The following is a 57,182-nucleotide window of genomic DNA, read 5'->3' as shown; positions in this document are numbered from 1 at the left end:
CGGACTACCCGAATTCACCGCACCCGCCTACCTCGACCCCACCGGCCGACCGAGGCGCAACACCATGCACCTCAGGACATAGGCCGGCCTGAGCTCCTCTGTCACGCGGGACCCGGCTCACCGGCTCCGGATCTCGGTCCCCTGCTTCAGGTTCGTCACCAGCGCCGTCGACTTGCCCGTGACGGCGGCCGCGAGCGTGCGTTCGAGGCCGGGCAGCCTTGCCGCGCGCAGGAAGACCCGGCGCGCCTGGAGAAGGAACCGGTTCGCGGGCAGGAACCAGCGCGCTCCACGGCGGGCGACTTGCTGCTTCTCGGTCACCACCGGACGCACCAGCTCTTCGTACTTCGCGAAGGCGTCCTCGATCGAGTGTGCTTGCGTGAGTTGTTCGGCCAGGACGAACGCGCCCGCGATTCCCAGGGAAGCGCCCTGTCCGGCGAGGAGTGAGACGGCGTAGCAGGCGTCGCCGACGAGAACGACCCGGCCGCGGCTCCACGACGGCATCTCGATCTGCGCGACCTGGTCGTAGTACACCTCCTCGGCGGGCGGGCACAGGTCGAGCGCTTTCGGCACGGCCCAGCCGAGGGAACCGTAGGTCGCGCGGAGGGTCTCTCGTGCGTTGCTCGGCAGGGCCGGATCCGGGGTGCGGTGCACGGCGAACGCGGCGAGCTTGCCGTCGCGGAGACCGTAGAAGCCCATCTGCATGCCGATGGTGTCGGTGAGGCAGAACCGCTCCCCCACCCGCTCGCGGATCTCTTCGTCCTCGAAGACGAACGCGGCCGTGTGGAACCCGAGGTATCGCAAGAACCGGTCTTCGGCATCGAAAACCAGCCGCCGGACGGTCGAATGGATTCCGTCGGCCCCGACCAGAAGATCGGCTTCGAGCTCTTCGCCGTCCGTCAACGTCACGCGTACGCGGTCGCCGAGATCCTCGACTCCCGTGACCCCGGAACCGAACCGGACGTCCACTGTGGACGGCAGTGCCGTGCGCAGCACCCGCTCCAGATCGGGCCGCATGATGCTGCACAGCCTGCCCCGCAGCGACTTGCCGAAGCGGACGTAGTCGATCGCCGCCCGGCGGCGGCCGCGCTCGTCCAGCAAACTCGCTTCGTCCACTCGGTACGCCACGTCCTCGACCTCGGGCAGCAGGCCCATTTCCTCGACCGCGTCGAAACCCGGGCCGAAGAAGTCGATCATGTAGCCCTGTTCCCGCGGTCCCGCGGCACGTTCGAGCACCACGACTTCGACATCCCGCGCCGCGAGCCGGTGCGCCAGTGCCAGCCCGGTGATCCCGGCACCGCAGATCGCCACCTTCATGGAATCCCTCCCTTTCGATTCAGCGGACCAGCCGGTGCAGGACGGCCGAGGTGGCACCGCCGCCGGACTCCGGTTCGAGCGCGCGGTGCAGCAGAAGCCCGTCCACCGTGGCGAAGAGCACCGCGGCCGTGCCCTCGGCGTCGGCCACTCCATGCTCCGCCAGCCAACCGCCGAACCTGGCGCGCAAACCGGCGAGGATCTCCCGGATGCCTTGACGCAAGGTGTCGTCACGGGTCGCGGCCAGGTATGCCTCGGCGAACAGCAACGACATCGGATCGGTGCCGGTGTATTCGCCGACCGACGCGAGCAACGCGTCCACCGCGTCTTCGGGTGTCCCGGCGGTTTCCAGCGCCGGCTCGAAAGCACCGGCGACCTCGCCCATCGCCCCCAGCACCGCCTCGATCAGCAAGGCCTGCAGCGAAGGGAAGTGGTAGTGCACGACGCTCGGGGTGACCCCGGCGCGCTCGGCCAGGATCCGGGTGCTGACCGCGGACCAGCCGAGTTCGGGCACCAGCGTGACCGCGGCTTCGAGCAGTCGCCGTCGCGCGAGTCGGCCACGTTCCGCGGCCGGGGAGCCTGCCACCATCGCCTCCTAGGGCGTTCGTCCTGTACGACTGCCCTGATCGTACGCCCGGTTCCGATCGGCTCGCAAACTCGGTGGTCACGGCAAGTCGGCCTAGGCCCCGCATACCTCGACTAAGTTCCGGGAGAACCGAACGCGGCAAAATTGACCTCGTTGCGCATCGGAGCCATCGCGAGGCTTGCTCTTCCTAACTCACCTGGAGGACACATGGTCTCGAAGCCCCGCGTCGCGCTGGGAATGCTCGTACTGGTCGCGCTGGCGGGCGGATTGATCGCGCTGCTGGTCTCTCTCGACGCAAGCGCCTTCTGGGTCAAGACCCTGCCGATCGGCGTGCTGGCGGGCGGAGCGGCCTTGGCTCAGTCCCTCGGGTTCTTCAACAAGCCCTCGAAGGACAAGGGGACCGGTCCCCACGCCCGCCGTTAGCGTCCTGTCGGTGACCGAACTGGGTGCCTACGTCGAACGCTTCGAGACGAACTCCCGCAGCCGCGCGCTCCGGGGGCTGGCCGCGATGGCGATCGGCGCCCCGATCGCCCTCTTCGGAATCGTCCTGTTCCTGATGGGACAGGAGGCCGGGGTCTTCGGCGGGGAGATGTTCCTCGGTCTCGTCATCGGTTGCGGGCTGGGGCTGATGCTGATGGGCGGCTGGCTCTGCTGGCAGGCCGTCGGCAAACGGGGCGAGACCTTCACGCTGTACGAGCGGGGATTCGTGCACACCTGGCGCCGGTCGACCACCATCGTGCCGTGGGATTCGATCGAGGTGGTCGTCGACCACACCAAGAGCAACATCCTCGCCAAGACTCTCGGCGGCGATGTCGGTTGCGTCGTCAAGCTCGCGGACGGCCGGAAGATCCTCATCAACGGATTCACCGAAGGCGCCGCCATGCTGACCTACGACATCTCCGAAGCGGTCCGGCGACGTCCCGTCTGACCCACGGCAACCTTCCGGCCCCGCCGCGCGTTCTCCCTGAACGGGGAGGAGCGGGTCATGGAGATCATCGTCGCGAACGAACTGGGCGTCCGGGCCGTGGTGCTGACACTGCGGGCCAAGGGATCGGCTCTCGATTTCCGGCTGTTCCCCATGGTGCACATCGGGACGCAGGCCTATTTCGACACCGTGCGGCGGCAGGCGAACGAGTGCGACGTGGTGGTGGCCGAGGGGGTCGGCGACGCGAAGCCGGTGTCCCGGCTGACAGCGAGCTACCGGCTCGCCGCCCGGAACAAGCGCCTCGGGCTGGTGGTGCAGGACTTGAAGGCCGGCACCTTCACCGTGCCGACGGTCCGCCCGGACCTGGACGGCCCGGGGTTCACCGAAGGCTGGCGCCGCGTCCCCCTCGGCGACCGGTTGATGATGTCCGTCCTCGCACCCGCGCTGGGGGTGTTCCTGCGCGGCTTCGGCACCCGCGGGATGCTGGCGCGGTTCCTGACCGTCGACGACGAAGACGACTCCTGGGTCGAATCCGCCGAGGCCATGCCCGAGTTCGACGACCTGATCAGCGTCAGCCGCGACAAGCTCCTTGTGGACGCGCTGGCCGGGCTGCACGAGCAGCGGCATCACGAGCCGGGGACGATCGGCGTGGTCTACGGCGCCGAGCACATGCGCGCGGTCGTGCGCGAACTCCGCGCCCGGTTCGGCTACGTCGTGCGGGACGCGGAATACGTCACCGTGTTCACGCTCTGACGGTCGTCCTTTGTGGACTGGGCGCGAAGGTCCGGCGGTAGTCCTGCGGCGAGACGCCGACGACCTTGTGGAAATGGTGGCGCAGCAGGGCTCCCGAGCCGAAACCGCAACGGCGCGCGACCTCGTCGACGCTCATCGTCGTCTCCTCCAGCAGGGACCTCGCGTGCAGTACCCGTTGCGTCGAAAGCCATCGGTGCGGCGTGGTCCCTGTCTCGGCGACGAACTTGCGGGCGAAGGTGCGCTCGGACATCTGCGCGCGGCGGGCGAGATCGACGACGGGGTGTTCCCGCTCGATGGTGTCGAGCATCCAGGTGAGCACCGGCTGGAGGCTGTCGCTGGTGCACTCCGGAATCGGCACCTCGACGAACTGACGCTGCCCGCCCTCGCGCTGCGGCGCCACCACCATGCGCCGGGCGATCGCGGTGGCCGCGGCGGACCCGAGTTCGCGCCGGACCAGGTGCAGGCAGGCGTCGATGCCGGCGGCCGTCCCCGCGCTGGTGATGATGTCGCCGTCGTCGACGTAGAGGACGTCCGGGTCCAGCTGTGCCCGGGGGAAGCGCTTCCGGAACCCGGCGCTGTGCCGCCAGTGGTTCGTGCACCGCCGCTCGTCGAGCAGGCCCGCGGCGCCCAGCACGAACGCGCCGGTGCAGACGGAAAGCAGCGTGGCGCCTCGCGCCGAAGCCGCACGGAGCGCTTCGAGCACCGCCGGCGGGTACTCGTCGCGCACGTCGCAGGCGGGGACGACGACGAGGTCCGCGTCCTCCGTCGCTTCGAGGCCGAGCTCCGGGGTCATCTTCACGCCGTGCCCGAGGCTGAGCGGCACTCCCGCCCGCTCCCCGCACACGCGGAAGTCGAGCAAGGGCACCCCGTCGTCGGTGCGGTCGTAGCCGAACACCTCGCAGACGACACCGAACTCGAAGACGGCGAAATCGTCCAGCAGCACCACGGCGACGCTCTTCAACATGCCCGGGAGCATAGCTGGCAGGATTTTGACGCACAACGACAGGACTGCCACTTTTGGCAGGATCTCGGGTGGCGCAAACTTACTGCCATGACCGCAATCATCGCCTCCCTCGCCCTGATCGCCCTCGTCACCTACCTCCTGGAGCGCAACCACGAACGGCAAGGCCGTCCGACCGCGTCCGGCGGCGACCCGCTCGGCCGCCCGTTCTGGAGGGGTGGCGCCACCGTCTGAGCCCGCCGACGGCGGGGCCCGGTGTCATGAGCGACACGTCCCCCGCCGAAGGCGCGAACGAAGCCGATATCCGCCGAGGTCAGGCCCACAATCATGGGTTTAAACCTCTCCGCCCGTATTTTCTGCCGGTTACCAGTTTTCTGGTTAGGGTGCAGTGGTGCAAACGGGTTAACTCGGGCGGAAGGAGAACGCGCCGTCATCGGCGCGTGGCTGAACATGAGTTCGCAGGACGGTAAACAAGCGGAAGAAGGGGCCGTCGCGGAGACCGCGACAGACCTCGCCCACGCACCGGATACGACAGGTCCGGGGCATACCCCCGATGAACACGTCCCCCTCGCCTCGGAACGACCCGCCGAAACCGACCGGACTGTTTTCGGGGTGGCGGCGGCCCTCGCGCTCGCGATCATCGTCTGGGGCGTTCTCGCGCCGGAGAGCCTCGCGAACGTAGCGTCGACCCTCCTCAACGACGCCGTCATTCCTTACGGTGGCTGGGCTTTCGTCCTCACCGCGAGCGGTTTCGTTGTTTTCGCGGTCTGTCTGGCGATAAGCCGCTACGGCCGGATCCCGCTGGGCGCGGACAAGGAACTGCCCGAGTTCCGGACCTCTTCGTGGATCGCGATGATGTTCAGCGCCGGCATGGGTATCGGCCTGATGTTCTTCGGGGTGTACGAGCCGGTTTCCCACCTCGCGAGCCCGCCTCCGGGCACCGCGGCACCGAACTCCGACGAAGCCGTCCACACCGCGATGGCGACGACGTTGTTCCACTGGACCGTGCACCCGTGGGCGATTTACGCCGTCGTCGGTCTCGCGATCGCCTACAGCACCTTCCGCAAGGGCCGCACCCAGCTGATCAGTTCGGTGTTCGCGCCGCTGATCGGCAAGCGGCGCACCGAAGGCCCGCTGGGCAAGGCGATCGACATCATGGCGATCTTCGCCACCCTGTTCGGTTCGGCTGCCTCTCTCGGCCTCGGCGCGCTCCAGGTCGGTGGCGGCATGGGTGCCGTCGGCTGGATCGACGACCCCGGCAAGGGCCTCCTGGTCGCGATCATCGCGATCCTCACCATCGCGTTCATCGCGTCGGCGGTGTCCGGGGTGGCCAAGGGAATCCAGTGGCTGTCCAACATCAACATGGTGCTCGCCGCGGTGCTCGCGGTGTTCGTGCTGGTGGTCGGGCCGACCGTGCTGATCCTCAACATCGTGCCGGGCGCGATCGGCGACTACTTCCGCGAGCTGGCGGAGATGTCCGGCCGCACCGGGATGACCGGCGGCGAGGAGATGCAGACCTGGCTCGGCGGCTGGACGGTCTTCTACTGGGCGTGGTGGATCTCCTGGACGCCCTTCGTCGGCATGTTCATCGCGCGGATCTCCCGCGGCCGCACCATCCGGCAGTTCATCTTCGGCGTCATCGCGATCCCGAGCATCGTGAGCCTGATCTGGTTCGCGATCTTCGGCGGCGCGGCGATCAGCAGGCAGCGGGCGGGCACGGACATCGCGGGCGCGGGCAGTGCCCAGTCGGCGACGTTCGAACTGCTCGAGACCCTGCCGTGGTTCATCCCGATCGCGATCCTGGTGATGATCCTGGTGTCCATCTTCTTCGTCTCCGGTGCGGACGCGGCGTCGGTGGTGATGGGCACCTTGTCCCAGCGCGGAAGCGTGCATCCGAAGAAGGGTGTCGTCATCTTCTGGGGCGTGCTGATGGGCGCCGTCGCGGCGGTGATGCTGCTGGTCGGCGGGAACAAGGCGCTGACCGGTCTGCAGAATCTCACCATCCTGATCGCGGTGCCGTTCGTCTTCGTGATGGTCGGGCTGTGCGCGTCGGTCTGGAAGGACCTGCGCAACGACCCGCTGATGAAGCAGGAAGACGCGATGATGCTGTCGCTGAAGGAACTGCACGAGGAACGCACGAACGGCCACGGCCGCCGTCGCATCCTCGGACGGTCGAAGCAGAAGTCCTGACTTCGTAAGTACAGGAAGGCCCCCTTCGCTCCGAAGGGGGCCTTCCTGTATTCAGTGCGCGAGCTGGCCGACCTGGTAGTTCCCGGCCGGCTGCCGGGTGATGACGTTCAGCCGGTTGAAGGCGTTGATGAGCGCGATCTGGGTCACCAGCGCGAGAAGCTGCTCTTCGTCGTAGTGCTTGGCGGCGGCCTCCCACGCCTCGTCGGTGACGCCGCTGCCGTCGGCGAGGCGGCAGCCCTGCTCGGTGAGCTCCAGCGCGGCGCGCTCGGCCTCGGTGAAGACCGTCGCCTCCCGCCACGCCGCGACCAGGTTCAGCCGGGTCGACGTCTCCCCCGCGTGCGCGGCTTCCTTGGTGTGCATGTCGAGACAGCCCGAGCAGCCGTTGATCTGGCTGGCCCGGATGTTCACCAGTTCCCTTGTCGCCAAAGGAAGTTCCGTGGCTTCGATGACCTTCGCCGCCGAGACGAGGTGCTTCACCAGCTTCGGCGCGAGAGCGGTCTTGAAGAGTTCGAGTCGTGCCTGCATGGGTTTCTCCTTCTCGTCCGTGTTTCGTTTACTTGGACGAGAACGGCTCCCGAGAGGTAACACCCATGGCCTCGAGGCGATCCGGATCACTCACCGAGTCGATCGCCACGATCCGGCCGTCGGTGATGGTGCAGGCCAGCGCCCCGAGGAGCCTGCCGCTCTTGCTCCACGACACGAGCCCGGTCTTGCCGTTGACCAGCGCGGGACGCACGGTCACCGCGGCACGGGCGCCGCGCCGGGCCTGCGTGGCCACCTCGGCCGCGCCCAGGCGGACGACCACGCCGCGCGCGGTCTCCGAGCGCCACGTCACGTCGGGGTCGAGCACCCGGAGCAGGCCTTCGAAATCCCCTTCGCGCGCGGCCGCGAGGAACGCGTCGACCACGGCGCGCTGCTGCGGCTCGTCGGCCGGGCGCTGTCCCTGCACCTTCCGGCGGGCACGGCTGGCGAGCATCTTGGCCGCGGCCGTGGATTTGCCGAGGATCTCGCCGACCTCGGCGAACGGGACCGCGAACAGGTCGTGCAGCACGAAGGCCAGCCGCTCGGCCGGGCCTAGTGTGTCGAGCACCACGAGCAGCGCCAGCCCGACCGACTCGGCCAGCAGCGCGTCTTCCTCCGGCGAGTCTTCGAGCACCAGCGGTTCGGGCGGCTCGTCGTCGTACGAGTCCTCGGGCCTGGCCTTGCGCGAGCGCAGGACGTCGATGCAGACGCGGCCGACGACGGTGGTCAGCCAGCCGGAAAGGTTGTCGATCGTGTCGGCGTCCTGACGGGCCAGCCGCAGCCAGGCCTCCTGGACGGCGTCTTCGGCGTCCGCGCGCGAGCCGAGCATGCGGTGGGCCACCGCCACCAGGCGTCCGCGCTGCTCCTCGAACGCGCTGGCCAGGGCTTCGCCGGTCATGTCGTTACCTTTCTCGCGCCGAATCCGTCATGTCCATGACGAACGCGACGCGAGAAAGGTAACCGACGACCTCGTGAGTGGTGAGGAGGCTCAGACGTCCCTGATCGGCGTCTTCACGACCTTCTTCATCCCGGGGTTCTTCGTCTCCGGCCGCTTCTGCGGTTCGGCGGTCGAGCCGCCGATGCCGGAGTCGATCGCCGCCGTGACGATCAGGTTCCGCTCGTCGGACGAGATGGCCTCGCCGTCGAGGAGTTCCTGCGTCACCGCTCGCACGTAGGTAACGAACTGGTCGTTCGACGAGTAGTCCGACTCGTCGTCGATCACGTCGTTGATCGTGCAGCCGTTGCCGGTGTCGCGGTTCTCGACCTGGCTGTCCGCCGAGCCGAGGATCACGGTGTCCCGGACGTCGGAGTCCGGGCAGGCGTCCGGCCCCGGCGGCGCGGCGACGATGCTGAACGCGCCGCTCTGTTCCGCCGAGACGTTGCCCGCCTTGTCCGACGCCTTGTAGGTCAGCGTGTGCGTGCCGAGCGCGGTCACCTTGACCGGCGCGGTGTAGACCGTCCAGGCACCGCCGTCCAGCTGGTACTCGATCTTGTCCACGCCGGACCCGGTGTCCGTCGCGGTCAGGTTGATGGTCGCGTCCTCGATGTACGACCAGCTTCCGTCCAGATCACCGCTCACCACCGCCGAAACGACCGGCGCGGTGCTGTCGTCGCCTTCGACGATGGTGAACGTCGCCGTGCCTTCGGCCGAGACGTTGCCCGCCTTGTCGGTCGCCTTGTGGTTCACCGTGTGCGCGCCGACGACGGTCAGCGCGAGCGGCGCCGAGTACGTCAGCCACGGGCCACCGTCCAATTTGTACTCGACCTTGCCGACGCCCGAACCGGCGTCGGTGGCCGTGAGCGTCACGGTCGCCTTGCCGACGTAGTTCCCGGCGGTGTCCTTGGTCCCGGTCACTTCCGACGTCACGGTCGGCGCGGTCGTGTCTCCGCTGACGATCGTGAAGTGCGCCATGCCCTCGGGCGAGACGTTGCCCGCCTTGTCCGAAGCGCGATAGTGGACCATGTGCATCCCCGGCGCGGTGACCGCGACCGGAGCGGTGTACGCGGTCCACGCGCCATCGTCCACTTTGTACTCGACCTTGTCGACGCCGGAGTCGGCGTCGGTGGCGGTCACCTTCACGGTCGCGGTGTCGAGGTAGTTCCCTGCGCCGTCCTTGGTCCCGGTCACCTCGGACGTCACCGTCGGCGGCGTCTTGTCACCGGGCTGGCCTGCGACGACGCTGAACGACGACATCCCTTCCGGGGAAACGTTCCCGGCCTTGTCGGTCGCCTTGTAGTGGACCATGTGCGAACCCACGGCGTTGACCACCACGGGCGCGGAGTACGCGGTCCAGGCGCCGCCGTCGAGCTGGTACTCGACCTTGTCCACCCCGGACTGGCTGTCGGTGGCGGCCAGGTTCACCGTCGCGGAACCGACGTAGTTCCCGGCGGTGTCCTTGGTGCCGGTGACGTTGGCGGTCACCGTCGGCGGGGTCGTGTCGGGGTTGCCGCCGCCGTCGGTGACGACGAACTCACCGACCATCTTGCTGTGCCCCTGGATCGTGCAATAGAACCGGTACTTGCCCGGCGTCAGCGTCACGGTCGCTTCGTGCTCGCCGTTCTGCTCGTCGTAGGGGTTGGCGACGATGTTGAGGGTGACGTCGTGGTTGTAGCCCGGCGTCGACGTGTCGAACGTCAGCGTGTGCGACATCGTCGAGCCGAGGGCTTCGGTGTTCTTGAACAGGATCGTGGTCTCGCCCGCGACCGCGGTCGTGGGCGCGCTGAGGTAGTGGTCGGTGCTGTCGCCCGCGGTCCATTCCAGGGTCTGGACGGGGGCGGCGGAGGCGGGTGCGGAAGAGCCCGGTAACACCAGGCCCGCTATCGCGAGCGCCGCGGCCAGCAGGGCCGCGACGAGGATTCTTGGGGACATCGCAGGGAAACCTTCCGTACAGGGAGACCGGCCGGGCGCGAGGGAGGTCGCGCCCGGCCGGCTTTCGCGCTACAGCTGCCGCACCCGGATGTTGCGGAACTCCATCAGGTCGTTGTCACCGTGGTTCTGCAGGCCGATGAACCCGCTGACGAACTGCCGGAAGTCGGTGGACGGATCGCCCGCCCGCGACGACTGGATCCCCGGCGCGTTCTCGAACTCGTTGATCACGACACCGTTGCGGCTGATCGTGTACTTCTGGCCGACGACCTTGACCTCGTACTCGTTCCAGGTCCCCTTCGGCTTCACGCCCGCCTGGTCCAGCGGCCGCGGGTCGAAGTTGTAGATCGACCCGGTCTTCTGCGGTTCACCGGTGGCCCCGTCGTACAGCTGGACCTCGTGTCCACAGTAGATCGCGACCCAGGCCTGCGAGGTCTTCGCCGACCCCACCGTGCCGCAGCTGCCCGGCGGACGCTGCTCCAGCGGTGTGCGCGGATCCGGGAACCGGACGAACACCCCGCTGTTGGCGCTGCCGCTCGGCGCGATGTCCTTGAACTGCAGCTTCACCGAGAAGTTGCCGAACTGCCGCGCCGAGTACCACAGCATCCCCAGCCCGCCCGACGGTCGCAGCGACCCGTCCGGCTGGATGGCGAACTGCCCGGACGGTGCCTGCGACCAGTTGCGGAACGACTCCGCCGTGCCGTCGTAGATCGCGTCGTAGCCGGTGACGCCCTTGTTCCCGATGGGCGACGCGGCGGCCGCGGCGTTGATCTTGTCCGCCTCGGCCGAGTTCAGCACCCCGAGATCGTCCAGCCGGCCCACGGCCTGGTTGACGTGGTTGACGAAACCGGCGTGGGAGGTCCACGTGCTCTCGTCGTCGATCAGGTCGTCGACCGAGCACCCGCCGCCCGCGTTCCGGTTGCTCACCCCGGTGTCGGTGTCACCGATGGTCACCGTGGCACTGGGATCCGCCACGAAACAACCGATACTGACCGAGTTCCGCGTGGTCACCGTCTCGCCGTCCGCGTAGGTCACGGTCAGCTTCGCGGTGTAGAGCCCGGTGCGCGGGTAGGTGTGCCGCGGGTCGGCCTGCGTCGAAATGGTGCCGTCGCCGAACTCCCACTTGTAGGAGACGCCGCCGGACTTCGACCCGGTGAAGGCCGCGGTGAGCGGCTTGTTCTGCACCATGGTCGACATCGCCGCGGCGGACGGGGTGGCCTCGCCGCCGGTGTAGCTGATCTTCACCAGCTTCTGGTTGTCCTGCAGGGTGAAGAAGCCGCTGCCGTAGTCGAGCGCGTACAGCGCGCCGTCCGGACCGAACTCTGCGTCCATCCAGCTCTGCAGCTTCGTGTCGCCGCCACCGGTCGGGATGATCTGCCGCACGGTCTCGGCGAACACCGGCGGATCCTGCTTGGGCACACCGTTCGGGTCGACGGTGACCGCGATCCGGTTCTGCCCGTTGCTCTGGTCGCCGATGAACCACTTGTCGTTCCAGTACGACGGCCACGCGACACCGCTGGTGGTGTTGACCAGATCGCGGTGGTACGTCGGCCCGGTCATGACCGCCTGGCCGCCGCCCTTGAGGTAGGGCTGCGTGTAGGTGGCCTCGGCCGCGTTGTACGACGGGACGGAGCTGTTGGGACGGTTGGGGAACACCGGCCCGCCGCCGTCCGGCGAGTACCAGATCATGTTCTTCTTGACCGGCGGCAGGTTCACCAGGCCGGTGTTGCGCGGCGAGGTGTTGACCGGGTTGTCGCAGTCGTACCAGCCGGTGAGGACCGCGGCGTCGGTGCTGCTGCGGTCACGGTAGGGCTGCTTGTTGCCCATGCAGTACGGCCAGCCGTGGTTGCCCGCCTCGGTGATGATCGTGGCGGTCTCGTACTTGGCCGGGCCGAGTTCCGGACTCGGCGTGGACGCGTCCGGACCGACCCACGCGGCGGTCAGCCAGTTGGTCTTCTTGTCGACTTGCAGACGCGAGATGTTCCGCACGCCCATCACGTAGATCTCGGGCCTGGTCTTGTTCCCGGGGTCGTTGGCCTCGGGGAACAGGTTGCCCGCCGGGTTGGTGTACGTGCCGTCGGCCTCGGGGTGGATCCGCAGGATCTTCCCGTTGAGGTCGTTGGTGTTGCCGGCGGTGCGGCGCGCGTCCTGGAACGAGACGCCCTTGTAGTCCTGGGTCCAGTTGTTGCCGGAGTACCCGTTGGAGCCCTGCGACGAGTTGCTGTCACCGGAACCGACGTAGAGGTTCCCGTCCTTGTCGAAGGCCATGCCGCCACCGGCGTGGCAGCAGCTGTGGATCTGGACGTCCCAGGACAGCAGGTCCTTGCGGGTCGCCTGGTCCAGCGTCTGCTTGGTCAGGTCGTAGGTGAACCGCGAGACCGTGCGCTTGCCGATCCGCTTGTCGATGTCGATCGACGCGTGCGGCATCCAGTAGGCGTACATGAAGCCGTTCTCGCTGAACTTCGGGTCCAGCTCGAGCCCGAGGAGACCTTCCTCGTTCTTGACCATTTCGTCGCCGCTGCCGCGGTTGCCCATCACCTTGAGCGTGGTGAGCAGCTTCGGCTTCTTGGTGACCGGGTCCCACTGATGGATCGTGCCGCAGCCGGCACCGATCTCGGGGTTGGTCCACTCGTTCGGCGTGGGCACCGAGTTGCCGGCGCAGGCCGCGCGGCCGATGTAGAAGACCCGGCCGTTGGGGGCGATGGTGAGCCCGTGCGGTTCGCCGATCTGGTCCATCTGGCCCGGCTGGTTCTTCGCGGTCAGGCGTTCGACCTTGTAGTTGGCCGCGATGCCCGCCTTGCAGTCCCCGCGCACCATGCCGGTGGTCCACTTCAGCGCGCCGAGGATGTGGGTGCGGAACTGGGCTTCGCCGTAGCTCGCCTCGGTCCGGCCCATCCCGCTGTAGAAGGAGCGGCCGCCGTCGTAGTCACGGCACCACGAGATCGGGTGGAACGCGCCGTTGGCGCCGACTCCCGGCTTGTAGGTCGACTCCTCGACCTGCGCGACGGTGTGGACGGTGCCGACCGGGTTGACCTCCCAGTTGAGCCACCGGTCCGTGCGGACCCACTTCTGCGGCAGGCCCGCGGTGGCCGGGTTCGCCTTGTCGAGGACGTCGACCGTGGCCTCCGCCGGAGCGGTCTCCGGTGGCGGCGGGGTGGTCGACTGGTCCTTGAACAGTTTGAAGTCGGCCAGCTGGGTGGCCGATTCACCGGCGTTGGCGGTGATGTTCAGCCGGTAGTTCGCGTACGCCGTCGTGTTGGCGAAGGTGAAGGTGCGGCTCTGGAACCGGTCGGCGAACACCTCGTTGGTGCGGGTGTCCAGATCGGTCCACGTGCTCCCGTCGTTGGAACCCTGCAGGGTCCAGCTCTTCGGGTCACGGCCGGCGAAGTCGTTCGCCGAGACGAGCGCGTAGCTGCTCACCGCGACCGGCGCGGCCAGCTTGTAGGCGATCCACGCGGTGTTCGTGAAGGCCAGCCACTTGGTGTTCTCGTTGTTGTCGGCCAGCTTGTCCTTGCCCTCGTTGGGCGCGTTCTCCGCACTCGCGGTGACCGAGGCGACCGCCTCGGGCGTGGGACGCGCCCCCACCGGGCGAGCCCCGATCAGCCCGGAGAACCACTGCGAACCGTCCTGGGCGCGCGCGGCGTCCGACAGCCCGAGGAAACCACCGCCCGCCTTCATGTAGTTCTGCAGCGAGGTTTCCTGGTCGCGGTTGAGCGTGATGCCCTGCGCGGAAAGGAAGACCACACCGCGGTACTTCGCGAGGTTCGCCGGGGTGAACACCGCGGGGTCCGAAGAGGACGCGACGGAGATCCCGTTCGCCTGCCCCAGACTGGAGATCGCGTCCGTGGCGCGCAGGACGGGGTCCTTCTGGTCCGCAGCGGTGCCGTGGAAGACCAGGACGTTCACCGGGACGTTCGTCGCGGCTTCGGCGGTCACCGGTGCGATGGCCAGCGGAAGCCCGGAAGTGACGACGGCGCCGACCGCCAGTGCGGCCAAAGACCGTCTGCGGAGCCGACGTTGCGAAAAGACTCGTCTCAAGTTCTCGCTCCTTTCGAGGCTAGTGGTGGGAATGGGCCGAGGCGCCGGTGGCGTCCGGGGTGGAGGTGGTGCCGTGCTGGTGTCCCTTGAAGCGGTCGATCGCCGCCTGGGCGCCCGCGGGCATCCCGCCGTCGGCGTTGCGGACCAGGAACACCCCGGACATGCCGTCGTCCGAGTGCTGCTGGACGTGGCAGTGGTACATCCACGCGCCCGGCCCGACGCCGTCACCGGCGATCACCTGGAACCCGAAGGAGTTGCCGGGGTCCAGGGTCTTGTTGTCGAGGATCGGGGCGTTGTCGGTCGCGCTGGTGAGCATGCCGGTGCGGGTGTCCGCCCAGCGGTGCGCGTGCAGGTGGAAGGTGTGCATCAGGTTGCCGTGCCCGATGCAGATGAACTCGACGCGTTCACCGAGGTTCGCCTCGAAGATCGGGGTGTTCGGGGCGACCTGGTGGTTGATCCACATTTCGGTGAACACGACGGTGAACTGCTTGCTGGGCAGCAGATCCCCGCGTTTGCGCACGATCAGGCCGCCGTAGAGGCCCTTCATCAGGCCGATGGTGCCGTGGTCCCCGCCGAACGCGTGGTCGTGGTAGTGCCAGTACCCCGCGCTGCCGGGCATCCAGAAACCGTTGGCCGCCTGGTAAGCCGTCCGCGTCTTCCAGGTGTAGGTCTTGGTCTCGTACGGCTTGTTGAAGGAATCGTTGAACGGCGAGCCGTCCGACTTGGTGTCGTAGTTGACGCCGTGCGGGTGGATCGAAAGCCGCTGGTCGGTGTTGTTGACCAGCTCGATCACCAGCGTGTCGCCCTCGTAGCACTCCAGGAGCGGCCCGGGGATCGTCGGTTTGCCGGGCTCGAGCCCGTAACCGACCCGGGTCGAACCGGGAACGTAGTCGGCGTACACGGTGATGTTGCGGGTCATCCCGGCCGCCGCGGCAGGTGACGAACCGGCGCTGGCCGACACCACGACCGGGGCGATGACCCCGGCCGCGGTGCCCGCGAGCATCGATCTGCGGGACAGCCCGCGTTTTTGCTTGTCCATTGTGGAGTCCCCAGCTAGAAGCGGACGTTACGGAGATAGGTGAATCCGGTCTGGGCGGTGCTCAGGGGATCCGTGGGGTTGTCGTGCTCGACGATGTACTCGTGCAGGTTGGCGCGGGTGTTCCGGAAGATCCGCGGGAAGTCGATGACGCCCTTGCCGGGGTCGACCATCCGGCCGTCCGCGGTCCGGTCCTTGACGTGGTACTGGACCACGCGCGGGAAGTGCTGGCGATAAAGCGAAACCGGGTCGACGCCGCCTTCCACCGCCCAGAACAGGTCGATCTCCAGGTGCACGTAACGCCGGTTGGTGTTCCTGGTGAGCACGTCGTACGGGCGCACGCCGTCGATGGGCGCGAACTCGTGGGCGTGGTTGTGGTAGCCGAGCGGGATCCCGGCCTGGCGGAACTTCCGTGCCGCCGTGTCGAGCCGCCCGGCGAACTGCTTCCAGCCGTCGAGGGTGTCGAAGGCCGCGAACGGCACGTTGGCGCGGGTGTTCCCGAGGACCTTCGCGTCGGCGATGGTCTTGTCGAGATCCCCGTCGATGCCGACGTGCGTCGACGTCGCGCGGATGCGGTTCTTGTCGAGCAGGCCGCGGAACTCCTTGGCCGTGCGGCCGTAGGTGCCCGCCAGTTCGACCTTCCGGTAGCCGATGTCCGCCAGCGCGGACAGGGTTCCCGGCAGATCGGCCTGCAGCGCGGTGCGCAGGGAGTAGAGCTGGATGCTGATCTTGTCCACCGGGACCCGGCCGTGCCCGTGACCGTGCCCGTGGCCCTGGGTCTCCGCTTCCGCGGACGTGGCCGCGTTCGCGATTCCCGGCAGGGCTACCGCCGCACCGACCGCGGCCGCCGCCGTCGCGGCACCCCGCAGGAGCGACCGCCGGGAGTGGAACCGCTCAGCTTCTTCACCGCACATGAAACCGCCCTCACTTCTGGTTGCTGAAAGCCGCGTCGAAGGCCGCCGACGGCTTGTCGAACAGGAGCCCCCGCAGAAAGGTCACGGCCTCCGCCGCGCCCCGGAGCCGGTCCATGCCGGCGTCTTCCCACTCCACCGAGATCGGACCGGCGTAGCCGATCGAATTCAGTGCGCGGAAACAGTCCTCCCAAGGCACGTCGCCGTGCCCGGTCGAAACGAAGTCCCAGCCGCGTCGGGGGTCTCCCCAGGGGAGATGCGAGCCGAGCCGTCCGTTCCGTCCGTCGAACCGTTTCCTGGTGTCCTTGCAGTCCACGTGGTAGATCCGGTCGGCGAAATCGAGGATGAAGCCGACCGGGTCGAGGTCCTGCCAGATGAAATGCGAAGGATCCCAATTGAGCCCGAATGCCGGACGGTTGCCGACAGCTTCGAGCGCACGTTTCGTCGTCCAGTAGTCGTAAGCGATCTCCGACGGGTGGACCTCGTGCGCGAACCGCACCCCCACCTCGTCGAAGACGTCGAGGATCGGGTTCCACCGGTCCGCGAAGTCGGTGTAGCCCTCGTCGATGACCGCCTGCGAGACCGGCGGGAACATCGCGACGTACTTCCAGGTCTTGGAACCGGTGAAGCCGATCACCGTGTCCACCCCGAGTTTCGCGGCCGCGCGGGCGGTGTCGGCCATTTCCTTCGCCGCCCGCTGCCGGACGCCTTCCGGTTCACCGTCGCCCCACACCCGGGACGGAATGATGGCCTGGTGGCGTTCGTCGATCGGATCGTCACAGATGGCCTGGCCGACGAGGTGGTTGGAAATGGCCCACACCTTGAGGCCGTGCTCGGCGAGCAGCTTGAGACGCCCGGGCACGTAGTCCTCTTCGGACAGTGCGCGGTCGACCTCGAAATGGTCGCCGGAACACGCGATCTCGAGGCCGTCGTAGCCCCACTCGCCGGCAAGCCTGCACACCTCGGTGAACGGGAGATCCGCCCACTGGCCGGTGAACAGGGTGATCGGACGGCTCATCAGTTCTCCTCGAAATTAATCGCGTCCACGTCGAACAGACCGCCGGAACCGCCCTTGAACACGAGGAACAACGGGCCGGTCCCACCGGGGTCGGTGATCGCGGAGGCCGGGATGTCGGCATAGGTGTCCCAGCCGCCGGTGTTGGCGACGGTGACCGTCTGGACCAGCGGCCCGTCCACCGCGCCAGCGCGGACCTCGATCGTGCCGCCCGCCCCACCGGAAGAGACCCGGTAGCCGATGCCGCGGACACCCACGAGGTTCACCGGGTCGAATTTGATCCAGTCACCGGCTTCGATGTGGCCGACCCGCTTGCCGCCACTGGCGCCGTCGTGCCCGACGACCTCGATCCCGCTGGACTGGGTGTAGAACTCCGCCTGCTTCAGCTTGGGCTGCAGCAAGGATTCCGCCTCGCCGGTGAGCGCCGGGACGCCGTTGGCACCGTTGTCGGTGTAGCTGGCGTTGATGACGCCGAAGACGTTGGCGTCCGCGCCGTGACCCTCGTCCGCCGGAGTGGCGATGGTGCCCTCACAACCGGTCGCGCGGCTCAGCGGATGCCCGTGCCCCTCGTGGCCGAGGATGTATTCGACGGTCACCTTCGAGCAGTCGATCGGGTTGTCCTCGGCGTCGGTCACCTCGACCTTGAACGGGACCGTGTCACCGAAGCTGAACACGCTGCCGTTGACCGGGGTCTTCAGCGTGACCACCGGCGCGGTGTTGCCGACGGTGACCACCGTGCTCGCCGCCCCGGTCAGCCCGGTGGGGTCGGTGACCGAAAGCTTCGCCGTGTACTGGCCGTTCGCGGTGTAGGTGTGGGAAACCGGTCCGGCTTCGGTGGAATCGGTCGTGCCGTTCCCGTCGAAGTCCCAGGCGTAGGTGAGCGCGCCACCGTCGGGGTCGTTCGTCCCGGCCGGGTCGAACTTGACGGTCAGCGGCGCCTGCCCGGACGTCTTGTCCGCGGTCACCTGGGCCACCGGCGTCCGGCGTCCCTTGGTGTAGTCGACCCGGTAGACCGCGGATTCCTTGGAGCCGCCGAAGTAGCCGGTGCCGTAGTCGAGGACGTACATCGCGCCGTCCGGCCCGAATTCGATGTTCATCGGGCGGACCAGGTCCATCGAGTCGAAGAACGGCTTGATGGCACCGCGTTCGCCGTTCGGTCCGACGGTGATCTCCTTGATCCAGCTGCGTTCCCACTCGTAGGCGAAGGTCTTGCCGTTGAAGTACTCCGGGAACTTCGTCTGCGACGGGTTCTTCGCGTCGTACTGGTAGACCGGGCCGCCCATCGGGGATTCCGGACCCGTGCCGAACTCGGGCACCGAGCCGCCGTCGTAGGGGATCCAGGCCTTCTCGACCGGCGGCAAGTCGGTGAGCCCGGTGTTGCGCGGGCTGGTGTTCTTCGGCTTGGCGCAGTCGAAGGCCGCGCCGGACTGCTTGGTGGCGAAGTCGTAGTCGATGAACGGCTGGTTGTCCCCGACGCAGTACGGCCAGCCGAAGTTGCCCGGCTTCTTGATCAGGTTGAACTCGACCGTGCCACCGGGACCGCGCTTGGGGTCGGCCGCACCGGCGTCGGGGCCGTAATCGGCCAGGTGGAGCCAGCCGGTCTTACGATCGACGGCGAACCGGAACGGGTTGCGGAAGCCCATCGCGTAGATCTCGGGCTTGGTCTTGGCCTTGCCCTTCGGGAACAGGTTGCCCTTGGGCACGGTGTACTTGCCCTTGGCGTCGACCTTGATCCGCAGCACCTTGCCGCGCAGGTCGTTGGTGTTGCCGGAGGTGCGCTGCGCGTCGTAGACCGGGTTACGGTCGGCGCGCTCGTCGATCGGGGTGAACCCGTCGGAGGAGAACGGGTTGGAATCGTCCCCTGTGGACAGATACAGGTTGCCCTGCGCGTCGAAGTCGATCTCGCCGCCGGCGTGGCAGCAGATGCCGCGTTCGGCCGGGACCTGCAGGATCTTCTGCTCGCTGGCGAGGTCCAGGTTGTTGTCGGTGGTGAGCTTGAACCGCGAAAGCTGGTTGTAGCCCTTGAACGGGGCGAAGTCGGCCGGGGTGCCGTTCTGCGGCGCGTCACCGGCCGGGGTGGTCAGTTTGGGCGCGTAGTACAGGTAGACCCAGCGGTTCTTGGCGAAGTCCGGGTCGATCGCGACACCCTGCAGGCCGTCCTCGTCGTGGTTGTAGACGGGGATCGTCGCGGCCAGTTTGGTCGTCGCGGCGGAGCTGGTGTACCAGACGCGGCCGTCGCGCGAGGTGTGCAGGACGTCGCGGTTGGGCAGGACGGAGAGCGCGATCGGCTCGCCGGTCTTCTCCTCGCCCTTGGCCAGGGTGATCTGGTCGAAGTCCGCGTCGACCGGGTCTTCCTGGGTCTTGGCGCAGCCCGCTTCGCTCAGCTTGGTGGCGTACTTGATCCCGCCTGCCAGGTGCTTGCGGAACGCCGGTTCGCGGTAGGACTCCTTGGTGTGCCCGCCGCCGGTGTACCAGGAGCGGCCGCCGGAGTTCTCGTGGCACCAGGCGATCGGGTGGTCGCCCATCGCACCGTCACCGGGCTGGTAACTCTTCTCGTCGAGGCTCGCCAGCACGTGGACATTGCTGCGCGGATTCTGGCGGTAGTTGTACCACTCGTCGGTCCGCGGCCAGGTCTCCGGGAGGTCCACAGTGGACACGTGGGAGTGGTCCTCGACCTTGACGTTCGCCTTCTGGATCTGCGGGTGGGACTTGAAGTACGCCCCGACCAGCTGTCCGTACCAGGGCCAGTCGTATTCGGTGTCGGAGGCGGCGTGCACGCCCACGTACCCGCCGCCTCCCTTCACGTACCGTTCGAACGCGGCCTGCTGGTCCGCGTTCAGCACGTCACCGGTGGTGGAAAGCCAGACCACCGCGTTGAAGCGCTTGAGGTTCGCGTCGGTGAAGGCCGCCGCGTCCTCGGTGGCTTCCACTCCGAAGTGGTTCTGCGCACCCAGTTCCTTGATCGCCTTGACCCCGTCGGGGATCGAATCGTGCCGGAAGCCCGCGGTCTTGGAGAACACGAGCACCGTCGCCGCTTCGTGCGCCGATGCGGTGGGCATCGGCAGCGCGAAGCCTGTCAGAGCGGTGACCATCGACGTGACGAGCACGCCGAGCCGTCGTTTTAAGGACATGGCTGTAGCGATCCTTTCGATGAGCGGCGGCGATCAAGGAACGGAATGCGGTGAGAGCTAGGTGGAGAGCGCCTTTCGTGAGGTGGGTGGGTGGATGGGCGGGAAGGGTGGCGGCGGGTGGGGGGTCGGGGTGGTCGTGAGTGGTAAGTGACGTTCTAACGCCACTTACCACTCACGACCCGCTGTACCGAGAACCTCTCGTCACCGAGCTGGCGTGAGGCGTCCCGAAAGCCACTTTCGGGACATCACACGTCGCGAAAGTGGCTTTCGCGACACGACCTGGCGATGCCATCTCCGGCGCCCTCATTTCAGGCCTTGCAGGGACAACAGCAGCGGATGCACGTCGGTCGCCCCCACCCGGCCGGACGGCTGGAAGGCCGGATCGCTGCACAGCAGCACCGGACCGTCCTCTGTGGAATCCGGTAGCCGTCCGTGTGAGCCGCGCACCCAGCGCGGGTCGGTCGGGACGACGTCCATCGCGTACCGGAGCCCGGCGAACTTCTTCGCCAGGTTGAGCCCGGCCCGCGCCTTGGCGAACTTGTCCTCCGGATCGAAGAAAAGTTCGGCGGGGTCGTAACCCGGTTTGCGGTGGATCTCGACGCCGCGCGCGAAGTCGGGTTTCCGCTCGTCGTCGAGCCAGTAGTAGTAGGTGAACCACGAGTCCGGTTCCGCGACCGCGACGAGTTCGCCGGCGCGTTCGTGGTCGATCCCGTACTTCGCCTGCGCCTCGCGGTCGAGGACCTCGTCGACGCCGGTCAGCTCGCCGACGATCGAGCGGACCCGCTCCACGTCGGCGGAGTCGCGGACGTAGACGTGTGCCACCTGGTGGTCGGCGACGGCGAACGCGCGCGACGCCCACGGGTCGAGGTACTCCATCCCCGCCTGGGTGTAGACCTCCAGCAGGCCCTCGCGGCGCAGCGCCCGGTTGATGTCGACGGGGCGCTCCACGTTGGTGATGCCGTACTCGCTGAGCACGACCACGGTCGCCCCGGCGTTGCGGGCGTCGTCGAGCAGCGGCGCGAGCGCGGTGTCCAGTTCCCGCGCGGCCAGCGCCGCCTGGGGAGCGTCCGGGCCGAAGCGCTGCAGGTCGTAGTCCAGATGCGGGACGTAGGTCAGCAGCAGGTCGGGCCGCTTCTCGCGCAGGATCTGCCGGGACGCGCCGATCACCCACTTGCTCGACTTGATCGACGCCGTCGGGCCCCAGTACTGGAAGAGCGGGAACTCCCCCAGCGCGCCGGTCAGCTGATCGTGCAGTTCCGGCGGGCGCACGTAGGCGTCCGGCGACTTGCGGCCGTCGGCGTGGTAGATCGGCCTCGGCGTCACCGTGACGTCGGTGCTCATCCCCATCGCGTACCACCAGCACACGTTCGCCGACGTGTAGCCGGGGTGCGCCGCCCGCGCGGTCTCCCACAGCTTCTCGCCGCCGACGAGCCGATTGTGCTGGCGCCACAGGAAGATCTCGCCGAGTTCCCGGAAGTACCAGCCGTTGCCGACGATCCCGTGCTGCGCGGGCATGAGCCCGGTGAGGAAGGTCGACTGCGCGCTGCAGGTGACGGCGGGCAGCACCGTGCCCAGTTCGGCCTGCCAGCCGTCGCGGGCGACGGCGGACAGGTTCGGCATGTCCCGCAACGCCTTCGGGGTGAGCCCGACGACGTCGATGACGACCAGCGGCTTCACGCGGAAACCCCTTTCCGGACAAGGTTCGCCTTGGCCCATTCGAGTTCGGCGGCGATCCCGCCGACGAGGTCGCCCGCGTCCGGGAGCACGCTCCAGGTATAGGTTTCGACCTCGATATGCGGTTCGCCGGGCAGCCCGGCGGCGACCGTGCGCAGGACGTCGGTCGTGGTGGCGAGCGGCGCGGCCGGGGCCTGGTGCAGCGGCATGTGGAAGTGCACTCGCCACGGGCCCTCCCCCGGCAATTCCGTCCAGGCCTCGGGCAGATCGTCGGCCTTGTGCACGACACCGTCCGCGCCGAGTTCCCGCACCTGGTGCAGATAGCGCGGTTCGGCGAAAGTGGCCAGGGCTTCCGCCGCCTCCGCGGGCTTTTCGACGTGCAACGCCGCGGAGGCCTGGACCTTGACGATGTCCACATCGGACTCCGCGATCGCCTTGAGGGTCTCCGCCGGATCGGCGAACGACACCGCGAGGTGACAGGTGTCCAGGCACAGCCCGACGTACTCCGGGTCGACGCGGCCCGAGAGCCAGCCCAGCGCGTCTGCCACCGTGTCGAGCACGCAGCCGGGTTCGGGTTCGACGGCCAGCCGGATCGGCCGGTCACCGGTGGTCCGGATCGCCCGGACGACCTGTTCGAACGCCGTGGCCGCGGCGTGGTCGTCGTGGTCGGTCCACGGCTCGCGCCAAGCCAGCGGCAGGGTGGAGATACTGCCGTACGTGGCGTCCTCGGCGAGCAGATCCGCGAGCACGGTCACACAGTCGATCGTGTAGGCGACCCGTTCGCTTTCCGTCCACAAAGGACGATAAACCGCGTGCTTGACGACCTCGTCGTGGAAGCCGCCGTACGGGAACGCGTTCAGTGTGTAGACGCTGAGCCCGCGCGCGTCCAACTCGGCACGGAAGGCCTTGCGCGCTCCGGCGTCGTCGGCGAGTCCGCGCGCGACCGGCGCGGAGAGCCACAGTCCGACGCCGAGCTTGTCGGCGCCCAGCCGCTCACGCACCGGGAGCGCGTACCGCTCCAGCTGCGCGACGATGCCGTCGACGTCCTCGGCGGGGTGGACGTTCGTGCAGTAGGAGATCATTTGCGGGCACCTCGCAGGACCGAGTTGCCCTCGAACGTCTCCGCCTCACCGGTGAAACCGGGCAGCGGGTCGAGGGTGAGCCGCCCGCTCTGGTCGTAGAAGGCGACCGGGTTCTGCCACAGCACCTTGTCGACGTCGGCGTCGGTGAACCCGCCGTCGAGCATCGCCTGACCGGTTTTGGCGGTCTTCAAGGGATCCGAGCGGCCCCAGTCGGCGGCCGAGTTGACGATCATCTTGTCGAGGCCGTACTGGCGCAGGATCTCGACCATGCGGTGCTCGTCCATCTTGGTGTCCGGGTAGATGGAGAAACCCATCCAGGCGCCCGAATCCTTGACCAGCTTGACGGTGACCTCGTTGAGGTGGTCGACGATGACGCGTTCCGGCGCGATACCCGCTTCCCGGACGACGTCGAGGGTGCGCTTGGTCCCCTCGAGCTTGTCGCGGTGCGGGGTGTGCACCATCACCGGCAGATCGTGTTCGAGGGCCATCGCCAGCTGCCGCGCGAAGACCTCGTCCTCTTCCTTGGTCATCGAGTCGTAGCCGACCTCGCCGACCGCGACGACGCCGTCCTTGGCCAGGTACCTCGGGAGCACGTCGAGTACCTCACGGCACCGAGGGTCGTTGGCCTCCTTCGGGTTCAGCGCGATCGTGCAGTGGTGCCGGATGCCGAACTGGGCGGCGCGGAACCGTTCCCAGCCGATGAGCGCGTCGAAGTAGTCGGTGTACGAGCCGACGCTGGTGCGCGGCTGCCCCAGCCAGAACGCGGGTTCGACCAGCGCGCGGACGCCTGCCGCGTACATGGCTTCGTAGTCGTCGGTGGTCCGGGAGGACATGTGGATGTGGGGATCGAAGATGCGCACGGTCAGTGGCCTTCCTTGAGCAATGAGAGGGCGTCGGCGGGAACGTCACGTCCGGCCGCCCTGCGTTCGTCGGCGAAATCGGCGAGCATGCGCCTCAGCTCGTCGTCCGCGCGGGTTTCGAGCTCCGCGACGGCGGCGAGGGGAACGCCGACGAAAACGCATTTCAGGACACCGTGCCGCCACGTGTGCGGTTCCAGGTGACGCGCCGCGAAGGCGCCCATGGCCGCGGCGACGAGCCGGATGTCGTTGGCCCGCAGGGCATCGGCGACGAGCAGTTGCCCGGCTCCGCTGACCTTCTCGTCGAGGGATCCGTCCTGGACGAGCTTGTTCAGCCCGCGCAGGACCCCGCGCCGCTCGGCGTCGTCGCCGTACCGGTACAGCTCGCCCAGTTCGACCGCCAGGTCCACCGGGGGCAGCTGACGGGACAGCACCCCGATCAGCCGCGAGCGGGCCGCGTCGTCGACGGTGCCGTGGACCAAGCCCTGCGGATCGGTTTCGGGCTGGAGCGCCGTCCGCCCGACCTCACGGCCGACGGCCGGGAAGAGCGAACCGATGACCGACGGCTTCTCCCGGATCCGGCTTTCCGCCTTGGTCAGCCAGGTGTCCTCCGGCAGCGCCGCGGTCAACGCCTCGAAGGCGCGTCGCGCGGTGTCCGGCGCGGCGTGACTGTGCCGCGGCAGTTCGACCGCGGCCAACCCTGTGTAGCCGATCTCGCTCAGTGCCGCCAGAGTCGCGGGCAGATCCAGCTGCCCGTCACCGAACTCCAGATGCTCGTGGACCTTCGGCAGCATGTCGTCCAGCTGCACGTTCCACAGCAGCGGACCGGCGAGGCGGACGCATTCCGCCGCGTCCACCGGCTCGACGGCGACGCAGTGCCCGACGTCGAGCGTGACACCGAACAGTTCCGGTTCGCCGAGCTCCTTGCGCAGATCCAGGACCTGGCCGAGATGCTGCACGAGGTGACCGGGCTCGGGTTCCATCGCCAGCCGCACGTTCAGCCGCGCGGCGTGCTCCAGGACCGCCGCGACACCCTCACGCAACCGCGACCAGGCCACACCGTTGTCCATAGTGGACACACCCGACCAGAAGGAAACGCAGTCCGCCCCGAGGTCGCCCGCGATCTGCAAAGCCTTCGCCAGGAAGTCGATCCGGAGCGCGGGGTCGTCCGACAGCAGCGTCGGCGAGTGCTTGCGCCACGGGTCGAGCAGGTACCGCGCGCCCGTCTCGATGACGACCCGGTTCAGGCCGAGCGCCGAAAGCCGGGACGCCACGTGATCGACCTGTCGCGCCAGATCGTCGGCGAACGGGTCGAGATGGTCGTGGTCCAGCGTCAGCGCGACCCCGGTGTACCCGAGGTCCGCGATGACGGCGAGCGCGTCGTCGAGCCGGTGGTTGGAGAACCCGTTGGTGCCGTATCCCAGGGAGAAACTCATGTGGGGCTCACCTTCCGCGACAGCTTGCGGGCGATCGGCAGCGCGGCCGCGACCAGCGCGGCCCCCAGTACCGAGCCCTTGGCCGTCACCGCCGCCTGCAGCGGGACCATGCCGTGGATGCCGGACTTGGTCGCCGAACGCACGGACTTCGCCGACGGATCGCGGACGGCGTCCGCCTGCGCGTGGGCGACCAGGCCCGCGTAGCCCGAACCGGCCACCAGAGACGCCGCGCGGTGCCAGCCACCGCGGGCCGGACCGCTCAATGCCAACGTTGTCGCCGCACAGCTCGTGGCGAGCGCGGCACGGGCCGTCGCCGGGCTTCCACCGTGGACCTCCCCGGTGGACAACGCGGTGACGCCGAGCGTGTGGACCCCCACGGCCGCCGCGGCGGTGAGAGCACGGCGAGTTTCAAAGCCCGCGCCCAGCAGGACGTCGAGCGTGCGGCAGGCCGCCATCGCCACCGGTCCGGCCGGGGTCGGCTTGAGCACGGTGTCGTAGGCCCACACCGCGGCCGCGAGCGGGACGGCGACCTTCATCGCCTGGCGGCCGCCGCCGAGCGCGGCCAGGCCGAGCCCGGCCGCGGTCAGCGTGGCGCCGGTGGTGAGCGCCGCGCCTGCGCTCACCCGCCCGGACGGGATCGGCCGCTCGGGACGCTCCACGGCGTCGAGCTCCCGGTCCGCCCAGTCGTTGAGGGCCATCCCGGCCCAGTAGAAGGCGACCGAGGACAGCGGCAGCAGCAGCCGTCGCCCGGTCATCTTGAGCCCCGCCGCGGCGGACCCGGCGACCGTGTCACCGAGCACCGTGAGCGCGGCGGGCGCCCGCACGAGTTCTACGTAAGCCTTCACAGGGCGGCCGCCCAGGTGATCAGGCGGGCGGACTGCTCGGCGAAGCGGTGCTCGTCGCTGCCCAGCGGGTCCTTGAAGAAGAAGCCGAGTTCGGTCAGCGCGCCGCTCTGGCCCGCGGCGTGCGCGGTGGTGACCAGGCGGGCGAGGTCGAGGATCAGCGGCGCCGCGAGCGCGGAGTCGTAACCGGTCCAGGTGAACTGCAGGCTCATGCGCGCGCCGAGGAAACCCTCGAACGACACGTGATCCCACGCGGTCTTGACCTCGCCGAGGTCGGGCACGTTGTCGATGTGCAGCGGCGCGGTGACGTCCTCGCCGAGCAGCGCGGCGAGCCCGCGTGCCTTCGATTCCAGCTTGCTGTTCGCGGTCACCGGGTCGGCCAGGGTCTCGCCGTCACCGCCGCCGAGGAGGTTGGTGCCCGCCCAGGAACGGACCTTCAGCGCCCGCGCGCTGAACATCGGCGCGAGGACGGTGCGGAGCAGGGTCTCGCCGGTCTTGCCGTCGGAACCCGCGTACGGCAGGCCTTCCCGCTCGGCGAGCTCTCGCAGCGCGGGCAGGGTGATCCCGGCCGACGGCGTGAACTCGACGTACGGAGCCCCCGCTTTCAGTGCCGAGTAGGCCGAAAGCGAGCTGGACGGCAGTACCGCCCGCGCCGGATCGGCCATGGCCGTTTCGAGCGCGTCGAGGTCGTCGTGTTCGGGCAGGTGGGGACACGGAGCCTCGGTGGAGGACACGTTGACCACGACGACCCGCGCGAGGTCGTGCCGGTCGGCGAAAGCTCGGATGTCCGCGGTGAGCCGGGCGGCCGCGTCGGACTGGGCACCCGTATGCGTCGCCGGGTGGTAGCCGTCGCGGATCTCGGCGTCCACTTCGGCCAGCCCGGACCGGACCGCCGAGAACACCGAGTGCCCGAACACGCCGGCGTGCGCCAGCTGTTCGGCCCGCTTCTCCAGCGGGGTGTGCACGATGTCGTGCCCGCCGAGGACCAGATCGTCCCAGCCCGGCAACGGAACCCCGGCGAAATCGGGCAGTTCGGTGACGCAGCCGCCACCGCCCGTCACCCCCGCGCGGAGGGCGAGCAGCCCCACCGCCGCGGTCGTGGCGACAGACCCCCTCGCCCCGATCAACCAGATGCCCGTACGCTCGTGAGCAGGCATTTCTCCACCTTTCCAGAACCCGAAAACGCCAACTGTGTTCACCATCGGATGGTCGGACGTTTCGGATCGAACCAAGTCGCACTGATGTACGTCCATGCGACTTTCGGCTGGATCTACTTCTCAGTTACTCCCCCTCGCAGTGACGCCGGGCACAGCGGTCCAACGGGACTCTTCGGACGCGCTGCGTTCGACCGCGTCCAAGACCTGCTGGACCCTCAACCCGTCCTCGAAGGACGGTTCGGGATCCGTGCCGTCGCCGATCGCGGTCAGCAGGTCGGCGACCTCGTTGGTGAAGGTGTGCTCGTAGCCGAGGAGATGCCCCGGCGGCCACCAGACCCCGACGTACGGGTGCTCGGGTTCGGTGACCAGGATCCGGCGGAACCCGGCTTCGGTGGCGGGCTGGCCACCGTCGAACCAGGACAGTTCGTTCATCGATTCGAAGTCGAACGCGAGGCTCGCCTTCGACCCGTTGATCTCCAGCCGCATCGCGTTCTTGCGGCCCAGCGCGAACCGGGTCGCCTCGAAACTCGCCACCGCGCCGCCGGTGAACCGGCCGAGGAACAGGGCGGTGTCGTCGACCGTGACCTGGCCGGTGCCGCCGTCGCCGTCCGGCCGCTCCTTGACGAAGGTGTTGGTGAGCGCGGAAACCCCGGTGATCGTGTCACCGGTGACGAACTGGGCCGCGTCGACGATGTGCGCGCCGAGATCGCCCAGCGCGCCCGAGCCCGCCTTGTCCTTGTGCAGCCGCCAGGTCATCGGCGACGCCGGATCGGACAGCCAGTCCTGCAGGTAGACCGACCGCACGTGGCGGATCTCGCCGAGCGCCCCGCTCGCGACCAGCTTCCTGGCGTGCGCGAGCGCGGGCACCCGGCGGTAGTTGAACGCCACCATCGACCGGACGCCGTTCGCACGGGCCTTCGCCGCCGCCTCGGCCATCGCTTCGGCTTCGGCGAGGGTGTTGGCCAGCGGTTTCTCGCACAGCACGTGCTTCCCGGCCTCGAGCGCGGCGATCGCGATCTCGGCGTGGCTGTCGCCCGGGGTGCAGATGTCGACCAGGTCGACGTCGTCACGGGCGATCAGCGCGCGCCAGTCCGTCTCGACGTCTTCCCAGCCGAACCTTTCCGCCGCGGCCTTCGCCCGCACCTCGTCACGGCCGCCGAGCACGGCGAGTCTCGGGATCAGCGGCGGGGTGAAGAACCGGTGCACACTGCGCCACGCGTGCGAATGCACCGCACCCATGAACGCGTGGCCCACCATGCCGATCCCGATCGTTTCCTTTGCCGTGCTCATGCCCCTCCTAGGTGCTGTGTCTCTCAAGCGCGCTTTCGCCTTTCCGCAGCCGGGCCGCGACCTTGGCTGGCCAGTCACTCAGCCGTACCGGGCGGCCCGCCTCCGCAAAGCCGAGGCCTCCGGCCGTACAGAGGCGCGCGCTTGTGCTCGTGTCGGGATTGCGGGCCCTACGAGTCGAAGCCGACGTCCATGTACTTGTCGACGTTCTCCTTGGTGACCACCGCGGAGTACGTGGTGATCTCGGCGGGGATCTCGTGCTCGGCGAAGTCACCGGCGCCCTTGCCCTGGCCGAGCAGCCGCGCGAGCGAGATCGCCGAAGAGGCCATCGACGGGCTGTAGAGCACCGTCGCCTTCAGCGGCTCGGCGTCGGACTTGATCAGGTTCATCGCGTTCTTCGACCCGGCGCCGCCGACCATCAGGAAGTTCTTGCGGTTGGCGTTGTTGATCGCCGCGATGACCCCGACCCCCTGGTCGTCGTCGTGGTTCCACAGCGCGTCCAGTTTGGGCGCGGACTGCAGCAGGTTCGACGTCTGCTTCTCGCCCGACTCCGGCGTGAACTCCGCGGAGACCCGCGGGCCGACCGCGAAACCCTGACGCGCCAAGGCGTCCTTGAAGCCCTTGCTGCGTTCCTGGGTCAGCGGCAGCGAGTCGATCCCGGCGACCTCGCCGATCACGGGGCTCGCGATGTTCTTCGCCTTCATCTGCTGGGCGATGTAGTTCCCGGCGTTGACGCCCATCCGGTAGTTGTCACCACCGATCCAGGTGCGGTACGCGAGCGGGGTGTCGAAGACGCGGTCGAGGTTGATCACCTGGATACCGGCGTCCATCGCCTGCTGGCCGACCGCGGTGAGCGCCTTGCCGTCGAACGGCAGGATCACCAGCACGTTGACCTTGGCGTTGATCAGCGTCTCCACCTGGGAGATCTGCTGGTTGACGTCGTTGGTGCCCTCGGTCGCGTTGAGCGTGACCTCACTGAACTTCTGCGCCTGCGCGCGGGCGTTCTTCGTGATGGCGGCCATCCAGCCGTGGTCCGCGGCCGGCGCCGAGAACCCGATGGTGACCGGGGTTCCGGGCTGCGAGTTGGCCCCGGCGTTGGCCACGTTGGCGGCGTTGTTCTGCGCCGGTGCCTCGTTCGAGGTGCACGCGGTCAGCAGCGCACCCGCTCCGACGGCCGCGCCTCCCAGCAGGAAACGGCGGCGGTGCAGGGATTGTTCGGTCATGACGACTCTCCATCCACGGTGATCAAGTACTCGTCTTGGTTTTCTTTACGGAGCGGAACTGGAGCAGCGCGGCCAGCACGATGATCACGCCCTTGGCGATGTTCTGGATGTCGGTGTCCAGGTTGTTGAGCGTGAAGATGTTGGACAGCACGGTGAAGATCAGCACGCCGATCAGGGTGCCGATGAGCGAGCCGCGGCCGCCGGTGAGCAGCGTGCCGCCGATGACGACCGCCGCGATGGCGTCGAGTTCGTAGAGCATGCCGTTGGTCGAGGCGCCCGCGGTGGTGCGGGCGACGACCATCAGCGCGGCGATGCCGCAGCACAGGCCGGCGACGCCGTAGACGAGTGCGGTGTGCCGCTTGACGTTGATGCCCGCCAGGCGCGACGCCTCGGCGTTGCCGCCGACGGCGAAGGTGCGGCGGCCGAACGTGGTGCGGTTCAGCACCACCCAGCCGACCGCGAACACCAGCGCGAACATCCAGATCAGCACCGGGATGCCGAGCAGGTCACCGCGGAAGAACTCGAGGAAGCCCGCCTCGGCGACCACCTGCGTGCGGCGGCCGCTGATGCGTTCCGCGAGCCCGCGGGCCGAGACGTACATCGCCAAGGTCGCGATGAACGGCACGATCTTCCCGTAGGACACCAGGATCCCGTTGACCAGACCGCAGCCGAGGCCGACGAGGAGTCCACAAAGGATCATCACCCACGGTCCGTAGGACTGCGTGGCCAGTGTGGTCAGCCAGACGCTGGAGAGCGCCACGATCGACCCGACCGAGAGGTCGATGCCGCCGGCGATGATCACGAACGTCATCCCGACGCTGACCACGCCGATCGCCGCGGCGAGCCGCAGGATCGTCGAGATGTTGCCTTCGGTGAAGAACTGGTCGGGCCGGGTCACGCTCCCGACGACGCACAGGATCACCAGCACCCCGGTCAGCGCGAGCAGCCGGGAATCGAGTGAGAAGGCGAGCCCCTTCTTCTTGGGTGGCACGGGTTCCACGGCGGTCCCCGTACGCACCGACTCGGCTTGGTCAGTCACGCCGCACTCCCCTCGAGAATCACGTCGAGCACATCCGCCTCTGTCAGCTCCGCAGACGGCTTTTCAGCCAGGACACGTCCTTCACGCAGCACCAGCACCCGGTCGGACAGTCCGAGTACTTCGGGGATCTCGCTGCTGACGAGCACGATCGCGACCCCGGTCGCGGCCAGTTCCTCGATCAGCCGGTACAGCTCGGCCCGCGCGCCGACGTCGACCCCGCGCGTCGGCTCGTCCAGCAGCAGCACCCGGCAGCCGCGGACCAGCCAGCGCGCGAGCACCGCCTTCTGCTGGTTGCCGCCCGACAGCGTGCGGATGATCCGGTGCGGGTCGGCGGGCCGGAGATCGAGACGCCGCAGGCTTTCCCCGGCGTCTTCCAGTTCCCTCGACCGCTCGGTGAAGCCGAACGTCGCGTATTTGCCGAGGCTCGCCAGGGTCACGTTGTGCACGACGGGCAGGTCCAGCAGCAGCCCTTGGCTCTTGCGTTCCTCGGGCGCCAGGCCGATCCCGGCCTTGACCGCCGCGGACACACTGCCCGCCCGGACCGGCTTTCCGTCGACCGACACCGAACCGGTGTCTTGCTTGCGGGCGCCGAAGATCGTCTCCAGCAGCTCGCTGCGGCCGGAACCGACGAGACCCGCGATACCGACGACTTCACCCGCGTGCACGGTGAAACTCACGTTCTCGAACTCGCCGACGGTGGTCAGGTTCTCCACCTTGAGGACCTCGGTGTCCGGGTCCACGTGCTCCTGATGACGCGGGCCGAACACCGTTTCGACCTTGCGGCCCGCCATCAGCGCGACGAGGTCCGAGGTCGGCGTCTCCTTGGCGTCGAGGCCGGTGGAAACGGTCTTGCCGTCCTTGAGCACGGTGACGCGGTGGCCGATCCGGCGCAGTTCTTCGAGCCGGTGGGAGATGTAGATGATCGCGACGCCCTCGGCGGTCAGTTCGCCGACGATGCGGAACAGGTTGTCGACCTCTTCCCCCGCCAGCGCCGCGGTGGGCTCGTCCATCACCAGCAGCTTCGCGTCGTACGCGAGTGCCCGCGCCATCGAGACCAGCTGTTGTCCGGCGGCGGAGAGCTTGCCGACCTCGGTCGACGGCGTGATCTCCGGATGCCCGAGCCTCGCCATCAGCTGAGCGGCCTTCTTCCGGGATTCGCTGATCCGCGTGAAGCCGAACGACGCGCGCTCGCGGCCGAGGAAGATGTTGTCGGCGACGGAAAGTCCCGGTACCAGGTCGAGTTCCTGGTACATGGTCGCGATCCCGATCTTCAGGGCGGCGACCGGCGAGGGCAGCGTGACCTGCTCGCCCTGCCAGAAGATCTCGCCGCCGTCGGGACGGTGCGCCCCGGCGAGGGTCTTGATCAGCGTGGACTTGCCCGCGCCGTTCTGGCCGAGGAGACAGTGCACCTCGCCGGGTTCGACGTCGAAGTCGACCCCGTCGAGCGCGCGCACCCCCGGAAAGGTCTTCACGATCCCCCGGACCGAAAGCAGGGTCATGCCGGTGCCTCCTGGGTGACGAACGGGACGAGCGTCGGATCGGCGAAAAGCCGTTCGGTGGCGAGATGTGCGGCGCCGCGCAGCGGGGCGGTGGTACCCAGCGGGGACGGCTCGACGCGGCAGGCGGGCTCGTGCCCGAGCGGACGCGCGGACAGTTCGCGGCGCACCGGCTCGACCAGCCACTCGCCCAGTTCGGCGAAGTAGCCGCCGAGCACCACGACGTCCGGGTCGAGCACGTCGACCACGGTGGACACCGCGACGCCGAGCGCGACCCCGAGTTCCGAAACCGCGGCGACCGCGCGCTGATCACCGCGCTGGACACGGTGCTTGAGCAACCCGACCCGGCCGTCGACGCCGAGCGCGGGGTCGTGCAGCGGGTCGCCGGGTGAGGCGGCGCCGCGCAGGACGGCGTTGAGCCCCGCCTTGGTCTCCAGGCAGCCGACCCGGCCGCACTGGCACTGCTCGCCGGACGGGTCCACGGTGATGTGCCCGACCTCGCCCGCGAAACCCCTGGCACCGCGCAGGATCGCGCCGCCGGACACGAGTCCGCCGCCGACGCCCATCCCGCCGCTGAGGTAGAAGAGCTCCCGCACGCCGCGCCCGACACCGGCGACGGCCTCGCCGACCGCGGCGAGATTGGCCTCGTTGTCGACCGCGATGGCGTCGGCGGGCAGCCCGAGCCGGGCGGCGAGCAGATCGGCGATCTCGGCGTCGCGCCAGCGCAGGGTCGGCGCGAACCGCAGCACCGCGGCGGCCGAATCGACCAGGCCGGGAACGGACACCGTGACGCCGACCGGGAGATCGTCGCGGAGCACCTGCCCGGCGAGGAAAGCGAGCTCGTCCATGCTCCGGTGGAGACCGAGCGCGGCGACGTCGGCGGTCTCCGTGCGCTCGGCGACGACGCTGCCGTCGAGGTTCGTGACGACGGCGGCGAAGCGATCGGCCTCGACGCTGAGCGCGAGCCCGTAGGCGCTCGCCCCGTTCAGCTCGACCAGCTGACTGGGCCTGCCGTTGCCGCCGGCCTGCAGTCCCGCGGAGCGGACCAGGCCGCGTTCGGACAGCTCGGTGATCAACCCGGAGACGGCCGCTTTGGTGATCCCGCAGCGCGCCGCGAGCTGGGTGCGCGAAAGCGGCCCCCCACGCAACGCACGCAGGAGCGCGGCGAGGTTCGCCGTGCGTGGATCAGTCGCGGCCACACTGCCCTCACTTACGAATCGGCCGTAACAAACTTTGTTACTTAGCCAGCGAAAGTAGGGTGGTGCGTGTCACTCGTCAAGGTGACAACAGGACAGAAATGCCCGCCGTCACCCGAATAGCCGTCCAGATCGGTACAGACTTTCGTACTTATCGAGCGAAAGTCTGTACGATCTTGACGTTACTAATCGGAATCAGGTGGGTGCTCACCGTGCGGATGGGAGGTCACTCAGCGCTTCCGGTCTCCGCTTCGCTCCGCCTCCAGCGCGTGCAATGAAAGGCCCGTTCCTTGCAAATTTTGCAAGGAACGGGCCTTTCATTGCACGCGCGATACCGCAGAGCCGAGCGCGGTCAGCTACTCAGCGTGAAGGCACGGTCCGTGGCGGACCAGGCGGCCCCGATGACGCCGGCGGTGTCCCCCAGTTCGGACAGCACGATCGGCAGGTTCCCGGTCGCGAGCGGCAGCGACCGCCGGTAGACCGAGCTGCGGATCTCGGCGAGCAGCTGATGGCCGAGCTGCGCCACGCCACCGCCGATCACGACCATGCCCGGGTTCACGAAACTCACCAGCGAGGCCACCACCTGGCCGAGCCGCCGCCCGCCGTCGCGGATCAGGTTGACCGCGCCGAAGTCGCCCGACGCGGCCGCGCGGCCGACGTCCTGGGCGGTGATCGCGCCGCGGTCCGCGACGACGTCGGCGAGGTACGCCGACCGGCCGCTGCGCGCGAGCGTCAGTCCGTCGCGGGCCAGCGCGGCGCCGCCGAAGTACGCCTCCAGGCAACCGGTCTCACCACAGACGCAAGTGGGCCCGTAGTCGTCGAGACGGATGTGCCCGATGTCGCCCGCGGTCCCCGCGACACCGCGGTACACCTTGCCGCCCAGCACGATCCCGCAGCCGATGCCGGTACCGATCTTGACGAACACCAGGTCGTCGGTGGAGCGGGCGACCCCGGCGTGCCGTTCCCCGAGCGCCATCGAGTTCACGTCGTTGTCGACGGTGACCGGGCAGCCCAGCAGCCCGCCGAGATGGTCGCGGACGGAAAACCGGTCCCAGCCGGGCATTATCGGCGGCGCGACCGCCATGCCCTCGGCGAAGCTCACCGGCCCCGGCAGGCCGATCCCGGCGGCGATCAGCTTGCCCGGCGCCTCCTCGCGGATCTTCTCCGCGAGGGCGCTCACGCGTTTGAGCACGGCGTGCGGTCCCTGCCGGACGTCGCAGTCCTCGACGGTGTGCACCAGCACCTCGCACGAAGCGTCGGTGAGGGCGACCCCGACCGAGGTCGCGCCGATGTCGACGGAGAGCACGCGCAGGTCTCCCGCCAGGCGCACCAGCGTCGACCGCCTGCCGCCCCGGCTCGCCGACGGACCCGCGGTTTCGACGAGGCCGACCTCGGCGAGGCGCGCGACTTCGGCACCCACCCGGGCACGCGGCAGCTCCAGCCGCTCCCCCAGTTCGACCCGGGACATCGGGCCCTCGTCCCGCAGCAGGGTGAGCAACTGGGTCTGGTGCCGGGTTTCGACCATCGGATGCTCCGTGGTGGATGCCGTGCTCATTCAGCCGAGCCTACGGCGTTACGGCCGGAAGTGGACGGCGGTGTGGGCCGTGGCGCCGATTCGACAATTTTCTTCGGTGCCACCCCCTTCCGGAACATCCTGGACAGCCGGCGCTCGACCTGTTCCCGGCCCAGCCTGCGCACCAGCGCGAGATAGAAGGCGGCGGGCGCGACCGGCGTCCACGAATCGATCCGGTCGGCGCGGAGCAGGTGCCCGACCACGTCGGGCACGGTGAAACGCACGAATTCGATCTCCTCGTGTTCCCACTGGTCCGCGATTCCCCGGGTCATCCGCGCGGCCAGTTCCGCCGCGGTCAGCGTGTGCAGCGAGGCGACGAACACGCATCCCCATTGACTGGTCCGCATGTCCACGTCGAAGGCGAGCAACTCCAGGCGGTACTCCGAACCTTCGAGACCGAGTTCTTCGAGCAATCCTCGTCTCGCAACGTCGTAGAGCCGCGGCGGCGTCCTCCCCTGTGAGTCCAAAGACCGGGAAAGCGCCTCGTTCACCGAAGTGTCCCAGCATCCCGGAAAAGCTCCCACCACTTCGCTGCGCTTGGAAAAAACTGTGAACTCGTCGGCCGTTACGACGGCGACGTAGACGCCGAAGCTCGCCCGCATGAAGTCGGGCACTTCGGCAGGCGAATACGGATCGAGGTATTTCCGCCGGAGGGTGGCGCCGTCCGGCAGTACGCGATCCAGTTGCTGAGTGGCGAGGAAGGTGAAGTAGTCGGTGCCACGCAACCGCAGGGTGACCCCTGGCGACTCGTCCACCCCCAGCCGCTGGACCGAGAACCCGGCCACCGCGTACGTCCGCCCGTTCCAATGGGCCTGCGTCCCGTCGCGACCGCGCTCGGCCTGCCGTTCGGCCACTTCCCGTCGCAGTTCCTCGATCTCCTCGGGAAGCTCCACCTCACCGGGATCGACCACGATCCGCACGGCCTGTTCGTCGATCACCTGACGACCGTCGCCCTCGATGAGGACCACGGTCGTCTTCAAGGGTCCCAACCGAAACTCGGCTCCGGCGGCGGGAAGCGTCCCGTGAGCGCGGGCACGGCGGATCTTGGTGCTCAGGCCGTTGAGCGCGTTCTTCAATCCGTCTTCGAACAGGACGGACAGCAGCAACCCCAGTACCGCGCCGACCAAGAGCCCGACCATCCCCGAGCTGAGCTGTTCCACAGCAGCTAGTCGCGGATCCGGGGGAGATCATTACAACCTGTCCACTGTGGACTTTTCGGCGCGCATCAGGATCCACGCCGGGATCAGCACGATCGCGGTGATCCCGGCGATCCACCGATGCGTGTCCGCGATGACCGACGCGGACCCCGGAGCGGCGGCGAAGCCCACGGAGACGACCACGGTCAGGATCGACGTCCCGAAAGATCCGCCGATCCGTTGCAGCATGGCGAAGATCGGCATCGCGTGGGAAATCCGCTCCCGGGGCACCAGCATCAGCCCGGCGGCGAGCGCCGGGGTGGTGGTCAGGCCGATGCCGCAGCCGCGGACGACCTGCACGGCCGAGAGCCACCGGTAGTCGTCGGATCCGGTGAGCAGTGCCAGCGGCACCGTCCCGATGATCGTGACGATCAGCCCGGCGAAGATCACCCGGGCGCCGCCGATCCGGTCGGTCAGCCTGCCGGCCATCGGAAGTGCCGCGACCGTGCCGAGCGCCAGCGGGGCGGTCAGGAACCCGGTGGCGACGAGACTCTCGTGGCGGACGTCGAGGTAGTACAGCGGCAGGACGATCATCGCGCCGAACAGCGCGGCCCCCATCCCGAAGATCACGGCGGCGGCCGAGGAGAACGCGCGGTCGCGGAACAGCCGCAGTTCGAGCAACGGCGCCCGCGACCGTGACGCGGTGACCACGAAGACGGCGAGCAGGATCGCCCCGGCGATCGCCGGGAACGGGGTGGTTTCCACGACGCCGTAGACGAGCAACGGCAGCCCGGTCACGGTGAGAAGCAACCCGCGCAGGTCCAGCGGTTCAGCGCCGGCGGGAGTCTCCCTCGGCAGCCATCTCCGGCCCAGCAGGAGGCTGAGCACCGCGAGCGGCACGTTCACCAGGAACAGCCACGGCACGCCGAGCCCTTCGGTGAGCACGCTGCCGAACAGGGTCCCGAGCACCGGCGCGAGGTAGATCGGGATGCTCAGCACGGCCATCATCCGGCCGAGCCGTTTCGGCCCCGCCGTCACCGCGAACAGGATCTGCCCGGCCGGGACCAGCAATCCGCCCGCCGCGCCTTGCAGGACACGGAAAACGATCAGCGCCTCGATCGACGTCGCCATCGCGCAGAGCGCGGAGAACACCGCGAACAGACCGACGCACAGCAGCCAGAGCCGGGTCGTCCCGAAGCGGCGGCTCGCCCAGCCGCTCACCGGCACCATCGCGGCGAGCGCGAGCAGGTAGCCGGTGGCGACCCACTGAGCGGTACCGAGCGAGGCACGGAATCCGGCCGCGATCGTGCCGAGCGCGATGTTCACCACGGTCGAGGTGAACATCGACAGGAACCCGCCGAGGGTCAAGATCGAGGCCATCCCCCACAAAGCGGGGGTAATGCGCTCGTCAGCGGCACGCCCGATCATCCTACCTGCCTTTCTTATCACCGTTAAGATCTTAACGGTGATAAGATCGACTGGAGTTGTCAAGTCCGATACGGACCGGCGAAAGTGTGCCCATGGTCGTGAGACGGGATGGCTACGTTCGAGCCGCGCTCGAACTCCTCGACGAGGTCGGGCTGGACGGCTTGAGCCTGCGCAAGCTCGGGGAGAAGCTCGGCGTGCGGGGTCCCGCGCTCTACACGCACTTCAAGAGCAAGCAGGCGTTGCTCGACCAGATGGCCGAAACCATGCTGGACGACAACCTCGCCCCGCTGAACGATCTCGCGGCGATGGACGATTGGGCCGGGTGGCTGACCCGGCGCGCCCGCACCATCCGCCGCACGCTGCTGTCCTACCGGGACGGCGCCCGCCTGCACGCCGGTTCCCGCCCGACCGGGCGCTCGGCGATGACGCCGCTGGTCAAACCGTTGCGGGAAGCGGGCTTCACCGAAGAGGACGCGACGCACGCGATCCTCGCCGTCAGCCGGTACACCCTCGGCTGCGCGATCGACGAACAGCAGCACGTCGAGGGAGACTCGGCCGTCGACCATGCCGAGGATCCGGCCGCCTCCTTCGAGTACGGTCTCGCCCGCTTGATCGCCGGACTCCGGGCGGACGTCGATGTCGCAAAACCGCCAGACCAGGATGTCGCATAACTGCTGGAATGGCGGCATGACGACCGACAACGCCCGGCTGTTCCGTTCCCTGCACGTCCCGTCGAGCCCGCTGGTGCTGGCCAACGCGTGGGACGTCGCGAGCGCCCGGCTCATCGAGGACGCGGGCGCCGCCGCGATCGCCACCACCAGCGCCGGGGTGGCGTGGAGCCTCGGCGCCCCCGACGGCGACCTGCTCGGCCGTGACCTCGCGGTGGACCTGATCGCCCGGATCGCCCGCCTCGCAACGGTTCCGGTGACCGCGGACATCGAAGGCGGCTACGGGGACACTCCCGGCGACGTCGGCGAGACCGTCGCGGCCGTGGTCGGCGCGGGTGCGGCCGGGATCAACATCGAGGACGGCCCGCGTCCGCCCGAAGAGGTGGTCCCGCGGATCGCGGCGGCCCGCGCGGCGGACGGCGACGTGTTCGTCAACGCCCGGATCGACACCTTCCTCAGGGGGCTCGGCGGCGTGCCGGAAACGCTGGAGCGCGCGGCCGCGTACCTGGCGGCGGGCGCGGACGGGATCTTCGTTCCCGGCGCCACCGACCCCTCCGTGATCGCCGCGCTCGTCGAGGGCATCGACGCGCCGGTGAACGTGATGGCCCACCCCGGCGCGCCGAGCGTGAAGGAGCTGGCCGCGCTCGGGGTCGCGCGGGTGAGCGTCGGCTCCGGGATCAGCCAGGCCGCGTACGCCGTCGCACGGGAAAGCGCCCGGGAGCTCTTCTCGACCGGCACCTACTCGCGCCTCGAAGAGTCCGTGGACTACGGCGTCCTCAACGGCCTGCTGAACCCCCGCAAGTAGTCCTCTAGTCGCGGGGGGTCAGGACCAGAGGTAGCGGCGCTCGGGGCGTCCCGTCCCGCCGTACTTGAGGGTCACCTCGGCCTTCCCCGTCGCCACGAAATGCTCGAGGTACCGGCGCGCGCTCACCCGCGCGACGCCGGTCGCCTCGGCGCATTCGCTCGCGGAGATCCCGGCGGGCGCGCCGCGCAGCGCGGTCTCCACCAGCCGCGCGGTCTCCGCGGTGAGCCCCTTGGGCAGCACCGGTTTCGCGCTCGGCCGCGCGCCGAAGACCTGGTCGACGTCGGCCTGCCCGGCCTCGGCGAGCCTGTCCAGCCGCTGGTGCAGCGTGGCGAAGTGGGTCAGCTGATCACGCAGGGACGCGTACTCGAACGGCTTGATCAGGTAGTGCAGGACCCCGCCCCGCATCGCCTGCCGCACGGTTTCCACGTCGGTCGCCGCGGTGATCACGATGACGTCGACGTCTTCGGTGGCCCGCAGCTCCCGCAGCACCGAAAGCCCGTCCAGATCGGGAAGATAGACGTCGAGCAGGACCAGATCCGGCTTCAGTTCCCGCGCCAGCCGGATCGCGTCGGCGCCGGTGTGCGCGACCCCGACCACGGCGAACCCGTCCGTGCGCGCGACGTATCCACTGTGGACCTTCGCGACCATGAAATCGTCGTCGACGACGAGGACCCGGATCATCGCGGCAACCTCGCGGTGAACACGGCACCGTCGTCGTTGTGCACCTCGACGGAACCGCCCCGCCGGACGCACGCCTGCCGGATCAGCGCGAGCCCGAGACCACGCTGACCGTGTGCGGCGGCCTTCGTGGTGAAGCCGTGCTTGAACACTTCTTCCGCGATCTCCGGGGCGACTCCCGGACCGGAATCACGGACCTCCACCCGCACTTCGTCCTCCTCTTGCCAGACCCCGACCTCGATCCAGCCCCGTTCGCCGACCCGCATGGCCGAACTCAGCGCGTCCAACGCGTTGTCGACGAGATTTCCCAGCACCGTCACCAAATCCGTGGAAAGCGCGTCCTCGACGCGGTCCAGTTCGCTGTCCGGCGCCATTCGCAGCCCGACACCGCGTTCCGCGGCCAGCGACGCCTTCGCGATCAGCAGCGCCGCCACCGCCGGATCGCCGACGCGCGAACCGACCTCCGCACGCCACTCCCCTTGCGCCGAACTGATCCGGCTCACGTAACCGCGAACCTCTTCGTATTCCTCGAGTTCCAGCAGCCCGGAGATGGTGTGCAGCCGGTTGCTGAACTCGTGCGCCTGCGCCCGCAACGTGTCGGTGGCGTGTTTGCTGGCGTCGAGTTCGTCCCGCAGCGTCATCAGATCGGTGCGGTCCCGCAGGGTGACCACGGCCCCTCGTTCGTCGATCGGCATCCGGTTCAGCGTCAGTACCTTCCCTTGCCGCAGCACGATCTGGTCGGCGCCGGTCGCGCGGCCGGTGAGCAGATCGCGGATCCGGTCGTTGAGGTCGAGGTCCTCGACCGACCGGCCGACGGCGTCCTCCGGCAGCGCCAGCAGCGCGCGGGCCTGATCGTTCACCAAGGTGATCCGGTGCTGCGGGTCCAGCCCGACGACGCCCTCCTTGATCCCGTGCAGGAGCGCCTCCCGGTTCTCCACCAGCGCGGTGATCTCGTGCGGCTCCAGGCCGAGCGTCTGGTTCTTCACCCGCCGCGCCAGCAGCAGCGAACCGCTCACGCCGATCACCAGCGCGACCCCCAGCACCCGCAGGGCGTTGTCCGGCGAGTCGAGCACGCCGGCGAAGAAGCCGGGCGACTTCGAGCCCGCGGCGACCATGCGGACCACCCTGCCGCCCTTCGCGTCGAGCACCGGGACGTGCGCCACGATCGAGCCGTCCAGTTCGCCGACCCACGACCGTCCGGAAAGGACGGTGCTCTCGCCGATGTCGAGCGTCGTCCTCAGCTGACCCGGATCCGGTGACGCCAGCACATAGCGGTCCGCGCCGGCGATCACGACGGAGTCCACGCCCGAGAAGCTCCGCGCGGTTTCGGCGGGGGCGTTCAGTTCGAACGGGCCGTTCTCGAGGTCGCCCACGACCCCCTGCGCAGCGACACTCTCCGCGACCGAAAGCACCCGGCGTCCCTCCGTCGTGCGGAAGTTGTTCCCCGCCTGGGTGACGGCCAGTACGCCCACCGCGCACAGTAGGCAGGTGACGACAACCAGTTGCCACACGAGGAGCTGGCGGGCCAAGGAACCCCGAGCACCCATCGCCACCTCCGCGTGACCAAAACGACCACAACAACCATTGGGCCCGCAAGCGGGACATCTCTGTTTACACGAGTGCAACATGTCCAACCACGCGGCAGAGAGGCGGGGATCACAGTGAAGCCCAGTAACTGGTTGGCCATCGCAGCGGCGCTCGTCGCCGTTTTGCTGGTGCCACCGTTGCTCACCCCGGGTGGCGAGGCCGACGAGGGCTCGCAGATCCGGTCGTTGCGGGTACTCGTGCCCAACGCGCCCGGCGGTGGTTACGACATCACGGCCCGCACGGCGACCAAGGCGATGGAAGACGCCGACCTGCTCGGCAACGCGGAGGTGTTCAACCTCCCCGGCGCCGGCGGCACGGTCGGCCTCGGCCGCACGGTGGCCGAACGCGGCAACGGCAAGCTCGTCATGTCCATGGGGCTCGGCGTCGTCGGCAGCGTGTTCACGAACAAGTCGCCGTCTTCGCTGCTCGACACCACGCCGGTGGCGAAACTGATCGAAGAGTCGGACATCGTCGTGGTCGGCAAGGATTCGCCGTACCAGAACATCGGTCAGCTGATCGAGGCATGGAAGAAGGATCCCGGCGCGGTCCAGGTCGGCGGCGGTTCGTCACCCGGCGGGCCGGACCACCTGGCGCCGATGCTGATGGCGAAGGCCGTCGGGCTCGCGCCCAAGGCGGTCAACTACGTCCAGTTCGACGGCGGCGGGGAACTGCTCGCGTCGGTCCTCGGCGGCAAGGTCGCGTTCGGTGTCTCGGGCATCGGCGAGTACCGCGACCAGATCGCGGCGGGCACGCTCCGGGTGCTGGCGGTGACCAGCGAGAAGCGGATCCCCGGCGTCGACGCGCCGACGCTCTCGGAGTCCGGCGTGGACGTCAAGTTCACCAACTGGCGCGGCATCGTCGCTCCGCCGGGCATCACGGACGCGGACCGCGCGAAGCTGGTGAGCCTGTTCGACCGGCTGCAGAAGACGCCGCAGTGGCAGGAAGCCTTGCAGCGCAACGGATGGACCGGAGCGTTCGCGCCCGGGGAGCAGTTCGGTTCGTTTCTCGAAGAGGAGAACACGCGAGTGGCAACGGTGCTGAAAGAGCTGGGTCTGGCATGACGACCACGTGGCTGAAGGAGCGCTCCGAACTCGGGGTGAGCGTGGTACTCCTGGTGCTCGGCGTGCTGGTGCTCACCGACGCGCTGAGCATTCCCACCGATTTCGCCCAGCGCGGGCCGGTGGGGCCGAAGGCAGTGCCGATCCTGGTCGGTTCGCTGCTGCTGCTCGTCGCCGTGCTGCTGGCGCGCGACGTGCTGCGCGGCGGCAAGGGCGAGGCCGAAGGCGGCGAGGACATCGACCTCACCGAGCCCGCCGACCTGCGCACGGTTCTGTTGCTGTGCGCCGCTTTCCTCGCCAACGCGGCGCTGATCGGCCTGGTCGGTTTCCCGATCTCGGGCGCGATCCTGTTCTGGGGCGCGGCGTACGCGCTCGGCAGCCGGAACCTGGTGCGTGACCCGCTGATCGCGGCGGGCATGTCCGTCGCGACCTTCCTGGTCTTCAACAACCTGCTCGGTGTCCCGCTCCCCGGTGGCCCGTTGATGGAGGTGTTCTGATGTTCCAGCAACTCATCGACGGCTTCGGTACCGCGCTGACCCCGACCCATATCGCGATGGCGGCGATCGGGGTCCTGCTGGGCACCGCGATCGGCGTGCTGCCGGGCATCGGCCCGGCCATGGCGGTGGCACTGCTGCTCCCGGTGACCTACGGACTGGAGCCCACGGGCGCGTTCATCATGTTCGCCGGCATCTACTACGGCGGGATGTTCGGCGGTTCGACGACGTCGATCCTGCTGAACACCCCTGGCGAGAGCGCGGCGGTCGTGGCGGCGATCGACGGCAATCCCATGGCCCGCAAGGGCCGCGGCGCGCAAGCACTGGCGGCGGCCGCGATCGGGCACTTCGTCGGCGGCATCCTCGGCACGATCGCGCTGGTCGTGCTGGCCCCGGTGATCGCGAAGCACGCGGTCGACATCGGCGCGCCGGACCTGTTCGCGATCATGGTGCTGGCGTTCATCGCGGTCACCTCGGTACTCGGCAGCTCCCGGATCCGCGGCGTGGCGTCGCTGCTGATCGGCCTCACCATCGGCCTGGTCGGCCTGGACGAGATGACCGGCCAGCAGCGGCTGACCTTCGGCTCGCTGCACCTGGCCGACGGCATCGACGTGGTGATCGTGGCGGTCGCGCTGTTCGCGGTCGGCGAGTCGCTGTGGGTCGCCGCGCACCTGCGGCGCAACGCGTTCGAACCGATCCCGGTCGGCAGGCCGTGGCTGTCGCGCGCCGACCTGAAGCGGACGTGGAAGCCGTGGCTGCGCGGACCGCTCATCGGGTTCCCGTTCGGCGCGGTTCCCGCCGGTGGCGCCGAGATCCCGACGTTCCTCTCGTACGTCACGGAAAAGCGGCTCTCGAAGCACAAGGACGAGTTCGGCAAGGGCGCCATCGAAGGCGTCGCGGGTCCGGAGGCGACGGCTTCGGCGTCGGCCGCCGGAACGCTGGTCTCGATGCTGACGCTCGGCCTGCCGACCACCGCGGTCGCAGCCGTGATGCTGGCGGCGTTCCAGCAGTACGGCATCCAGCCGGGACCGCTGCTGTTCGAGCGGGAATCGTCGCTGGTGTGGGGCCTGATCGCCTCGCTGTTCGTCGGGCTGACGCTGCTGCTGGTGCTGAACCTGCCGCTGGCGCCGCTGTGGGCGAAACTGCTGCGGATCCCGCGCCCGTACCTCTACGCGGGCATCCTGTTCTTCGCCAGTGTCGGCGCGTACGCGGTCAACGCGGACATCTTCGACCTGCTGGTGATGTTCGTGATCGGCCTGATCGGCTTCGCGATGCGCCGCTACGGCCTGCCGGTGCTGCCGGCGATCATCGGCGTCATCCTCGGCCCGGCCGCCGAGCAGCAGATGCGGCGCGCGCTGCAGCTGAGCGACGGCAGCCTGACCGGGTTGTTCAACACCCCGTTCGCGATCGTGGTCTACGTGATCATCCTGCTGATCCTGTTCTTCCCGTTGATCAAGCGCTTCCTGCCTGCCCGTCCCACCGCCGACGAGGCGGAGCCCAAGGACAAGGTGGACGCCTGACCAGTGGGAATCACAAGGAAGGCCCGGTCTCGACTGCCCCGAGACCGGGCCTTCTTTCGTACCGTCGCCGCACGGTTTGAACCCCTTCCGGTCGCCGTACGTGTGCGGGGCATCACCTCGATTTAATATAACGAAAAGGTAACGGAGAGATCGCGTTTTGAACCGGCTGTCCGCTGGGGCCGTTTCAGCCAACGCGGAGTCAGTGACGCCGGCGCTGCCGGCGCCGCATCCCCCGGGCTTCGCGCAACGACACCGAACGAGGTGAACAAGTTCATGCCCCGTAACCAAAGATCCGCCGGCCGCCACCGCATGGCACGCCGTACCAAGGTCGCCACCGGCGCCATCGCGCTCTCCCTCGCCGTCGGCGGGATCGTCGTGATCAACACGACCGGAACCCCCGACGCGGCCAGGGCCGACGGCGCGGACAAGTCGTTCTTCATCGACATCGCGAAGGTCCCCCGCGGCAACAACGTCAACCTCGACCTCGCGAAACGAGGCGCCCGGGGGACGTTCACCGTCGACTGTGGCCGCAACGAGAACGGCCACTTCAACGGCGACAACTTCATCGCGCAGCCCGGTGTCCGCAACGGAGCCGAGCATCTCCACGACTACGTCGGGAATCTTTCGACCAACGCGGACTCGAACAACAAGAGCCTGCTGCGCGCGGGCACCACCTGCAAGAACGGCGACAAATCCGCCTACTTCTGGCCGGTCATCCGGATCAACACCGAGGAAGAGGAAGAAAACGAGCGGGCGGCCGACGCGAAGCTCGCCGCCGACCGCGCGAACGCGGCCAAGGACGAGGCCGCACCCCAGGTCGACTGTCCCGACGTCGCGAGCGAACTCGACGAGGTCCCCGACCAGGCCATGCCCGCGATCGACGAGAACCTCGACAAGCTCGACAAGGAGTCCGACAACGCGGACGGCCAGCTGGCACAAGGGAAACAGGCCGCCCAGGTGCTCGAAGAGCTGAAGAACAAGCGAAAGCCGTCGATCAAGCAGATCAGCGACGCCATGAAGCAGGCGGGCAAGCCGGTCGCGAAGAACGAAGACCAGCTCGCCGGCTGCGCGGTGAAACAGAACGGCGAAGGCGGCCTCGACAACGGCGGCCAGAACAGCGACGTCAGCAAAGCCGGCGACGCCGAGAAGAAGAAGTCCGACGGGAACGCCGCCGATCTGCCCGGCGTCGACGACAACAACGAGATCGGCGACAACGAAGGCGAGATCCAGCGTCCCGAGAAGGTCGACCTGACCTTCACCAGCGGTGGCGCCCGCCGCGTCGTCGCGATGCCGAAGTTCCTGCGCGTGCTCTACGGCGACGCCAAGCAGAGCACCAACGGCCCGGCCAACGCCCGGCCCAGCTGGACCTGCACCGGCTTCGAGGACCGGCTCACCGAGCTGTACCCGATCTGCCCGCGGGGCAGCAAGGTCGCGCGCATCCACGCGTTCCCGAACTGCTGGGACGGGAAGAACACCGACAGCGCCAACCACCGCACGCACATCGTGTTCTCCGACCGCAACGGGAAATGCCCGCGCGGCTTCAAGAACGTGCCGCAGCTGCGGATCACGCTGGTGTACAACATCCCGCCGAACATCCAGGCCGCCGGGCAGTACGCGGTCGACGCGTTCGCGCAGGAGAAGCACAACCCGCGCTCCGACCACGACGACTTCGCGAACGTCATGTCGCAGCGGTTGATGAACCAGCTGGTGAAATGCGTCAACAGCGGAAAGCGCTGCAGGCAATAACGACAAACTCGTGAGTGGTAAAGACGGTTCTAACCGTCTTTACCACTCACGAGGCTCGTAGCGAGGGCGCGGCGGGGATGACCCGCGCCCCCACCCCCCGCGCCGGGGGTCCGGTTTCTGGCCCGGCGTAGGGGTACCGGGCCAGAAACCGGCGAGCGATACGGCCTTCCCTCCCTGGAAGCCGGACCGCCCGGTCTCGGGGTCAGGCCGTCGTGGACAACCGGCTCACCCGGTCGAACACGAGCGGCACCGCGACGGCGGGGTTCAGCTCGGCGAGGACCGCGTCCGCGTCCAAGCCCGGCAGGTGGATCCACGCGCTGTCCGCGAAATCCGGGGTCGTGACGCTGATCCTGGCGCAGCGGGCGGGCGGGACCAGCGCGACCCCGAACGGTTCGACCACGTTGCGGAACACCGATTGCGAGACGATCATCCCGGCGCCGAACTTGTCGCCCGTCGGGTCCAACCGGCACCAGTAGCCGACGGCGTCGTTGAAGGTCGAGGCACACAGCAGCCGGGTCAGCGTGATGTACGTGCGGTGGTAGCGGTGGTTGTCCGCCATCGGTCCCATATGGACCGCCACCCGGGCCCGCATCGGGACACGGGCGTAGCGGTTACGGGTCCGAAGCAGATGGTCCAGGTGGAACACGACCTCGCAGAGCTGCCCGACGGCCCGGTCCGGATACGCGACCATCAGCCCGTCCCCGGTCTCCCGGAAGTGACGCGCTTCCCCCGGCGCGAGCCCGACCGCGGTGAACGAGCGGGAGACCAGCGTCTCCATCTCGGTCTTCATCGGGTCCAGCAGGTCATCACTGGCCTTGGACGAACCGACGATGTCGACGGACAGTACGGCGTGGGTGTGCGCGTTGTAGTGGCCTGAGGTCAGCACCTGCATCTCTGCGACCCCTCCCCTGATCGGTGAAAACTGGCGGCAGAAAGCAGTGTTCCCACTCGTCACCGGAAGTTCTGTTCGGAACCGAACAGAACCTGACCCCGCCCTGGTCAACGCCAGTGAGCTAAGTCACACCTTTTTCCGTGATCACCCGCAACGCTTCGCGGTCGACGACAGTGATCGCACGGCGCGAACTGGCCACAACTCCCGCCTTCCGGAGCTTGTCCAGTGCCTGCGCGACCATGGTCCGTCCCATCGGGATGAACTGCGCGAGTTCGTCCTGACTCAGCGGGATCCCGATCCGCCAGCCGGCGGGCGTCCTGATCCCGCAGACGTCGACGAGGTAGTCCAGTCGCGTCGCGACCCTCGCCACCGCTTGCGGTTTCCAGGACTGCGTCCGCTGTCGCTGGGCGAGCACGAACCGGCGGGCGACACTGACGAGCACCTCCCGCATCGCCGACGGATGGTCCAGCAGGAAACGGTTGAACTCGCTCGCCGCGATCCGCCGGACGTGGACCTCCTCGATGGCGACGACGTCGGCCATCCGGATCCCGCCCGCGATCACCGCGATCTCGCCGTGCAGATCGCCGGGCACCCCGACGTCGAGGATGACCGTCGCCCCCATCCGGTCGGCGCTGGTCACCTTCACGTAGCCGTGTCGCAGCAGCATGACGAAGTCGCCGGGCTCACCGGCCCGCATCAGCGCCTGTCTGCTCTCGTAGGTCTGCGGGGTGCCCATCTCCAGCAACCGGGCACGGACGGGTTCGTCCAGTCGCTCCAGGAACGGACGTTCTCTCTCTTCGGCGGCCTCTGGGCCCAAACCCACGAAACACCCTCCCAGGCAGTCGTGAACACCTATCGCGGAGAGTAACCGAATCGGCCACCCGATCCGGCGGCGGAACCATCGTGGGTGGTGAAAATGCCCAGCCGGACCAACTCCGACGTGATCCACTCGGCCAGCCGGTGCAACGGTCCGTCTTCGGCCTCGACGAAATAGCTGTCCACGATCTGGTGTCGCCTGTCGGCGTGCTTCGCCGCGTATAGCAGCGCTGACCGTACCTCCGACACCTTCAACGGAGCGACCTTGATTCCTGGAGCGGGCCGCACGGTGCTCTTGGCGGCCATCACCGCCAGCACGGCTTCCTCCAGGCTGAACCGGTGCTCCACCGGTACGACCACATGTTCCACGCCCTCGACAACCCGGCGCCCGATCAACGGCATGCTGTCAGATCAGCATGACGCACGGCCGTAGTCTGTTCGGCACCGAACACTCAGCGTGGTTCGACCACCGCGATGGCGTCTTCGAGCCCTTCCCGGTACAGCCTCATCCGCTCGACGAGCATCACCGGATCCGGGTTCTCGTCCCGCGCGTGTCGCTCCAGCTTCTCGGTGGTCTGCTTCACCGTGACGCGCAGTTCGACGACCGCGGACGAGTTCTCGCCCTTCAGCTTTTCGAGTCTCGCCACCGCTCGCCGGAAGACCGCCGAAAGCTCCGTTTCGCCTGGCTGCACGATTTCGATGGCCGTCAGCGCCCGCCCGAGCAGGCTGTAGTGGTCGTAGACGGCGGCGGGCTCCGGCGCGCGGACCTCGCGCACCCTCCTCTTCGATCGCTTGCCGTTCAACACGAAGAACGCGACTTCGGCGGGGAACAGCACGGCGAAGGCGGCCACGCCGCCGAAGAGCCAGGCCTGCGGATGCGGCACGGTCACCGCGTGACCGAGCAGGCAGGCGATCAGCGTCAGTACCCCGGCGACGACGTGGAACGGCCGGTTGTCGTGATCGGCCATGTCAGAAGTTACTGAAGACGTTGACGAACATCTTGTCGATGCCCTGCGGATCCACGGCCTTGTAGCTGCGCGCCTTGGACTTCAGCGCGATTTCGTCCAGCACGCGGCTGTCCGCCTGCGCGCCGTAGGCCATGGTGAAGATCCGGACGGAGTTGTCCAGCCGCTCCGCGTCCACGGCCTGGAGCATCTGTTCCTTGGTCGTCCCGGGCGCGGTGTTCTCCCCGTCGGTCAGGAAGACGACGGCGTTGATGAGGTTCGGGTCGAACTCCCGCCGCATCTTGTCGTTGGCGTCCACCACGGACTTGTACAGTGCCGTTTCCCCTTTCGGGGTCAGGTTGTCGACCAGGTTCAGCATCGGCCCCCGGACGTCTTTCACCTTGCCGATCGGCATCTTTTCCTCGGGCCCGTTCGTCGAGAACGTCCACAACCCGACTTCGTCCTCGGGATGCAGATATTCGAGCTGTTTCTTGATCGCGGGTTTCAACAGGTCGATCCGGGGCTCGGAGTACGGCTTGTCCTTGCGGTTCTTGTCGAACGGTTCGTTCATCGACCCGGACAGGTCCAGCACCAGGAGGATCCGGCCGCGCCGCTGCGTGTACTCCCAGCCGTCGAGCATCTTCTGGATCTGTTCACCGGTGGGGATCCTGATGGCCTGAGGTTCGGCGATCCCGTCGGTGTGCACGCCCTTGGCGAGCTTGTCGTTCCCGCGGCCCTCGGGATCGCGGAAGCCGAGATCGCGGAAACGGTCCTGTTGCGCCTGTTCCCGCAGGAAGGCGTAGAAGTCCTTGGCCGCCTCGCGCTGTTCCGGCGAGGCCTTCGCCGTGGTCAGGAAGGGATGATCGATCAGCATCGTGCCCTCGTCCGGATGCACGGCGACGAGCGGCCGGTTCAGCGGGGCGGGCTTGTCCTGCAGCTGTTTCGGATCACCGGTCGGGGCGCCGTGGTTGTAGAGGTAGACCATCTGTTCCTGCATCGCCATCGCGCTGATGTAGGGCGTGGGCTTCTTCCGGTCCTCTTCGTACAACGTCTTCAGGAAGGCCACCGAATCGTCGCTGTAGTAGGCGACCGACGCCTCGATGCCGCGGACGAACTGCACGGCGTCCGCCGACTCGATCTTGCCGTAGTCGCCGCCCGTCGCCGCGAAGTAGGTCGAGATGGTCGCGGCGAGCCCCGAGGTCGAGCGGCGCGGATTGTCCTTGCCCAGCGTGAAGTTCCCCCACTGCGCGTTCTTCGACCGGGTGGAGGCCCAGCCGCCGTTGCGGTTCACCTCGAGCACGTCCCGCCAGCCGATGCCCTTCTCGGGCCAGCCCAGTTCCTTCGCCATTGGCTCCGGCATCGCGATCACCATCGGGCTCGTCGCGAGCGAGGTCTTCGGGCCGCCCTGGAGCAGGTCCCCCTTGCCGCGCTGACGCAGCAGATCGAGCCAGAGCGACGAACTCGGCATCCAGACCTGGGGTTCGGGCTGCCGTTCGTCGAGGTCGTTCCAGCCGTCGGCGATGAGGTCGAGCGTGGCACCCGAGGTCTTCTTGAACGCCTCGATCTTCGCGCACCGGCCGCCGTCGAACGTCCGGTCGGTGTTGTTGTACCGCTCGGCCAGTTCCCCGATCAGGTCGCCCTTCTCCGTGGAAGAACTGGTGATCAGCCGCACGCAGTCGGTCCTGGCAGCGTTCGAGGGCGCGGTGACCGTGGCCGAAAGGAGAACGATCACGACCGCCCCGACGAGCGCGCCGAAGACGAGCGAAAGCCAGCCTGATCTCCGCATGTGCCGCCCCCTAGCCGTTGTAGCGGGCAAGTGTAGCTACAACGCGGTTCCCGGTTCTGTCTCCTCGGTCACCAGATCGTAGGTTTCGAAACTGAAGCGGGCGAGGGTGCCCACCCAATTCCGATACACCTGTAGATCATCGAAGGATTCGACGTCTAGCCGCCATTCAGGTGGAAAGGCATCGGACAGCGCTTCGCCGCCGGACAGCGCGACGAAGGTCGAGCGCGCGGCGTCCGGATCGGCGACCAGCAGGGTCAGCAGGACGAGCACCGCCCGGTAGGGGCCGCCGACGAACCGCGTCAGTTCCGCGTCGGGAATGCCGATGCGGACGAGCCGGTAGAGGTTGACCAGTTTCCGGATCTCGCGCGGTGTGTTGAGCCTTTTCCGCAGCACGTGGACGAAATCGCGTTCGACCTCGGTGAGCCGCAACCGGTCCGGCCGCATGTTGTAGAACGTCGGCGGGGCCGTGTCCTTGACGATGACCTCCGCCTGTTCGCCGCTTTCACCGCTTTCGCGGGTGTCCCCGTCCTCCGGCCATTCCTCGTGCCCGCGCGACGCCGGTGCCCGTCCTTCGATCGGCATCAGGGCGTCGATCAGCTCGTCCGCCGCGGCTCCCATGGGGCGCAACGCGAAGACGATCTGGAAGATCTTGTCGAGATACTCGGCCCGCCGCGCTTCCCCGGCGCCGAACAGTTCTTCGTGATGCTGGTCGAGGCAGCGCCGCAACCACCGCGGATCGACGGCCACCACCACGACGAACGCGGGCAGGGCCAGCAGCAGGTGCACCGCGGCCAGTACCTCGATCACCTTCGACGGCGGGCAGCGGTCGAGGTCGTCGATGTAGAGCACGATCCGTTCCAGCGGCGGCTCGCCCTTGCCGCCGGCCAGCAGCCATTCCGTCCGCGCGTCGGCCAAGTCGGCGCTCAGGTCCGCGAGATCTTCCCTGACCCGGGCGAAAACCCCTTGGTGGTCACCGTATCTGCCGGTCTTCGCCTCTTCGATCAACTCACCGAGCCGGGTTGCCGCGTCCAATCGACGGAGCCGCTCCTCGGTCTCCCGGAGCTCGGTCTCGAACCGTTCCGCCCGTTTGTCGACGTCGTGCCGCAGTTTGTCCAATGTGGACTTCACCGGCGCGAGGGCCGACTTGGCGGTGGTGAGCGCCGGGGTCAGCACCGCACCGAGCGCGACGATCGCTCCCGCCGCGGCGAGGATCGCGTTGTGCCACAAGGCCCAGCCGGTGATCGCCGCGGCGAGGCCGAGCACGCCGGAGACCGCGTAGCCCGCGACGGCGAGCCGTCGCCGTCGGCGTTCGGCGCGGTCCACCCCGGACACCAGGAGCCGCCAGCGCCAGGTGAGCGGGGAATCCGCTTTGATCGCGCGGAGGCTCGCGAGCCTGGTCCGCAACTCCTCGCGTTCGGCACGGACCTCGTCGGCGTCCGCGTGCGTCTCGGGCGCACCGAGGTTCCGGAACAGGTGATCCACCAGCCCGACCCACAGATGGTCGTCGTGGTACTGCCAGGCGTTGAACCGGATCTGCCGGATCTCCCCGGCGAAAACGCTGTTCGCCGCGTTGCCGCGGGAGCGCCGGGCCAGTTCGGCCACCCGGTCCGCCACCTGCCGCACGAAACTCGACTTTCCGGACCCCCACGGGCCCAGCAGCGCGACGCACAGCGGCGGGCTGGTCTCGCGGTCGGCGATGACCGCGGCGAGGGTGCGCACGTCGTCCTGGAAGCCGATCAGGTCGACCGGGCTCTCGACGTCGGGGGTGATCCGCGGGCGCGCCCGTCCCGGTTTGGGCTCGACGAAGCCGGTGCCGTCGACCTGGTTGCCGAAGCGGTCCCACACCCGGATCGTGCGGTCGTCCCCGACCGTGACGATCTTCTCGTTGCCCGCGGTGCACGCGATCGCGCGGACGTTCCCCTCGTGTCCCTTGAGGAGGGTGTAGTCGGCGGGGTTGTCGATCTCACGGACGCAGACCTCGCCGCCGGAACCGCCGGAGAGCACCAGTTCGCCGTCCGGGCTGAAGGCCAGCACCCGCACCACACCGGCGTGCCCGGGGAAGACGAGGGCGGGATCGCCTTTGCGCCCCCACAACCGGACCGTCTCCCCCTCGGCGGACAGCACCCGCGAACCGTCGGGCGAGACCGCGACGACGTGGACCGCGCCCGCGCCGCCGAACCGGTAGTGGGAAACGACTTCCCCGTCCCACAGCCGCACGCCGCCGGTGTCGTCACCGGCGACCACGACCCGGCCGTCCGGGGTCACCGCGACCGATTCGATCTCCGGGCCGCCGGTGCGGAGGCCGCGGACCGTCACGCCGTCCAGCCGCCGGACCTCGACGGTGCTTCCCGCGCCGGACACGGCGAAATCCTTCGCCACCGCGACCGTGAGTGTCCGCTTGGTGGTCTGGACCTCTGGGGGTTGCGCCTCGCGGCCCGTGAGCCGCCAGCGCCGCACCGTCGCCCCATCGCAACCGACCACGTACCGACCCGAGATACCCACCGCGAGCACCGGCCGATCGTGCCCGCTCAAGGCGAACCGCTGCGCGCCGGTCTCCAGGTCCCACACCCGCACGGTCTTGTCCGTACCGCCGGTGACCAGGCGGTTTCCGTTCACGGCGACAGCGAGGATGGGTTCTTCGTGTCCGGTGAATCGCGCCGTCGTCATAGCCGCACAGTCTTCCGGTCGAGTCAAGATCATGGTTAACGACAGGCGACTATCGGCGGGTACCCCGACGACCTCGACAGGTCCTAACATCACGCGGAGGCAACGGAGGACTACTCAGAGATCCCTCCCGCCAGAACAAAAGTGTCGACACTGCTCCGAAATTCCAGCACGCCTTTAACGCGAGGAGTTCAACGTGCTTCGACGTACCTTCGCCGCGGTGCTCACCGGCGCCGCGCTCTCCATCTCGGTGCTCTCGGCACCCTCCGCCGGTGCCGCCGAGATCATGGCGACCACCCTGACCTACGACGACAGCCAGGCCGCGGAGTTCAAGGACGCGGTGACCGCAGGCGTCAACGTCTGGAACACCAACGTCACCAACGTCCGCCTCGTGAAGGCGACGCCGGGGCAGCGGGTCAACATCCGGATCATCGCCGACAACGGCTGGCCGCGCGCCACCCTCGGGCCGGTCCGCCCGAGCGGCCAGGTCACCGTCTGGTACGGCAGGCAGGCCGTCCAGCAGGGCTACAACAAGACCCGGATCGCCTCGCACGAGCTGGGCCACAGCCTCGGCCTGCCCGACGTGAAGCCCGGGCCGTGCTCGTCGCTGATGTCCGGCTCGACCGGTGGCGTCAGCTGCGCCAGCGTGAACCCCAACGCCCAGGAGAAGGCCCGGGTCCAGCAGCTCTACGCCGGCACCGCCGTGCAGAGCGCCGACGCGGGCAAGGTCCTCGTGGACGTCGGCTGATCCCGCGCCAGGGGGTGCCCCGCCCGGCACCCCCTGGCCAGGGCGACGTCCTGGTCGTGCATCGTGCGGCGTTCGCGGTCGACCTCGAGTTTCATCGCGGTCACCAGGCCACCGGGAGCGCGTACACCCCGTAGATGTCGGAGTCCGTCCGCAGCGGGACCTCGTCGGACGGAACTGCCAGGCGCAGTTCCGGGAACCTGGCGAACAGCCCGGTGAAGGCGACCTTCAGCTGGACTCGCGCGAGCTGCTGGCCGAGGCACTGGTGGACGCCGTGTCCAAAGGCCGCGTGCCCGGCCGTCTTCCGCCCGACGTCGAGCCGATCGGGCTCCGGAAACTTGAGCGGATCGCGGTTGGCGGCCATCGCCGAAATCGCGACCGCCTCCCCCGCCTTGACGAGCTGCCCGCCGATTTCGACGTCTTCGAGCGCGGTGCGCACACCGGTGTGCGCGATCGTCAAGTACCGCAAGAGTTCCTCGACTGCGCCTTCCATGCTCTCCGGCTTCTCGCGCAGGACGGCGAGCTGGTCCGGATGCCGGAGCAACGCGAAGGTGCCCAGCCCCAGCATGTTGGCCGTGGTGTCCAAACCGGCCCCCAGCAAGAGGAACGCGATGCCGGTGAGCTCTTCGTCGGTGAGTTCCGTGGTGACCAGTTCGCCGAGGATGTCGTCGGCCGGCTCGGCCCGTTTGGCCACGACGAGCTTGTAGAGGTACTCCCCCAGCGCGTTCATGGCGGCTTCCTGCTCCGCGAGCGAGGCGTCCGGCAGGTTCAACGGCAGGACGTTGCGGCGGAAGAACTCGTGGTCTTCATAAGGGACCCCGAGCAGTTCGCAGATCATCAGCGCCGGGATGGGCTGCGCGAAGGCCGTCACCAGATCGGCGGGCGACCCCTGCCGCTCCATGGCGTCGAGATGCTCGGTGGTCACCTGCTCGACCCTTTCGGTGAGCAGGCGCATCCGGCGGACGGTGAACTTGCCGGTGAGCAGCCTGCGGTACCGCGCGTGCTCCGCGCCGTCCATCTTGATGAACATCCCCGGCGCCGCGGGCGGCGGCACCACCATCGCCGCCGGTCCCGGCAGCGGTGAGTGCAGGAGCTCCTGTCGTGCACTGAAGCGCGAGTCCGCGATGATTTCCCGGATGGTCGCGTGCCCCGTCGCGAGCCAGCCTTCGTGACCGTCGGGGAACGTCAGCCGGGCGAGCGGGTGCTCGTCACGCAGCGTGCCGAGTGCGGCGGGCGGGTCGAACGGGCAGCCCCGCGGCCGTTCGAGGGGCAATTCCGTGAGATGGGGTACTGAAGTCGTCATAGCTGTTCCTCCCAGATCTTCAGCCATGACAAAAGGCTACGTTGCGTTCATGGATCGCTCAAAGTTCTGATCTGGCTTTTCTTTCGTAATAGCTGGTAGATTTCCTGAAATCGTTGCAACTGTCTTGCCGATGAAGGCAACGATGCGTTGCAATGATTTGCCACTGAACGCACCGGAGGTGCCCATGCCGGGCGGCAGGCTGACCCAGGAAGACCGGCGACTGATCGCGTCCTGGCTCAAGGACGGTCTCGGATACGCCGAGATCGCCCGGCGGCTCGGGCGCCCGACGTCGACGATCAGCCGCGAAGTCTCGCGCAACAGCGGGCACTCCGGCTACCGCGCCGAAGAAGCGAGCCGGGTGACCGGCGAACGCGCGCGGCGCCGCAAACCGTTGCCGCGAGCCGTCCCCGTCGTCCAGAACGGCTACGGGCGGGACCCGGCGGCCGTGCGCCTCTTCGAAACCGAGTTCGCCGAGATGATCGTGGCCACCGGGCTCCCCCGGATGACGGCACGAGTGCTCGCGTGCCTGGCCGTCAGCGACGACGGAGTGCTCAGCGCGGCCGAACTCGCCCAGCGACTCCAGGTGAGTCCGGCGTCGATCTCGAACGCCGTGGCCTACCTCGAAGCGCAGGCGATGCTCAAGCGGGAACGGGACGGCCGGCGGGAGCAGTACGTCATCGACGAGGAAATGCCGCAACGAGTGTGGGCCGAGAGCGTGCGCGCGAACCAGGAATGGGTCAAGATCGCCCGCCAGGGCGCCGAAGTCCTCGGCACGTCGACGCCGGCGGGCGCCCGCATGGACGACCTCTCCCGATTCCACGCGCGCATCAACGAAATCATGCTGGACGACCGAGTGGCGGTCTTCGCCGCCGACGCGGTGACCGTACTCGCCGCCCTGCTGCACGCGGGACGACCGCTCGCCCTGGAGTCGCTTTCCGCCGCCTTGGGCTGGCCGCCCGAGCAGGTGGCCGCCGCCGTACGGGTCGCCGTCGAGCACCCGCACGTCGCCGGTCCGGTGACGGTGGTCGTCGAGGACGGGACTTATCGCGCGGTCGCGCTGACGGAACGGCTTACTGCGGCGCAGTTGGTGGCTTTGGAGTCTTGAGTGGTGGCCGTTTTTCGGCGATACGGCGGGGACAGCTGACCGACGGGACTTGTTGCCGCTATTCGGCAAAGGGCTGGCGCGGTGACGGCTGGGTGGGCAAACACCACCGCGGAAAAGCGTGGCCGATTCCCGGTAACGCGCGGAGACAGCGACGGATGGCCGCTAGGGCAGCGGCTACAACAGGACCGTTGCCGCCGTTCGGCAAGGACCAGAGTGGTGACGGGCCGGTGCGAGTCTCGATATAACTCAACGCCCCGATAGCAGTCGCCGCAGAGATCCCCCAAACGACCGGTGGCTCCTTTGGCAGTACGGTAAAACAGCGAGGGGTATGACGAAGGCGCTAACCCTCAGCTCGCGGGCTGAGGGCTCTTCGCGGTTCACGGTGTCCGGTTGCCGGTTTTCGGCGATGGGGTGGAGTGGGTAGTTCCGTAGGCGGGTGGCTCAGGACCGCGCAGCTGGCCGTGCTGAGAACGGGAGCGGTGGCCGGTTTTCGGTGAAGGTGTTCTGAGCGGGGGCGGTTCCGTTGGAAGAGCGGTTCGCGGCTGGTCGCGTCGGAAGCCTGGGGGTGGCCGTTTTTCGGCAATGGGCTTAGAACGGTGGTGGTTCTTCGGTTGTCGGGCGGGGTTGGTGTAGTGGTGGTGGGGTGCTGTCGTGGCTCTGTCCGGTGGGGGTGGTGATGGTGAGGGTGCCGTCGGGTGCG

At 68.4% G+C, this 57,182-nt stretch carries 47 protein-coding genes and 1 pseudogene (1 of these 48 running past the window's edge); 14 read left to right on the top strand and 34 right to left on the bottom strand.

Annotated elements, in window-relative coordinates:
• Positions 1-82 (top strand): annotated as a pseudogene (locus ACLJRM_RS43720) (HNH endonuclease); its annotated part reaches 68 nt to the left of the window's first position; the annotation flags it as partial.
• Positions 83-117: 35 nt separating this feature from the next.
• Here ACLJRM_RS43720 and ACLJRM_RS43715 read toward each other — a convergent pair.
• Together ACLJRM_RS43715 and ACLJRM_RS43710 are read right to left on the bottom strand one after the other, a co-directional pair.
• Positions 118-1,314, bottom strand: a complete 1,197-nt coding sequence (locus tag ACLJRM_RS43715; RefSeq protein ID WP_410666381.1) for an FAD-dependent monooxygenase — start codon at positions 1,312-1,314, stop codon at positions 118-120.
• 19 nt (positions 1,315-1,333) lie between these two features.
• Positions 1,334-1,897, bottom strand: coding sequence for a TetR/AcrR family transcriptional regulator (locus tag ACLJRM_RS43710; protein WP_101613790.1), 564 nt, complete (start codon positions 1,895-1,897; stop codon positions 1,334-1,336).
• A 207-nt stretch (positions 1,898-2,104) separates the two neighbouring features.
• On the opposite strand from ACLJRM_RS43710, the gene ACLJRM_RS43705 reads away from it, so the two are divergent.
• From ACLJRM_RS43705 to ACLJRM_RS43695, 3 genes are read left to right on the top strand one after another with little or no spacing between them, the layout of a single operon-like run.
• The gene (locus tag ACLJRM_RS43705; protein ID WP_101612780.1) at positions 2,105-2,320 is read left to right on the top strand and encodes a hypothetical protein; all 216 of its coding nucleotides are present in this window, start codon (positions 2,105-2,107) and stop codon (positions 2,318-2,320) included.
• A gap of 10 nt (positions 2,321-2,330) precedes the next feature.
• A complete protein-coding gene (locus tag ACLJRM_RS43700; protein ID WP_101612779.1) occupies positions 2,331-2,825 on the top strand; it encodes a hypothetical protein in 495 nt (164 codons plus the stop codon).
• A 57-nt stretch (positions 2,826-2,882) separates the two neighbouring features.
• Positions 2,883-3,575, top strand: a complete 693-nt coding sequence (locus tag ACLJRM_RS43695; protein ID WP_101612778.1) for a hypothetical protein — start codon at positions 2,883-2,885, stop codon at positions 3,573-3,575.
• Here the strand turns inward: ACLJRM_RS43695 and ACLJRM_RS43690 are convergent.
• Complete coding sequence (locus ACLJRM_RS43690; protein ID WP_101613787.1) at positions 3,565-4,539, bottom strand: GlxA family transcriptional regulator; 975 nt, start codon at positions 4,537-4,539, stop codon at positions 3,565-3,567. The two genes, ACLJRM_RS43695 and ACLJRM_RS43690, sit on opposite strands and share 11 nt — an antisense overlap.
• Before the next feature lie 87 nt (positions 4,540-4,626).
• Between ACLJRM_RS43690 and ACLJRM_RS43685 the strand changes: the two genes are divergently transcribed.
• Both ACLJRM_RS43685 and ACLJRM_RS43680 read left to right on the top strand, forming a co-directional pair.
• On the top strand, positions 4,627-4,770 hold the full coding sequence (locus ACLJRM_RS43685; protein WP_168214514.1) for a hypothetical protein: 144 nt from the start codon (positions 4,627-4,629) through the stop codon (positions 4,768-4,770).
• Positions 4,771-4,986: 216 nt separating this feature from the next.
• Positions 4,987-6,726, top strand: coding sequence for a BCCT family transporter (locus ACLJRM_RS43680; RefSeq protein WP_174720520.1), 1,740 nt, complete (start codon positions 4,987-4,989; stop codon positions 6,724-6,726).
• 51 nt (positions 6,727-6,777) lie between these two features.
• Here the strand turns inward: ACLJRM_RS43680 and ACLJRM_RS43675 are convergent, their stop codons facing one another.
• From ACLJRM_RS43675 to ACLJRM_RS43570, 22 genes are all read right to left on the bottom strand, one after another.
• A complete protein-coding gene (locus tag ACLJRM_RS43675) occupies positions 6,778-7,251 on the bottom strand; it encodes a carboxymuconolactone decarboxylase family protein (RefSeq protein ID WP_410666380.1) in 474 nt (157 codons plus the stop codon).
• A gap of 28 nt (positions 7,252-7,279) precedes the next feature.
• Positions 7,280-8,146, bottom strand: coding sequence for a sigma-70 family RNA polymerase sigma factor (locus ACLJRM_RS43670; protein ID WP_101612776.1), 867 nt, complete (start codon positions 8,144-8,146; stop codon positions 7,280-7,282).
• Between the two features lie 90 nt (positions 8,147-8,236).
• Complete coding sequence (locus ACLJRM_RS43665) at positions 8,237-10,117, bottom strand: OmpL47-type beta-barrel domain-containing protein (RefSeq protein WP_101612775.1); 1,881 nt, start codon at positions 10,115-10,117, stop codon at positions 8,237-8,239.
• 69 nt (positions 10,118-10,186) lie between these two features.
• Positions 10,187-14,152, bottom strand: a complete 3,966-nt coding sequence (locus tag ACLJRM_RS43660) for a ThuA domain-containing protein (RefSeq protein ID WP_410666379.1) — start codon at positions 14,150-14,152, stop codon at positions 10,187-10,189.
• Between the two features lie 19 nt (positions 14,153-14,171).
• Positions 14,172-15,191: a multicopper oxidase domain-containing protein gene (locus tag ACLJRM_RS43655; RefSeq protein ID WP_410666378.1), complete on the bottom strand. Its 1,020-nt coding sequence runs from the start codon at positions 15,189-15,191 to the stop codon at positions 14,172-14,174.
• 14 nt (positions 15,192-15,205) lie between these two features.
• Positions 15,206-16,102, bottom strand: coding sequence for a sugar phosphate isomerase/epimerase family protein (locus ACLJRM_RS43650; RefSeq protein WP_101612772.1), 897 nt, complete (start codon positions 16,100-16,102; stop codon positions 15,206-15,208).
• 10 nt (positions 16,103-16,112) lie between these two features.
• On the bottom strand, positions 16,113-17,117 hold the full coding sequence (locus ACLJRM_RS43645; protein ID WP_101612771.1) for a sugar phosphate isomerase/epimerase family protein: 1,005 nt from the start codon (positions 17,115-17,117) through the stop codon (positions 16,113-16,115).
• On the bottom strand, positions 17,117-20,206 hold the full coding sequence (locus ACLJRM_RS43640) for a ThuA domain-containing protein (protein WP_410666383.1): 3,090 nt from the start codon (positions 20,204-20,206) through the stop codon (positions 17,117-17,119). The genes ACLJRM_RS43645 and ACLJRM_RS43640 overlap by 1 nt, the downstream gene beginning before the upstream one ends.
• Before the next feature lie 342 nt (positions 20,207-20,548).
• On the bottom strand, positions 20,549-21,922 hold the full coding sequence (locus ACLJRM_RS43635; RefSeq protein ID WP_410666377.1) for an alkaline phosphatase family protein: 1,374 nt from the start codon (positions 21,920-21,922) through the stop codon (positions 20,549-20,551).
• On the bottom strand, positions 21,919-23,001 hold the full coding sequence (gene eboE, locus ACLJRM_RS43630; RefSeq protein WP_410666376.1) for a metabolite traffic protein EboE: 1,083 nt from the start codon (positions 22,999-23,001) through the stop codon (positions 21,919-21,921). Before eboE ends, ACLJRM_RS43635 begins: the two co-directional genes overlap by 4 nt.
• On the bottom strand, positions 22,998-23,861 hold the full coding sequence (locus tag ACLJRM_RS43625) for a TatD family hydrolase (protein WP_101612768.1): 864 nt from the start codon (positions 23,859-23,861) through the stop codon (positions 22,998-23,000). The genes eboE and ACLJRM_RS43625 overlap by 4 nt, the downstream gene beginning before the upstream one ends.
• A gap of 2 nt (positions 23,862-23,863) precedes the next feature.
• Entirely contained in the window at positions 23,864-25,294 is a 1,431-nt protein-coding gene (locus tag ACLJRM_RS43620; protein WP_101612767.1) for an EboA domain-containing protein, read from the bottom strand.
• Positions 25,291-26,139 carry an SCO3242 family prenyltransferase gene (locus ACLJRM_RS43615; RefSeq protein WP_410666375.1) on the bottom strand — a complete coding sequence of 283 codons (849 nt, stop codon included), beginning with the start codon at positions 26,137-26,139 and terminating at the stop codon, positions 25,291-25,293. Before ACLJRM_RS43615 ends, ACLJRM_RS43620 begins: the two co-directional genes overlap by 4 nt.
• On the bottom strand, positions 26,136-27,293 hold the full coding sequence (locus ACLJRM_RS43610; RefSeq protein WP_101612765.1) for an inositol-3-phosphate synthase: 1,158 nt from the start codon (positions 27,291-27,293) through the stop codon (positions 26,136-26,138). The genes ACLJRM_RS43615 and ACLJRM_RS43610 overlap by 4 nt, the downstream gene beginning before the upstream one ends.
• Positions 27,294-27,413: 120 nt before the next feature.
• Positions 27,414-28,583, bottom strand: a complete 1,170-nt coding sequence (locus tag ACLJRM_RS43605; protein WP_101612764.1) for a Gfo/Idh/MocA family protein — start codon at positions 28,581-28,583, stop codon at positions 27,414-27,416.
• Positions 28,584-28,750: 167 nt separating this feature from the next.
• The gene (locus ACLJRM_RS43600; protein WP_101612763.1) at positions 28,751-29,803 is read right to left on the bottom strand and encodes a substrate-binding domain-containing protein; all 1,053 of its coding nucleotides are present in this window, start codon (positions 29,801-29,803) and stop codon (positions 28,751-28,753) included.
• A 22-nt stretch (positions 29,804-29,825) separates the two neighbouring features.
• The gene (locus tag ACLJRM_RS43595) at positions 29,826-30,842 is read right to left on the bottom strand and encodes an ABC transporter permease (RefSeq protein ID WP_101612762.1); all 1,017 of its coding nucleotides are present in this window, start codon (positions 30,840-30,842) and stop codon (positions 29,826-29,828) included.
• Positions 30,839-32,341: a sugar ABC transporter ATP-binding protein gene (locus tag ACLJRM_RS43590; RefSeq protein ID WP_410666374.1), complete on the bottom strand. Its 1,503-nt coding sequence runs from the start codon at positions 32,339-32,341 to the stop codon at positions 30,839-30,841. The genes ACLJRM_RS43595 and ACLJRM_RS43590 overlap by 4 nt, the downstream gene beginning before the upstream one ends.
• The gene (locus ACLJRM_RS43585; protein ID WP_101612760.1) at positions 32,338-33,537 is read right to left on the bottom strand and encodes an ROK family transcriptional regulator; all 1,200 of its coding nucleotides are present in this window, start codon (positions 33,535-33,537) and stop codon (positions 32,338-32,340) included. Before ACLJRM_RS43585 ends, ACLJRM_RS43590 begins: the two co-directional genes overlap by 4 nt.
• Before the next feature lie 349 nt (positions 33,538-33,886).
• Positions 33,887-35,089, bottom strand: a complete 1,203-nt coding sequence (locus ACLJRM_RS43580; protein WP_101612759.1) for an ROK family transcriptional regulator — start codon at positions 35,087-35,089, stop codon at positions 33,887-33,889.
• Complete coding sequence (locus tag ACLJRM_RS43575) at positions 35,086-36,267, bottom strand: hypothetical protein (protein WP_410666373.1); 1,182 nt, start codon at positions 36,265-36,267, stop codon at positions 35,086-35,088. The genes ACLJRM_RS43580 and ACLJRM_RS43575 overlap by 4 nt, the downstream gene beginning before the upstream one ends.
• A gap of 30 nt (positions 36,268-36,297) precedes the next feature.
• On the bottom strand, positions 36,298-37,623 hold the full coding sequence (locus tag ACLJRM_RS43570) for a DHA2 family efflux MFS transporter permease subunit (RefSeq protein ID WP_410666372.1): 1,326 nt from the start codon (positions 37,621-37,623) through the stop codon (positions 36,298-36,300).
• Between the two features lie 140 nt (positions 37,624-37,763).
• Between ACLJRM_RS43570 and ACLJRM_RS43565 the strand changes: the two genes are divergently transcribed.
• Entirely contained in the window at positions 37,764-38,342 is a 579-nt protein-coding gene (locus tag ACLJRM_RS43565) for a TetR/AcrR family transcriptional regulator C-terminal domain-containing protein (RefSeq protein WP_101612757.1), read from the top strand.
• A gap of 16 nt (positions 38,343-38,358) precedes the next feature.
• Positions 38,359-39,144 carry an isocitrate lyase/phosphoenolpyruvate mutase family protein gene (locus tag ACLJRM_RS43560; protein ID WP_410666371.1) on the top strand — a complete coding sequence of 262 codons (786 nt, stop codon included), beginning with the start codon at positions 38,359-38,361 and terminating at the stop codon, positions 39,142-39,144.
• Positions 39,145-39,162: 18 nt separating this feature from the next.
• Here the strand turns inward: ACLJRM_RS43560 and ACLJRM_RS43555 are convergent, their stop codons facing one another.
• Together ACLJRM_RS43555 and ACLJRM_RS43550 are read right to left on the bottom strand one after the other, a co-directional pair.
• Positions 39,163-39,825 carry a response regulator gene (locus ACLJRM_RS43555; RefSeq protein WP_101612755.1) on the bottom strand — a complete coding sequence of 221 codons (663 nt, stop codon included), beginning with the start codon at positions 39,823-39,825 and terminating at the stop codon, positions 39,163-39,165.
• Entirely contained in the window at positions 39,822-41,369 is a 1,548-nt protein-coding gene (locus ACLJRM_RS43550) for an ATP-binding protein (RefSeq protein ID WP_101612754.1), read from the bottom strand. The genes ACLJRM_RS43555 and ACLJRM_RS43550 overlap by 4 nt, the downstream gene beginning before the upstream one ends.
• Positions 41,370-41,501: 132 nt before the next feature.
• Here ACLJRM_RS43550 and ACLJRM_RS43545 point away from each other — a divergent pair, with 132 nt between their 5' ends.
• From ACLJRM_RS43545 to ACLJRM_RS43530, 4 genes are all read left to right on the top strand, one after another.
• Positions 41,502-42,470, top strand: a complete 969-nt coding sequence (locus ACLJRM_RS43545) for a Bug family tripartite tricarboxylate transporter substrate binding protein (RefSeq protein WP_101612753.1) — start codon at positions 41,502-41,504, stop codon at positions 42,468-42,470.
• Entirely contained in the window at positions 42,467-42,964 is a 498-nt protein-coding gene (locus tag ACLJRM_RS43540; RefSeq protein WP_101612752.1) for a tripartite tricarboxylate transporter TctB family protein, read from the top strand. The genes ACLJRM_RS43545 and ACLJRM_RS43540 overlap by 4 nt, the downstream gene beginning before the upstream one ends.
• Complete coding sequence (locus tag ACLJRM_RS43535; RefSeq protein ID WP_410666370.1) at positions 42,964-44,481, top strand: tripartite tricarboxylate transporter permease; 1,518 nt, start codon at positions 42,964-42,966, stop codon at positions 44,479-44,481. The genes ACLJRM_RS43540 and ACLJRM_RS43535 overlap by 1 nt, the downstream gene beginning before the upstream one ends.
• A gap of 309 nt (positions 44,482-44,790) precedes the next feature.
• Positions 44,791-46,227 (top strand): DUF1996 domain-containing protein, encoded by a 1,437-nt coding sequence (locus tag ACLJRM_RS43530; RefSeq protein ID WP_101612750.1) that lies wholly within the window; start codon positions 44,791-44,793, stop codon positions 46,225-46,227.
• 202 nt (positions 46,228-46,429) lie between these two features.
• Here ACLJRM_RS43530 and ACLJRM_RS43525 read toward each other — a convergent pair whose 3' ends face one another.
• From ACLJRM_RS43525 to ACLJRM_RS43500, 6 genes are all read right to left on the bottom strand, one after another.
• A complete protein-coding gene (locus tag ACLJRM_RS43525) occupies positions 46,430-47,119 on the bottom strand; it encodes a hypothetical protein (protein WP_101612749.1) in 690 nt (229 codons plus the stop codon).
• Between the two features lie 121 nt (positions 47,120-47,240).
• Positions 47,241-47,942 carry a Crp/Fnr family transcriptional regulator gene (locus ACLJRM_RS43520; protein ID WP_037307965.1) on the bottom strand — a complete coding sequence of 234 codons (702 nt, stop codon included), beginning with the start codon at positions 47,940-47,942 and terminating at the stop codon, positions 47,241-47,243.
• A gap of 29 nt (positions 47,943-47,971) precedes the next feature.
• Positions 47,972-48,337, bottom strand: coding sequence for a hypothetical protein (locus tag ACLJRM_RS43515; RefSeq protein WP_101612748.1), 366 nt, complete (start codon positions 48,335-48,337; stop codon positions 47,972-47,974).
• A gap of 50 nt (positions 48,338-48,387) precedes the next feature.
• Entirely contained in the window at positions 48,388-48,903 is a 516-nt protein-coding gene (locus ACLJRM_RS43510) for a hypothetical protein (protein ID WP_101612747.1), read from the bottom strand.
• Between the two features lies 1 nt (position 48,904).
• On the bottom strand, positions 48,905-50,665 hold the full coding sequence (locus tag ACLJRM_RS43505) for a substrate-binding and vWA domain-containing protein (protein WP_101612746.1): 1,761 nt from the start codon (positions 50,663-50,665) through the stop codon (positions 48,905-48,907).
• A gap of 36 nt (positions 50,666-50,701) precedes the next feature.
• Positions 50,702-53,332 (bottom strand): P-loop NTPase fold protein, encoded by a 2,631-nt coding sequence (locus tag ACLJRM_RS43500; protein ID WP_410666369.1) that lies wholly within the window; start codon positions 53,330-53,332, stop codon positions 50,702-50,704.
• A gap of 193 nt (positions 53,333-53,525) precedes the next feature.
• Between ACLJRM_RS43500 and ACLJRM_RS43495 the strand changes: the two genes are divergently transcribed.
• A complete protein-coding gene (locus ACLJRM_RS43495) occupies positions 53,526-54,077 on the top strand; it encodes a snapalysin family zinc-dependent metalloprotease (protein WP_101612744.1) in 552 nt (183 codons plus the stop codon).
• Between the two features lie 100 nt (positions 54,078-54,177).
• On the opposite strand, the gene ACLJRM_RS43490 is transcribed toward ACLJRM_RS43495, so the two are convergent.
• The gene (locus ACLJRM_RS43490) at positions 54,178-55,377 is read right to left on the bottom strand and encodes a cytochrome P450 (RefSeq protein ID WP_410666368.1); all 1,200 of its coding nucleotides are present in this window, start codon (positions 55,375-55,377) and stop codon (positions 54,178-54,180) included.
• A gap of 184 nt (positions 55,378-55,561) precedes the next feature.
• On the opposite strand from ACLJRM_RS43490, the gene ACLJRM_RS43485 reads away from it, so the two are divergent.
• Positions 55,562-56,482 carry a helix-turn-helix domain-containing protein gene (locus ACLJRM_RS43485; protein ID WP_410666382.1) on the top strand — a complete coding sequence of 307 codons (921 nt, stop codon included), beginning with the start codon at positions 55,562-55,564 and terminating at the stop codon, positions 56,480-56,482.
• Positions 56,483-57,182: the final 700 nt, after the last annotated feature.

Source organism: Amycolatopsis sp. lyj-84 (assembly GCF_046549075.1).
Taxonomy (GTDB): Bacteria; Actinomycetota; Actinomycetes; order Mycobacteriales; family Pseudonocardiaceae; genus Amycolatopsis.
The sequence above is the reverse complement of the archived record's forward strand: the minus strand, read 5'-3'. Positions and strand labels throughout refer to the sequence as shown.

What these genes read in the sequence shown, in the direction of transcription:
- ACLJRM_RS43715 (WP_410666381.1), bottom strand. Translation starts at nt 1,314, where the DNA reads ATGAAGGTGGCGATCTGCGGTGCCGGGATCACCGGGCTGGCACTGGCG.
- ACLJRM_RS43705 (WP_101612780.1), top strand. Translation starts at nt 2,105, where the DNA reads ATGGTCTCGAAGCCCCGCGTCGCGCTGGGAATGCTCGTACTGGTCGCG.
- ACLJRM_RS43695 (WP_101612778.1), top strand. Translation starts at nt 2,883, where the DNA reads ATGGAGATCATCGTCGCGAACGAACTGGGCGTCCGGGCCGTGGTGCTG.
- ACLJRM_RS43690 (WP_101613787.1), bottom strand. Translation starts at nt 4,539, where the DNA reads ATGTTGAAGAGCGTCGCCGTGGTGCTGCTGGACGATTTCGCCGTCTTC.
- ACLJRM_RS43685 (WP_168214514.1), top strand. Translation starts at nt 4,627, where the DNA reads ATGACCGCAATCATCGCCTCCCTCGCCCTGATCGCCCTCGTCACCTAC.
- ACLJRM_RS43680 (WP_174720520.1), top strand. Translation starts at nt 4,987, where the DNA reads ATGAGTTCGCAGGACGGTAAACAAGCGGAAGAAGGGGCCGTCGCGGAG.
- ACLJRM_RS43675 (WP_410666380.1), bottom strand. Translation starts at nt 7,251, where the DNA reads ATGCAGGCACGACTCGAACTCTTCAAGACCGCTCTCGCGCCGAAGCTG.
- ACLJRM_RS43670 (WP_101612776.1), bottom strand. Translation starts at nt 8,146, where the DNA reads ATGACCGGCGAAGCCCTGGCCAGCGCGTTCGAGGAGCAGCGCGGACGC.
- ACLJRM_RS43665 (WP_101612775.1), bottom strand. Translation starts at nt 10,117, where the DNA reads ATGTCCCCAAGAATCCTCGTCGCGGCCCTGCTGGCCGCGGCGCTCGCG.
- ACLJRM_RS43655 (WP_410666378.1), bottom strand. Translation starts at nt 15,191, where the DNA reads ATGGACAAGCAAAAACGCGGGCTGTCCCGCAGATCGATGCTCGCGGGC.
- ACLJRM_RS43650 (WP_101612772.1), bottom strand. Translation starts at nt 16,102, where the DNA reads ATGTGCGGTGAAGAAGCTGAGCGGTTCCACTCCCGGCGGTCGCTCCTG.
- ACLJRM_RS43645 (WP_101612771.1), bottom strand. Translation starts at nt 17,117, where the DNA reads ATGAGCCGTCCGATCACCCTGTTCACCGGCCAGTGGGCGGATCTCCCG.
- ACLJRM_RS43640 (WP_410666383.1), bottom strand. Translation starts at nt 20,206, where the DNA reads ATGGTCACCGCTCTGACAGGCTTCGCGCTGCCGATGCCCACCGCATCG.
- eboE (WP_410666376.1), bottom strand. Translation starts at nt 23,001, where the DNA reads ATGATCTCCTACTGCACGAACGTCCACCCCGCCGAGGACGTCGACGGC.
- ACLJRM_RS43620 (WP_101612767.1), bottom strand. Translation starts at nt 25,294, where the DNA reads ATGAGTTTCTCCCTGGGATACGGCACCAACGGGTTCTCCAACCACCGG.
- ACLJRM_RS43610 (WP_101612765.1), bottom strand. Translation starts at nt 27,293, where the DNA reads ATGCCTGCTCACGAGCGTACGGGCATCTGGTTGATCGGGGCGAGGGGG.
- ACLJRM_RS43605 (WP_101612764.1), bottom strand. Translation starts at nt 28,583, where the DNA reads ATGAGCACGGCAAAGGAAACGATCGGGATCGGCATGGTGGGCCACGCG.
- ACLJRM_RS43600 (WP_101612763.1), bottom strand. Translation starts at nt 29,803, where the DNA reads ATGACCGAACAATCCCTGCACCGCCGCCGTTTCCTGCTGGGAGGCGCG.
- ACLJRM_RS43590 (WP_410666374.1), bottom strand. Translation starts at nt 32,341, where the DNA reads ATGACCCTGCTTTCGGTCCGGGGGATCGTGAAGACCTTTCCGGGGGTG.
- ACLJRM_RS43580 (WP_101612759.1), bottom strand. Translation starts at nt 35,089, where the DNA reads ATGAGCACGGCATCCACCACGGAGCATCCGATGGTCGAAACCCGGCAC.
- ACLJRM_RS43570 (WP_410666372.1), bottom strand. Translation starts at nt 37,623, where the DNA reads ATGGCCTCGATCTTGACCCTCGGCGGGTTCCTGTCGATGTTCACCTCG.
- ACLJRM_RS43565 (WP_101612757.1), top strand. Translation starts at nt 37,764, where the DNA reads ATGGTCGTGAGACGGGATGGCTACGTTCGAGCCGCGCTCGAACTCCTC.
- ACLJRM_RS43560 (WP_410666371.1), top strand. Translation starts at nt 38,359, where the DNA reads ATGACGACCGACAACGCCCGGCTGTTCCGTTCCCTGCACGTCCCGTCG.
- ACLJRM_RS43555 (WP_101612755.1), bottom strand. Translation starts at nt 39,825, where the DNA reads ATGATCCGGGTCCTCGTCGTCGACGACGATTTCATGGTCGCGAAGGTC.
- ACLJRM_RS43550 (WP_101612754.1), bottom strand. Translation starts at nt 41,369, where the DNA reads ATGGGTGCTCGGGGTTCCTTGGCCCGCCAGCTCCTCGTGTGGCAACTG.
- ACLJRM_RS43540 (WP_101612752.1), top strand. Translation starts at nt 42,467, where the DNA reads ATGACGACCACGTGGCTGAAGGAGCGCTCCGAACTCGGGGTGAGCGTG.
- ACLJRM_RS43535 (WP_410666370.1), top strand. Translation starts at nt 42,964, where the DNA reads ATGTTCCAGCAACTCATCGACGGCTTCGGTACCGCGCTGACCCCGACC.
- ACLJRM_RS43530 (WP_101612750.1), top strand. Translation starts at nt 44,791, where the DNA reads ATGGCACGCCGTACCAAGGTCGCCACCGGCGCCATCGCGCTCTCCCTC.
- ACLJRM_RS43525 (WP_101612749.1), bottom strand. Translation starts at nt 47,119, where the DNA reads ATGCAGGTGCTGACCTCAGGCCACTACAACGCGCACACCCACGCCGTA.
- ACLJRM_RS43515 (WP_101612748.1), bottom strand. Translation starts at nt 48,337, where the DNA reads ATGCCGTTGATCGGGCGCCGGGTTGTCGAGGGCGTGGAACATGTGGTC.
- ACLJRM_RS43510 (WP_101612747.1), bottom strand. Translation starts at nt 48,903, where the DNA reads ATGGCCGATCACGACAACCGGCCGTTCCACGTCGTCGCCGGGGTACTG.
- ACLJRM_RS43505 (WP_101612746.1), bottom strand. Translation starts at nt 50,665, where the DNA reads ATGCGGAGATCAGGCTGGCTTTCGCTCGTCTTCGGCGCGCTCGTCGGG.
- ACLJRM_RS43500 (WP_410666369.1), bottom strand. Translation starts at nt 53,332, where the DNA reads ATGACGACGGCGCGATTCACCGGACACGAAGAACCCATCCTCGCTGTC.
- ACLJRM_RS43490 (WP_410666368.1), bottom strand. Translation starts at nt 55,377, where the DNA reads ATGACGACTTCAGTACCCCATCTCACGGAATTGCCCCTCGAACGGCCG.
- ACLJRM_RS43485 (WP_410666382.1), top strand. Translation starts at nt 55,562, where the DNA reads ATGCCGGGCGGCAGGCTGACCCAGGAAGACCGGCGACTGATCGCGTCC.